A 57671-nucleotide genomic window follows, 5' to 3' on the forward strand; every position below is an offset into this window, starting at 1 on the left:
TTTAACAACCATTTGGAGATTTTATCCATGATTTAGCCATTGTTTTGCTTATTTCATTGCCATTCTTTGTTTTTTTTCGGTTTGGTGGTATGCCTCGAGCAAAGGGGCTGTTTCGTGCAAAGGTCTCCAGAATAGTTTTACCGGGTTTTTAGACTCCAGTTACCTTGAGAATTACGCTGTCCTAGAATCTTTAATACCAGCACCAGACTGAGCAATAAAAGTAAATACCAGGAACCGAGCTTGCCCCAACCGACCATGTGCCATTTTTCTACCTGGCTTGGATATAGCCAGATCTGATAAAAGGTACTGATGTTCTCAGCCACCCAGATAATGAAAGCCAAAATCAACAGGACAGGTAACATCGGCAGCTGAAAAGCATGCTGATTCAACTGAAATCGAATTCTGGTTTTCCAGAACATCACTACACTCCAGACAAATAACAGCAAGCGATAGTCCGGAATAAAGAATTTGCTCATGAAGTTGATGTAGGACAAGACTGCCAAGGCCAGCATGTGGCTAAAGCGCGGCAATTTTTCAAATGAAACTTGGTATAAGCGTAAGGAACGTGCAAAAAAACTGCCGACAGCCGAATACATAAAGCCGGCAAATAAAGGCACCGTCAGTATTTTAAAAATTGCAGGTTGCGGATATTGCCAGGATGCAATTGCCGGATGGGTCAGGAAAATTTCCATGACCATCGCCATGATATGGAACAAGGCAATTACTTTGGCTTCGGCCCAGGATTCCAGTTTGGTATAGAGCAATACCACCTGAATCAGTAAAGCGAAAAATAATAGATAGTCATAGCGATAGAAACCGTAAAATAGTTCACTACCCATTGATGCGGTTTGTGCAAAAGCAAACAGGAGCAGAATCCCAAATAAGGCAGCCGAAGCTGCCTTATAGGTAAATTCAAACCCTGATTTAAAAAAGTCGATCAAGGTTTACATCCTAAAGATATTTAACGCTGTACTCATGTACGGTATCAATAAATACTTTAGGATTGGCTGGATCCACCCACTGGGTAATGCCATGACCTAAGTTGGCTACATAACCGGTTGTTTCACCGTTGGCATAGGCATCATCCAGCATCAACTTGGTTGCTTTAGCAATCGCGTCTGGAGTGCCATATAAAGTTGCCGGATCCAGGTTGCCTTGTAGTGCGGCACGGCCTGCAACAGTCTGACGCGCAACATTAAGCGGTGTAGTCCAGTCCAGACCAAAAGCATCTGCACCGGTCGCAACCATTGGCTCCAGCCATTGACCTCCACCTTTGGTAAACAGAATTACTGGAATCTTGCGACCGTCTTTTTCACGTTGCAAACCTGCCACAATTTTCTGCATATAATTGAGTGAAAATTCAATATATTCACGATGAGCAAGTGCCCCGCCCCAGCTATCAAAGATCTGTACTGCCTGAGCACCTGCATCAATCTGGGCATTCAGATATTCAGTCACAGCATCTGCTAAACGTTCTAATAAAGCATGCAGAACCTCTGGCTGTGCGTACATCATGTTTTTAGTGAAGCGGAAGTCTTTGCTCGAACCCCCTTCAACCATATATGTCGCCAAGGTCCACGGACTGCCAGAGAAGCCGATCAATGGTACTTGCCCACCCAAAGCGGAACGAATGGTCGACACTGCATTCATTACATAATCAAGGTCAGACTTGGCATTGAATTTGGGTAAATTAGCCACATCCTGTTCAGTCCGCACAGTTTTGTGGAATTTCGGACCTTCACCTGCTTCAAAATACAGACCCAGACCTAAAGCATCTGGTACAGTCAGAATGTCCGAAAATAAAATGGCCGCATCCAGCTCATAACGGCGTAAAGGCTGTAAAGTCACTTCACAGGCAAATTCAGTATTTTTGCAAAGAGAAAGGAAATCCCCTGCTTTGGCACGTGTTTCTCGATATTCTGGTAAATAACGGCCTGCCTGACGCATCATCCATACAGGGGTAGTATCTACAGGTTCACGTAACAATGCGCGTAGAAAACGATCATTTTTTAAGGTCGTCATTCACTTTCCTATCTATCTTTGATATTGCCCACATCATAACAAAATGACTGCATTTTGAATAACTTCTCATGACTTTAAAAACCGATCATGTTAAGTGATCAAATGTGAGGAATTACACAAAAGAACTACTGCATCTCCACATTTTTTCTGTAATACTTATAGTGTTTTTTCACATAGTTAACGAAATATTTTTAAGGTTGAGTTACATGTTAGTTCGCACAATGCTCGCTGTGAGTCTAGGTTGCATTTTCGCAGGTACTGTTTTCGCTGCGTCTACTGCTGAACAACCATTAAACCCCCAAGTTGTCACTAATGTTGCGGTTCAGGATCCGATTGATCCTTTAGCAACTGAAGCTTCGGCAGCACAAGCAGAAACTCGAATTAGTGCTCAAGAACAACAAGATCTGAAGAAAGCTTCTGAAGCATTAGATGTATTACAAGATACTGAAGACCAGACTGCCGATATCGGTGCTGCTCCAACCACGACTAAAGCACCGACGAATTCTGCTGCTGCGAAAGCATCTTGGACTTTAGACGGCCTTAATAATGCAAGCTGGTATGAAGATATTGGTAAAGGCCAATTTCCGGTATATGCACGTGCGCATGTCATGTTAAATAATGCCCATGCTTCTCCAGGTGCGATTGACGGTACTAGCGGTAAAAATACCTTGAAAGCGATCGCATCTTTCCAGCAAATGAATGGTATTAAACCAACCGGTACATTGACTCAGGAAACTTGGGATGCCCTATTGGCTAAACAGGGTTCTAAGCCTGCTTTTGTGGAATACACCATCACTGAAGAAGACCTGAAAGGTCCTTATGCCGAGTCTATTCCTTCTGACTATGCCTTACAGGCAAAAATGAAAGGTCTATATTACACTCGCGTGACTGAAATGCTGGGTGAAAAATTCCATATGGATGAAGACTTTTTGAAAAAGTTAAATCCAAAAGCTACCTTTAAGAAAGCTGGGGAAAAGCTGATTGTTGCCAATATCCGCAATGAAGTGCCTGAAGATATTCATTTAATTGTGGCGCATAAAGGTGCTAAGCAGCTTTATCTGTTCAATAGCCGTAACCAGATGATCGCTTCTTTCCCTGCAACGATTGGCAGTTCGAGTACTCCATCGCCAACAGGAACTTATAAAGTGACTGGCGTAGCGAAAAACCCATGGTATAGCTACTCACCATCTAACTTTGTTCAAGGCAACAACAAGAAACCACTTTCTTTACCACCTGGTCCAAACGGTCCTGTAGGTAATATCTGGATCGGTTTAAGCAAAAAATCATTTGGTATTCATGGTACGCCAAATCCATCTGCAATCTCTAAAACTGCGTCACATGGTTGTATCCGTCTGACTAACTGGGATGCGAATGATTTAGGCCGTAAAGTGAAATCAGGCGTAACTGTCCGTTTCCTTGAATAATCTTTATTTAAATACCTAAGCCCGCTTACGAGTGGGCTTTTTTATACCTGCTTTCTCTTATATCGTTGCAAAAATGCAATGATCTGTCGCCTGTTTATAATTTTTTAAGAATTAAAACAACGTTATGATGATCTCAAGTTAAAAATTAAAGTGAGATAAATTCATGAAAGCTTTTCTACATCCAAGTGAAAATCGTGGTCATGTAAAAATGGGCTGGCTGGAGTCTAAACACAGCTTCTCATTTGGCAACTGGTACAATCCGAACTATATGGGCGTGAGTGCCTTACGCGTTATTAATGATGATCTGATTGATGCACATCAGGGCTTTGGTACCCATCCGCATGACAATATGGAAATCCTGACCTGTGTATTGAAAGGCACGATTACTCATCAGGACAGTATGGGCAATCATGGCGGTATTGCAGCAGGTGAATGGCAACTGATGAGTGCTGGAACCGGTGTACGTCATAGTGAAATGAACCAGGGTGATGAACAGGTGCATCTCCTGCAAATCTGGATCATTCCGAATGAACATGATGCTCAGCCAAATTATCAGCAAATTCGTCTGGATGCAAAAGAACAACCGAATCAATGGCATTTAATTTGTGGACCAAATGACAATGCCCCCATGCACATTCGTCAAAATGCTGAAGTCAAAACAGCCGTGATCCAGCAAGGTCAAAGTCTAGATATTAAGGCAACCCGGCATATCAATTATGTACATGTGATTTCTGGCTCAGTACAAATTGCAGAATATACAGTTGAAGCTGGTGGTGCGATTGCCTTTATGGATGACGCAGAGATTAAAGCAATTGAAGATGCACAAGTGATCTGGTTTGATTTACCAGAAGCTGCTCATTAAAATTTCTATTTATATTCAGTCTATGCCGACTCATCATTTTGATCAGTCGGCATTTTTATAGAAAACATATAAAAATAAAAGTGATTCACTCCTTACGAGGATGTGAGCTTCAATATCCCACTATACAAATTAAACCAATTCACATCAGTTTTTTACCGAACAACAGTAAATTTTGGGCGAAGATTAATATGATCCATTTTGATTGAATCAATATAGCGAATGGCTGTTCTGGTCATTATCTTGTATAGATTAAACAGGTGTATGCACCTTTTCATTTATTCTAAATAAACCGAAGAGCACATCTAATGAACCAGATTTTAGAAATCCAAAGCAGCCAGCAACAAGCTCTGCACTTTTTATTAGACTTTTTAAAACAGCAGCAATATCAGTTTACGGCCATTACCCCACTTTCCCATCAACGGATTCTGGATCGTAAAAGAAGCGAAAAAAATAAATATAAAACCCTACAGGATATCTTTGGCTGGAATCTGGAATTTACAATTACCGATCTTGATCCTGTTCTTTTTTCATTATTATTAGAGCATCAGCTTTTGGAAGTTCAGGATAACGCATATAAAAGTCTGATCAGAGTCGCTTCACTCGAAGACGAATTATTTATTCACTCAGCCTTTCCTACGACCCAACAGGACGCTGTTTTTTTTGGTCCTGATACTTACCGTTTTGCCTATCATTTAAAGCAGTATTTATCTTTCCAGGCCAATTCTTTTAAACGGGCGGCTGAAATATGCTGTGGCACTTCTGCTGCTGCAATTCATATAGCTAAACATTTTCCAGATCATGAGGAAATCTTTGTCGCAGATCTGAATCCTAAAGCTCTTCTCTATAGCCAGATTAATATCGATTTTTCAGGTTTTGATACGATTCATCCTGTGCAAAGTAATTTATTTTCTGGTCTTGAAGGTCAGTTTGACCTGATTTTTGCCAATCCTCCTTATTTAATTGATCCAGATCAACGGCAATACCGTCATGGAGGCAATGAACTGGATGGCAATGAATTGTCTTTTAAGATTATCAAACAGGGTTTACAGCGACTCAGTCCAGATGGACGTCTATTTTTATATACTGGCGTCACTATTTGTCAGGACGGCAATCGCTTCTTACAGCATCTGGAGGATTTAATGAAACAGCATCAAAATATTGACTGGTCTTATGAGGAAATTGACCCGGATATTTTTGGTGAAGAGTTAGAGCAACCTGCTTATCAACATGTAGAAAGAATTGCGCTGGCCCTACTCAAGTTCGAAGTCAAAACTGATAGACCATAAAATTTCAGCTCGGGTTGTGGCTATTTTTAAACTGCGGCCTAATTAAAACAAATAAAAATTAAATCAACCCACATCACATTTAAAATTATTTTTAATAATTATTTATCATTAAAAAACATATACTTAAATTAAATATTAGTTCTATTTTATCGACACTTACTTCTATAATTCTCATCTGATATTTACGACAACTTTAAAAATAATGTCGTCTTTTTGGTTATACCTTGGGGAAAATTGTGGAAAGAAATTATTTGAGGTTGAGAACAACCTTACTAGCCTTATCGCTATCGATGAGTCTGATTGCCTGTGGTGGAGGTGGCAGTAGCGGAACATCTTCTCCTGCAGAAACACCAGATTCTGCTGTTAATCCACCATCAACAACTAATCCATCTGATAACGAGGAATCATCCCCTTCACCTGTAGAAACACCTGATGGCAGTACACCACTTTAAAATCCACAAACGCCAACAACCACCCGGATTAATAAGGCATTGAGTACAGGTGATGCCCGGCCTCTGATTCAGCAAGATTCTGCTACATTGTTAGACTGGGCCTTGCAGCTCGCCAAGCAACAACAAACATGACAAAAGGGTTTAATTACCTCACTCTATACCAGTTCGAATGGCAAAGTTTTGCAACCTCAACTGCAATTTACGCCAACTGCTTCGATTAATTTTTATCCTTATGATTTAAGCGCAGCTTTACCAATCGCAGTTTCAGATCAAGCCTGCGGCTGGAATTTAAGTCAGCAGGCGAATAAAGGCTGTGGTCTGGGAGTCGCATCACAAATCGGTAAAGGCCGGGCGCTGGCTTTTGGCCAGAATATGCTGGGGGGGGATCTCAGCGAATAGTCCTGACATGGTAGATTTTGCACCCGTGCTCAACAATGGTTTTCGCTGGCTATTGACGGGGAAAACACAAGCACAGCCTAAACAAGAACTAAAACTTACCGTGAATGGTCTGGCACAAACCAACCTGAGCATGATAGAAAATTATTTTGCCCAGCATTTAGGGGTTAAAGTTACCTTTCTACAATGTAATGTACTGGATCAAACCAATACCTGCTGGAAAGATGCTGACCTGATGATTTTAGGCAGTAATATTGGCGCCAATAATTTTGAATCCAGCTTGATTCAGGAATATCTGGAGGCAGGTAAGCCAATATATTTCCAGGCAATGGGTTATAACGTCACTACACCGATGGAAAAAATCTTTTCGGCATTGAAGATTGAAACCAATAATAATTACTGGCGTGGCCAAGATACTTTACTCATGTCTTCAGGACGTTCCATCACCGATCAATGGAATAAAGTGAATGACATTGATAGTACGATCCAAATGCTGGAATATTTCAAGTCACCAGGTGCGGTACGTTTAGGGGATTTAAATGCCAATAATCCGTTGATTCAAACCATCAATAAAGCTTCTACCAATCTACAAAATTTAAATGCACAAGGCATTACTGCATTTAGCGCAAAAAATAATAATCAGATTCTAAAAGCTTTGGTGTTATTGGCAGATCTCTGGCGTCCAGGCGTGAATTACAGCGGACTGTCGAAAAATGGCGATGCTCTGACTTTTATGCGTACCTATGCCAGCGACTCCTGGACGGACTATAAACGCAAAACCACATTGGTGAATCCAAATGGTGCCGGCGATTATATGCCAGCCTCTGCACAAAACATGGCTGTCAGTGCTCAAGCCGAAACCATTACCGTGACCATTCCACAAGGCAGTGGAATTACCGCAATTGGTCGTGCCAGCATTCCGGGCAAGCCTGTCAGTATTGAGATTGTTGATGCTCAAGGTGCGCAGCTTTCAGTCCAGACCAGCTATTTACGTGCCTGGGGCAATCCCTTTGATGATGGCGGCTATAAACGTCCTCGCCGTCCCAATAGTTTCGCCGTGAAATTAGATGCCAGCCAAAGCAATGACTTTATCAGCCCGTTCGGTGGACCATTGATGTTGAATTACAGCAATGCCAAAGCAGGCTCGGTGGTGACCTTAAAAATCAAAGGCGCAGCAAAATATGCGCATTATGATTTTACTCAAACGATCACTGAAGCGGATATTAGCGAGGCCACCAGCATTCTGCAAAGTAGAAACTTCGGCTGGAACACTTTTAAATTTGTTGGTGGTGAAATTCAGCAGACCAATGATTATGCTTTAAAAGCCATTGGTGATCGATCAGCACGTACCTATGTGGATCAGATTAAGGGCGTAATCTTTGACAGTAACCACATTGCCAACGGTTATAACAACATGCCGCTGGATAGCAGTACGGCACAGCGTTGTAATGAATTAGGCTGGGATTGTACCGGCACAGTTCATCGTGCCCCGAATGTTCAACATTTTGTGGGCTGGATTGCGACCTGTGGCTTCCTGTGCTCAGGAAATCCATCAGATGGGTCAACTGGCATTGATACCGGTTGGGGCTGGGTGCATGAACTGGGACATAATACTGTTCAGGATGTCTTAACCATGGTATTCCCTTCCACTGAAACCGGGAAAACTATTGGTTGCGTAGTGGAATGTAATAACAACATTCTGGCAGGCCTAAGCATGATGCGTAAATATCATCTATATGCTCAGGACAGTAATGCCAGCAATTTCCGTCACCCAACTTTATATGCCAATATCAAGGATACACGAAGTCTTGGTCTGTCAGGTGAAGCACAGCGTGCCGCAATGGAAAAACACTTATGGCAAGATGGTTATCATGTATCGATGCAGGCCTTCCATATCCAGATGGCCATGAACTATACCCGTTTACATCAAGGTAAATCGCGACCTGATCTTCAGGGTGTATTTGAGTTCATACGCCTACTGAATACGGCACAACGTTTATATAACCAGATCGATTTAAGTAAAGCTTCTCAAGCAGATAAGAATAAACTGGGACTAGGTGCATTTAATGCGAAAAACATGAGCCGCCCTGACCTGATTTATGTACTCAGTTCAAAAATCATGGGCTATGATCTTAAAGATTTCTATGCACTTTATGGCTTGCCTTTAACTGCAACCGCACATGCTTCAGTCGCCATGCTTAATCTGCCTACCGCACCTTTGTATTTCTATGCGCAACCAGATGGCGGTTCAAATCGCCTGGCAACAGGACAATGGCTCACCATTCCAGCAAACGGCCCTCTCCCTAACTATCCTTACTAATTGACCAATTTAATATAAAAAAATCCCGGCTTCGGCTGGGATTTTTTATAGCAGAACATTTTCATGATCCGTGTATTAGCGATCAGTGAGAACTAAATAAATAGCTATTTATTTTTCTTGTCTCGACTGCCTTCAAGGATTTCAATTAAGCTCAGATTAATATTTCTCGCCAGTTTTTTTAATTTCTCTCTCGGTTTTCCTCTGCAAAGAAAGCGGAAACTATAGAGCTCATCTTTATAAGAAATCACATAGAAAAAAGTTCCTACTGGCTTTTCTTTAGTTTCTGTCCCGCCTCTTTTTAATAGTCCTGTACAGGCAATATAAATATCAGAATAAAACATTTTCTTGGCTTTTCTGACCATTTCCTGCGTGACTTCCATAGATTCTGGCGTATATTTTTTAATAAATTCAGGTTTGATTTTTAAAATATTCTCTTTGACACCCATGTCATAACAGACCAGTCCGCCATATAAAATATCACCCGAATATTTATTTTGGGAAAATCGGTAAGCCAGGTAACCTGCTGATGCACTCTCTAGAAAAGTAATACTTAATTTTTTTTTGGCGAGTAATTTTATACATTTATTCATAGAGTAAACTCCTGACTTTATGATCATCTATTGAGTATTAAATATTCAAAAATAAAAGATTAAATACTTAGCTTCTGAATGTCCTAGCAAAACTAAAACTGAACTGCCCTTGCTCACCACCTTAAACCAGCTGTATATCCTCAGTCATTTATATGACTTAAGTTCATACCAACGAAACTCATAATAACCTTGACGGGTTTTAACTCTGATTGGCTTTCTGATTTGATGTGTATTAGATTTTTTATAGATTCATGATAGTTTTATGCCTAAAAGCATAAGTAGTAGAAGATATAAAATATAGATCACTGAAATGATGGCTAAGTCGATTTAAGTGTGAACTAAAATGTGCTTATTAATTCAGGGTTTATTTATAAGACGATGAATAGGTTTAATTAAGAAGTGAATAATTTCAAAGACAAAATCCTGGCAAGATACCAGGATTTTTTATATTCACTTTTGGTCATGTCATATGACCACTAAATAATTTTGAAAATTTTGCCGCTGATGGTGCTTTGAAAAAACATTTCAAAACTTGGGCGAATATTTTCACCTTCAACCGTAATATGTTTAACGTTAGAATCCGATTGGGTATGAACAAAATCAGGGTCAACAGTAGCCTGAATCACGTATTGAACACCGAATTGATCTTTCACATTAATATTTTGCTTAAGCATAAATAAACCTTTAGTAATGATTATAAGAGAGATCGGCTAGAAATTGGTTAGCCAATATATAATTTAAATATTAAATAACTTTATGATTTAATTTAAATAATTGATTTAAAGATGTATAAAATGTACGACCATCTAGATTCAGGTCAACTTCGATTCCTGATTGAAGCAGCACTCTTTTACCTACTTCAATTTCCTTAAAACCTTGACGTGTATTTTGCATTTTATTCAAGGGAATCAAAGAAACAATAATTTCTGTACCATTTTTAGATTTTGCAATTAATTCATTAATTTTTAACAACTTGTATCCTATTTTTATCCTTCTTCCAATCTAGAAAAAGCTTTTTAACTTTTATTTAAAACAATAAAAAAGCACTGATGCGTGCTTTTTTATTCTACAGACTTATAGCGCAGTAATATTTACAGCATTTGGGCCTTTTTGACCTTGAACTACGCTGAATTCAACTTGCTGACCTTCCATTAAGGTTTTAAAACCTGAACTAGCAATTTCACTGAAATGAGCAAAAACATCTGGACCAGATTCTTGTTGAATAAAACCGAAACCTTTAGTTTCGTTGAACCACTTTACAGTACCTTTAACAATATTTGAGTTTGACATAATAAAACCTACTAATTTTTAATAATTTTTAGTCATCTGAATGACCAGTTGTAACTTTGAAAATAATAAAGAATGGAACTTAAAATCTGGATAAAACGAAGGATTATGAATAAAACGACGATACTTAAGGAAGATTTTTTGCAACAAGACTTTTTTCTAGTTAAAGCCAGTATACAGGAAGATTTAAAATAATCAAGTTTTCTTATATATATATTTAATTACTTTATAAATATTATTTTATTATTTACAGAATTTTCATTATATTTTATTTAATTTCAACGACTTGATAAAATAAATCCATATTGCTTGAGTGAGTTAAACTTTTACATTTTAGTGTACTTTCGTTTCCCGCAAACAAAGAAGCAGAGAAATAACAATGTCATCGCTCTGCTTTACTTAATTTTAAACTGCCCTTTCCCTAATAATATTAAAAGGTCACACGCTTATATTCCCGGTATTCCGGTATCCAGAAATTCGCATCTATGGCTTTCTGCAGCACCTCAGAACCAACTTTTGGAGCGACGCCATCCTCAACCGCAGCTTGTGCAACCCTTAGAGCAATAATCTTGGAAATATGCTGAATCTGATCCAGATCTGGCAACAAATTGGCGGTTGGGTCTTGAAGTTTTGGAGAGCATTCTGCTAAGGCATTACTTGATGCCATCAGCATATTATCCGTGACTCGTGTAGCGCCTGAAGCAATCACGCCTAGTCCAATTCCCGGGAAAATATAAGAGTTATTACATTGAGAAATAGTATAAATGTGTTCCTGATAATTAACGGGTGCAAATGGGCTACCTGTAGCAATCAGAGCTTTCCCATTGGTCCATTGAATAATATCGGCTGGAACAGCTTCTACGCGAGAAGTAGGATTCGATAAAGGGAAGATAATCGGATGTTCACAATTTTCAGCCATTGTCGTGATCACATCTTTGCTAAATAATCCCGGCTGTCCAGATACCCCAATCAGTACTGTGGGTTTTGCATATTTGATGACATCCAATAGAGAAATAATCTCTTCGGCATTTCCCCATTCAGCAATATTTTCTGGTTCTTGAGCCAGTTTTCTCTGGAAATTTAATAGGTTTGGCTGGTTTTGAGTAATAAGGCCGAAGCGATCCACCATAAAAACCCGCTTACGCGCTTCAGCATCAGTCAGGCCTTCTGCCACCATTTTTGTCACAATCTGTTCAGCGATCCCACAACCGGCTGAACCTGCTCCCAAGAAAGCAATGGTCTGATCTTTTAATTGTTTGTTTGACGCATAGGAAGCCGCAATCAAACTGCCTACTGCCACAGCTGCCGTACCCTGAATATCGTCATTGAAGCAACATATTCGATCTCGATATTTTTCCAGTAAAGGCATGGCATTGTGCTGGGCAAAATCTTCAAATTGAATCAGCGCATCGGGCCATCTTTGCTGAATTGCCTGTATCACCATTTCGACATATTCATAATATTCATCACCGGTGATACGAGGCTGACGCCATCCCATATAAATCGGATCATTCAACAAATGCTCGTTGTTCGTGCCTACATCTAAGGTAATTGGCAAGGTATAGGCCGGACTAATGCCTCCGCAGGCCGTATATAAAGCCAGCTTTCCAATCGGAATACCCATTCCGCCAATGCCTTGATCACCTAAACCAAGAATGCGCTCTCCATCCGTAATCACAATCACTTTGACATTTCTTCGATTCACGTTATGCAGGATGTGCTCAATATGATCCCGATCTGGATAAGAAATAAAAACCCCGCGATGACGGCGATAAATCTCGGAAAAATGCTGACATGCTTCTCCTACCGTTGGCGTATAGATGATCGGCATCATTTCGCTTAAGTGATTTTCAATCAAATGATAGAAAAGCGTCTCGTTGGTGTCCTGGATGTTACGTAGGTAAATATGCTTATTGATTGCATCATTGAATGAGCAGTATTGCTGATATGAACGCTGACTTTGTTCCTCAATCGATTCGATCGCTTGGGGTAAAAGCCCATGTAAATTAAAATGAATACGTTCTTCTACAGAGAAAGCTGAGCCTTTATTCAGCAATGGGAGTTCAAGTAATGCAGTGCCTGCGTAGGGAATATAAAGTGGACGTTTAGGATTCAGAGGTTCAGTTGCCATTTTTAACTCGCACTTTAAGATTCGACATAAATAAAAGCCGAAAAGAACAAAAAATTATCCTACTATCCTAGTCGACTTTGCCTTGTTTCAGTCATTCAGCGAATTAATAATGAAAAATGTTCTATTTAATAAACTGATAACAGCAATAAAATAAGCTTTAGATTTTTATATCCTCTTATCAGATAAAAATTTGGATCATACTTTTTTATTTAGGCTTAAGCTAATTGCCTGAGATTAAATTTTAGAAATTAAAGCTATATGCATTCGTTTTTATTCATTCATTTTTTAATAAGAAAATATCTTAGAAATTAGATCAATTAGCTTGTTATCTATCTGCTTTATCTAAAAAATCAGACAATTTCCCACTCAATAAAACTTAGGCAATAAAAAACCCCGATCAATGATCGGGGTTTTCCGTATCTGGCGGAAGCGGTGAGATTCGAACTCACGGAGGGGTATAAGCCCTCGTCGGTTTTCAAGACCGGTGCATTAAACCGCTCTGCCACGCTTCCATGTGCGCAATAATACGGAGCTTTTAGGTGACTGACAAGTGAAAATTACAGTGAATCTCATCAACTGCATATAGTTTCATCAAATCCTTACAATTTTGCTGCCAATTCTGCCCCTTCACGAATTGCACGCTTGGCATCCAGCTCAGCAGCCAGCTTTGCTCCACCAATAATATGGTAATTCGCTAGAGTCTTTTGATCCTCTGAAGGCATAACATCTTTGACTGACTCCTGACCAGCACAAACGACGACCGTATCTACACGCAGCAATTGATCATGCCCATCCACTTCAATCCACAAACCTTCATCCGTAATCGATTTGTAGTGCACACCGCGTAACATGCGCACGCCATGTTTTTTTAATTGGGCACGATGAACCCAGCCCGTGGTTTTACCTAAGCCTGCTCCTAAAGCAGTAGTTTTACGCTGTAATAGATAAATTTCACGTACAGGTGGCTCTACTTCTGCTGGCTGCAGTCCGCCTTCACTTACATAATTTGCATGCAGATCTACACCCCATTCCCGTTTCCATTCATCTACAGGTTGCGGTTGTGGCTGATGCGGTGGCTTTAATAAAAATTCTGATACATCAAAACCAATTCCACCGGCACCAATGACAGCGACACGATCTCCTACTGGTGCGCCGCGCAATACTTCAGCATAAGACAGGACTTGAGGTGCATCACTACCGGTAATTTTCAATTCACGCGGAACAACGCCCGTAGCCACAATGACTTCATCAAAACCTTCGCGTTCCAGTTGCTCCCGATTCACTCGAGTATTTAAACGGACATCTACCCCGGTTTTTTCCAGTTGTACTTTGAAATAGCGAATGGTTTCATGGAATTCTTCTTTGCCTGGAATTACTTTGGCCAGATTAAATTGCCCCCCCACTTCATTAGTGGCTTCAAATAAAGTCACATCATGACCGCGGCTAGCTGCGACTGTAGCTGCGGATAAACCTGCCACTCCACCACCTACCACGGCGATGCCTTTAGGTTTTTTGGTTTTGACATAAACCAGTTCGGTTTCATAGCCGGCACGTGGATTCACCAGACAGGTAGCGCGCTTATTTTTAAAGGTATGATCCAGACAGGCCTGGTTACAGGCGATACAGGCATTAATTTCATCAACACGATTGGTTGCTGTCTTATTTACCCAGAATGCATCTGCCAACAACGGGCGTGCCATTTGCACCATATCTGCCTGACCCGATGCCAAAATCGCTTCAGCAGTTTCTGGCATATTGATCCGGTTCGATGCAATGACTGGAACAGCAACATGCTTTTTGACTTCTGCGGTGTAATCTACGAATGCAGCACGAGGAACAGAAGTGACAATCGTCGGAATACGCGCTTCATGCCAGCCAATACCAGTATTGAGTAAAGTTATTCCAGCCTTCTCTAATGCTTTAGCGACGGTAATCACTTCCTGCATAGTATTGCCGTCATGCACCAGATCTAGCAAGGACAAACGGAAACAGATAATAAATCTTTCACCAATTTCAGCACGAATCGCTTTAACAATTTCCACTGCAAAACGCATGCGGTTTTCAATTTCTCCGCCCCAGCGATCAGTACGCTGATTGACATGACGGCTTAAAAACTGGTTAATCAAATACCCTTCAGAGCCCATGATTTCCACGCCGTCATAACCCGCTTTTTTAGCCAGTTTTGCAGTTTTAACATAGTCCTGAATCGTATCCAGAATCTGGTTTTCAGACATCTGACGTGGTTTAAAAGGTGAAATTGGCGATTTGATCGGACTGGCAGATACCACAAAAGGCTGATAGCCATAACGTCCGGCATGCAAAATCTGCAACAGAATCTTGGCCCCATGCTTATGCACGGCATGCGTAACCAGTCGATGCGGTGCAACATCGCCCAAGGTATTCATGGTTCCGCCAGCAGGCAATAACCAGCCCTGACGATTCGGTGAAATCCCGCCAGTAATCAGGAGACCCACACCACCTTTGGCACGTTCACCAAAATAAGCGGCCAGTTTAGGATAATTATAAAAACGATCTTCCAAGCCCGTATGCATTGATCCCATCACCACACGGTTTTTAATCGTGGTGAAACCCAGATGTAATGGTTTTAAAATATTTGCATAGCGCGTCGTTGTCATAAAATATCCCTGATTCTTATTTGGCTAAAAGCTTAAATCTTATCCATGTACTTTAACTGATTTTCAGAGGCTTTTTATGACTATCAGGTCCGCTTTCTCAGGCACAAATACCAATTGTGATATTCATGCCGTACCTGAGTGGTGAACTTATTGCTGCCATTGATTTTTGCTGGATTTCCATAACGCAATTACCCCGAGTACTGTACCAATGGGAAAACTGAGCAGCATCAGGATCGCCATAATTCTGGACAAGGTGCGTCCTGAACCATTGCCCTGTTTGACCTTGAGACAGGCCTGAATATTCAAAACGATCAGCACAGCCAAAAGCAGCAACACAATACCCAGACTCAGCATGGAAATCGTCGACTGCTGATATTCCAGATATAAAAATGCAACCGTACTAAAAACCAGCAAACCGGCATAGATTCCATGCACAATTGACAGGGTCTCATTTTTGGCAGCCGGTTGCAGATTAGGTAAAGGAGGAATATTCGGGCTCATGAGGGCTATCCTAAAGATGTTTTTTCTTAATGATGTTATTGAATCTTCCCAGATTTTCCTATTTTTTAAGCGTTTGTCAAAAATACGGTAATTTTATGATTATTTAAGCCTATTGAATCAAGATTTTGAAACGAGTTTTTCTTTTCTAAAGCAAACCTAAATAAAATAATGATACAATTGACGCAATATGTGTTTTTTCAGGCCACCACTTCTGGCGTGCCTATTTCATATCATTAGGATGAACAATGTCTGATAATGCAACTATCTTGCAGAATGTCCCAGTAGGCAAAAAAGTTGGTATTGCCTTTTCTGGCGGTCTAGATACTTCTGCAGCTCTTTTGTGGATGAAACAAAAAGGCGCTGAACCTTATGCTTATACAGCAAACTTGGGTCAGCCAGACGAAGCCGATTACGATGCGATTCCAAAAAAAGCTGAAGCTTATGGCGCAGTAAAAGCACGTTTGATCGACTGCCGTTTACAGCTTGCATTAGAAGGTATTGCTGCAATTCAATGTGGCGCGTTCCACATTTCTACCGGTGGCGTTCCATACTTCAACACGACTCCTCTTGGCCGTGCAGTAACAGGTACCATGCTGGTAACTGCAATGAAAGAAGATGACGTGAACATCTGGGGTGACGGTTCTACTTATAAAGGTAACGACATCGAGCGTTTTTACCGCTACGGTCTGTTGACTAACCCTAACCTGAAAATCTACAAACCTTGGTTAGACCAGACCTTCATTGACGAGCTAGGCGGCCGTGCAGAAATGTCACAGTTCCTGATCGACAATGGCTTTGACTACAAAATGTCAAAAGAGAAAGCATACTCAACTGACTCAAACATGTTGGGTGCAACTCATGAAGCCAAAGATCTTGAATACCTGAATGCCGGTATCAAAATCGTTGATCCAATCATGGGCGTTGCATTCTGGAAAGAAGACGTTGAAATCAAACCTGAAGAAGTATCGATTACTTTTGAAGAAGGTTTCCCTGTTGCAATCAATGGTCAACGTATCGAAGATCCAGTTGAGTTCATTCTTGAAGCGAACCGTATTGGTGGCCGTCATGGTCTAGGTATGTCGGATCAGATCGAAAACCGTATCATCGAAGCGAAATCTCGTGGTATCTACGAAGCTCCGGGTATGGCCCTTCTTCACATCGCTTATGAACGTCTGGTCACTGGTATTCATAACGAAGACACCATCGAACAATACCGTATCAACGGTCTTCGTTTGGGTCGTCTTCTGTACCAAGGTCGCTGGTTCGATTCTCAAGCATTGATGCTTCGTGAAACTGCACAGCGTTGGGTAGCTAAAGCTATCACTGGTACTGTGACTTTAGAACTGCGTCGTGGTAATGACTACACCATCATGAACACTGAATCTCCTAACCTCACTTATGAAGCTGAGCGTTTAACTATGGAGAAAGGTGATTCTATGTTCTCTCCAGCGGATCGTATCGGTCAGTTAACTATGCGTAACCTGGACATCACAGATACACGTGCAAAACTGGGTATTTATACAGATTCTGGCCTGCTTGCAGTAGGTACAGGTTCTGCAGTACCTCAATTAAAAGACAAAAACAAATAAGTTTGTTTTAACGTCAAAAAAACCGCTCAATTGAGCGGTTTTTTTATAGATTCGATTTAGGTATTTACACTATTTGGATTTGCAGTGCGGATCGACTGATAATAAATCTGATTCCGTCCTAGCTGTTTGGCTCGATACAACGCCTGATCGGCAATTCCCAATAAGACATCCTTATCAATAAAGTCTTCACCACGATACACAGTGATGCCCAAACTGATGGTGATGTGATCAGCCACACCAGATTTCTCATGCGGAATTTCCAGACGCTCAATCGCATTAAAAATATTAGAAGCCACTGCATAAGCACCATGAGCATCAGTTTCTGGAAGCAGTACCACAAACTCTTCACCACCATAACGGGCCACGAAATCCATATGCCGGATCGCATTTTTAATAGTAAAGGCAATACTGGAAATGACATCGTCCCCTTTTTGATGTCCATAAAAATCGTTATAGTTTTTAAAATGATCCACATCGATAAATAAAATCGCCAAAGCATGCTGATTACGGCGAGAACGTTCAAAGAAGATATCCAGTGTTTCATCGAAAGTTCGTCGATTAGAGATTTTGGTCAGCTCATCATGCTGGCTTAAATGCAATAATTCTGTGGTATGAATCCGCTGAATTTTCTCACTGATTCTGGCCCGCATGGTGTATAGAAAAATCATTCGCTCACGGGCAAAAAGCATATAACTAATCACACATCCCAATAGGCTACTGCCAATTAGAATCCGCCCCAAGACCAGCGCATTAAATTCGATCGATAACACGGATAACAGCCAGACCGTACAAAGTGCAGCAAACAACCCCGTGATTAACATCTGTAAAGGTTTTACTCCGGTCAGAATATAACCCAGAATGTAGATAATAGTGATGATCGCCATCGACTGATGTTGCAAGCTTACTGTTTGAATAGACATGGTCAGATAGGAAGTCGAGACTATCATCCAGAACATTAGCAGCATGGAAGCCTGCGGAAAAAAGCGTTTGATTTTAGGCAGACAGGAGAAGAAATAAAAAGCAAGTAAAGCGAGACTACCATTGATCAGCCCCAGCATACAGCGCACAAAATCTTGTACAAAATATTGTGAATCGATAATCCAGTAGTCGGTCGGAATCATGACCAGCAGAAAAATAAAATAGGTCAGTACACCTGCCCAGACATATTTTTCGACATGTTTACGTGCTCGCTCCAGGTTTTTGCTCCAGAACTCCTGTTCCAGATTCGGAGGGAAAACCGAGCCTACACGCTGACTTTGCCGTGTGATTAATTCTTCTATTTTTTCTTTTTCATCTTGCAATTTTGCTAGATTGTACTTGTATTCCATTGCCAAGTATTTATGTAATTTTTTTATTAATTTTAAAATATCATACTTTTATAAATTAATTTATAGATATCCCTTATTTTGTATATATTTCTCGTTACCATTTTAGGCATAGATGCATTATCATTTGTTTTATTTCTCCGATTGAATTCGCCTTGAATACGATTACCCTTCTCCAGCCAGACGACTGGCATGCCCACCTGCGTGATGGTCACGCTCTGCAACGCACCGTTCCTGATCTAGCTAAACAGTTTTCCCGCGCCATCTGTATGCCGAACCTTGTTCCACCGGTTAAAACTGTGGAAGAAGCATTAAGCTACCGTGAACGTATTATGGCGCATGTTCCTGAAGGTAGCGATTTTGATCCACGCATGGTGCTGTATTTCACAGATAATACCTCTCCAAGTGAAGTCAAAAAGATTAAAGATTCTGAGCATGTCAATGCTATTAAACTTTACCCTGCTGGCGCAACCACCAACTCGGATAGCGGTGTAAGCGACATTCGTAAAGTATATTCAGTCATTGAACAGCTTGAAGAGCATCAGGTGCCTTTATTGCTGCACGGTGAAGTGACGCATAATCATGTCGATATTTTTGACCGTGAAAAACGTTTCCTTGATGAAGTCTTAGCACCATTACTAAAACAGTTCCCGAAACTGAAACTGGTTCTGGAACACATTACTACCAGCGAGGCAGCTAATTTCGTACTGGAACAGGATCGTAATGTGGCTGCGACTATTACCCCACAGCATTTACTGTTTAACCGTAATGATATGCTGGTTGGTGGGATCAAGCCGCACTTCTATTGTCTGCCAATTTTAAAACGTCAGACGCATCAGCAAACGTTGCTTGAAGTGGCAACGAGCGGTAATCCTAAATTTTTCTTAGGCACCGACAGTGCACCGCACTCAAAAAATGCCAAAGAAAATGCGTGTGGCTGCGCAGGATGCTATAGTGCTCCGACTGCAATTGAGTTATATGCTCAGGCCTTTGATCAAGTAGGTAAAATCGACCGCCTAGAAGGTTTTGCCAGCCACTTTGGTGCAGATTTCTACGGCCTCCCACGTAATACCAAAACCATTACGCTGGTCAAAGAAGATCAAGTTATTCCTGAAAGTCTAGACTACTTGGATGGTGAACAAATCGTTCCGCTATATGCAGGAAAAACCATTCAATGGAGAAAAATGTGACAAATGAAACTCTTCCAGTCATTGGTCAGCGTTTCCGTGGATTTTTGCCTGTTGTTGTCGATGTTGAAACAGCAGGCTTTAATGCACAGACTGATGCCTTGTTAGAAATTGCGGCCATTCCTATTGTTTATAATGAAGATGGCCAGTTTGTGCCCGGTGAAGCTTACCACGCACATATCAATCCTTTCGAAGGTGCCAACCTGGATCGCCGCTCTTTGGAATTTATCGGGATTGACCCGTCAAATCCGATGCGGATCGCAATGGCTGAAGATGAAAAAACCGCGTTAAAACGTATTTTTAAATCGGTCAATGAAGTGCGTCGTCAGCAAAATTGTACGCATGCCGTTTTGGTCGGTCACAATGCGCATTTTGATTTGGGCTTTGTACAGGCAGCAATTGCCCGTACCGGAACCAAAAACCAGAATCCGTTTCACAGTTTTTCTGTGTTTGATACCGTGACTTTAAGTGCGGTGATGTTTGGTCAAACGGTTCTGGCTAAATCTTGTATTCAGGCCGGTATTGAGTTTGATGGCAAAGAAGCACACTCTGCGTTATACGATACGCAAAAGACTGCGGAACTGTTTTGCTATATTTTAAACAAACTCGCACCTCACCTGCTTGACACTTTGGTGGCGGATCAATAAGATACCGCCATCTTCTAAACGTCCCTATCGTCTAGAGGCCTAGGACATCGCCCTTTCACGGCGGTAACCGGGGTTCGAATCCCCGTAGGGACGCCATCTTATTTATCCCCTTCTTCTTTCATTTTTTCCAAGAAAACTCTTTTTCTTATTATTGCTTTCAATACTATTGTTATAAATTTCGCATGACTGAGTTTGGTGCCCTTTCTCGTTTGCTTAGGCTATAATCAAGTTGATGTTAGGTTTTGATCAATTTTCCCATGCTAAAGAAAATCCTGCTTGTTTTACTTATTCTGGCACCTTCAGCGCTTTATATTTATGTGATCAGTCGCGATGATAAAACTGCTGAGAACCGAGCAGAAACTACGCCTGCTGAAAAAACACCGACTGAGCAATACCAAACTCCCGATCACTAGTTTTTAAGAGGCTTTGCAAATATTTATTTTTTAAATTAAAAGAAGAACTTTATGAGGAAATTCCAATTTATGTGATATTTCACATAATTAAAACTAAAATACTTTTTTTAAATCTCTCCTTTTAATTGAGCTATGCAATCTCCCTCTCCACCTTCACAGCATTCGTCTGTTGAGGGTCAAACTCCGTCGTTAAAACGTGCCATGGGCACACGTCATCTGATCATGCTTTCCCTTGGTGGCGCTATTGGTACCGGCCTGTTTATGGGTTCCGGTGAAGTGATTTCACAAGCTGGACCTTTGGGCGCAGTACTGGCCTATATTATTGGTGGCTTGATCGCCTATATGGTAATGCTCTGCCTCGGTGAACTGGCCGTACATTTACCCGTGTCTGGTTCTTTTGGTGCCTTTGCAACCCATTATATTGGGCCGGGTACAGGCTATATGGTGTCCTGGATGTACTGGCTCGGCTGGTCAGCCACTTTGGGTACCGAATTCACTGCAGCTGCGATTCTAATGCAGGAATGGTTCCCGCAAACTTCGATCTGGTTATGGACATTGATCTTTGCTGCAGGTGTACTGCTCTCCAATTTAAGCTCAACCCGTACCTTTGCCGAATCAGAATTCTGGCTGTCACTGGTTAAAGTTGCGACTGTACTGATTTTTATTATTCTGGGCTTTGGCTGTATCTTTGGCTTTATTCCATTTCAAGGTTATGAATCTGCGCCACTGTTCAATAATTTGACTGAACATGGCTGGCTGCCAAACGGTTTAATTCCGTTATTCACCACATTACTAATCGTGAACTTTGCCTTTAATGGTACCGAGATGATCGGGATCGCTGCCGGTGAAACCGAAAATCCTGAGAAAAATGTACCGAAAGCGATTCATGCTGCGGTATGGCGTCTGATGATTTTCTTTGTCGGGACCATTATCGTGATTAGCTCGCTGCTGACTTATACCGATGCGGGTTTACAGGTCGGTGGTCATGGGGGCTTAAGCAGCAGTCCGTTTGTATCCGTGTTTACCCAAATGGGTATTCCATATGCGGAAGACTTTATCCGTTTCGTAATTATCACTGCACTGCTGTCGACTGCAAACTCTGGCCTTTATGCAGCTTCACGTATGATGTGGGCATTGTCTTCACAAAACCAGTTACCGCGACTGTTTGCTAAAGTCAGTAAATCCGGCGTGCCTTATGTAGCAGTCTGGGTCACCATGATTGGCGGTTTGCCTGGTCTGCTCTCTGAGCAATTTGGTGCAGATGTCATCTTTAAAAACCTAATGGGCGTGGCCGCTTTTACCATGGTGATTGTCTGGATGAGTATCTGCTGGAGCCAGTTTAATTTCCGTCGCCAATGGCTGAAGTCTGGTCATAGTGTCTCTGAACTAAAATTCCGTACACCTTGGTTCCCTTTAGTTCCCATTCTAGGTTTTGTAACTTGTACTGCAACCGGTCTGAGTATGGCAGCTGACCCTGAAATGCTCTCTGGTTTTATTGGCTGTTTATTGTTTATGGCAGCATGCTATGCAAGTTACTACTGGCTTTATCATCAAAAAGCTTAAATTCTAAACTTTTGAACTGAAATAATTTCTTTAATAAACCCAATTCCGATTGGGTTTATTTTTTCATATCAGGTAAATCCGTTCAGAAAATAATATCTTAATAAAATAAAGTTTTTGTTTTGCCTAATGTTTAAACTGTTAAATACATTTTAGTAAAAACTCTTTTGACAAAGTCCGGCTTAGTCCTTAATATAGCCATCACCTCGCAACGTCCCTATCGTCTAGAGGCCTAGGACATCGCCCTTTCACGGCGGTAACCGGGGTTCGAATCCCCGTAGGGACGCCATTATCTGATCGCTCACGATCAAGTCTTATACATAATCCATATTAATACGTTGCAGATTTGTAGTTTTTCACTACAATAACCCGCTTCATTCTTTTATTTTTTGACTCCTATGCACTCATCTCCGAATGATGCTACGCATCAGGGCAATTCTGCGCCTTTAAAACGCGCTATGAGTACTCGACATCTGGTCATGATTTCGCTTGGTGGCGCAATCGGAACAGGCCTATTTCTAGGTTCGGGTGAAGTCATTGCACAAACGGGGCCTGTAGGTGCCATTCTTGCTTATCTCCTTGGCGGGATCATCGCTTACATGGTTATGCTATGTCTGGGTGAACTTGCCGTTCATATGCCCGAATCGGGCTCATTTGGCGCCTATGCCAAACGCTATATTGGACCAGGGACTGGCTACACCATTACTTGGCTATACTGGCTGACCTGGTCAGTGACCCTGGGAACTGAATTTACCGCTGCAGCTTTATTAATGCAGGAATGGTTCCCGGATAGCTCCATGTGGATGTGGACACTGATTTTTGGTGCTTTCGTATTCGCACTGAATATGATTTCCACTCGCTGGTTTGCAGAGTCCGAGTTCTGGCTGGCACTGGTGAAAGTCGTTACTGTCGTAACCTTTATCCTGCTTGGCCTACTCGCTATCTTTGGTGTAGTAAGCTATCAAGGACAGGAAGCTGCCCCGCTATTCAGTAACCTGACAGCTCAAGGCTGGTTCCCCGAAGGTCTGTTCCCAATCTTCACCACCATGCTGATTGTAAACTTTGCTTTCTCTGGAACTGAATTGATTGGTGTGGCTGCGGGTGAAACAAAAGATCCGGCCAAAAATGTACCCAAAGCGATTAATACTGCAATTTTCCGCTTACTGATTTTCTTTGTAGGTACGATTATTGTGGTAACCTCCCTTCTTCCGCATCAGGAAGCAGGTCTGGCAGCTGAAGGTGTCAGTAGCAGTCCATTCGTGACAGTATTCCAGCATATCGGTATTCCTTATGCTGAAGATATTATCCGCTTTGTGATTATCACAGCATTGCTATCTGCTGCTAACTCAGGTCTATTTGCTGCATCCCGTATGATGTGGTCATTGTCTTACAGTAAACAGTTACCAGCGGTATTTTCACGCCTAAATGCGCGTGGTGTACCTTATATTGCAGTCATTGTCACCATGATTGGCGGTATGCCTGGTTTGCTGTCTGAACAGTTCGCACCGGAAACTATCTTCACTAACTTGCTAGGTATTGCAGCATTTACCATGGTAGTGGTCTGGATGAGCATCTGTCTCAGCATGTTCAACTTCCGCCGCGAATGGTACAAACAGGGTAAAACAGCAAAGGATCTTGATTTTGCTGCGCCATTATTCCCGATCGTACCGATTCTGGGTTTTCTGTTCTGTCTGATTACCTGTATCAGTATGGTGTTTGATCCGAGCATGCGTATCAGTTTCTTTGGCTGTCTGGTATTTATTGCACTGTGCTATGCCAGCTACTACAAGTTCTATCACAAAAATGCTTAAACATTAAAATGACTAAAAGAGCAGCTTCGGCTGCTCTTTTTTATTTATACTGAAAATGTTCTAGGCAGCCAGCGTGGTGTGTCGATGAAAATTATTTATATTCATGGCATGAATAAGCAGAAATTTAGCTCTGCGTCCCTGCGTCAACGTTGGCTGAGTTTGCTAAAACATGGTCTGGAACAGTCGCATCAACAAACACGTTTTGCCTACCTCAAACGGCATATCCGTATCCCTTTTTATGGCGACTTACTGTCACGTCATCATTTACATAATGTGCTAAATGCCAGTACATTGATGCCGCAAGACTGGCCTCGCTTTCCTTTCCAGTCTCCAGTTAAATCCCAGCCACCACCACCCCATCTCAATCAATATTCACCTGAAATTTGTGAAATTCCCGAGCTAAAGGTTGAGGATGCCATGACCTTTAACCAGAAGCTGCAGTTTATTAGTACATTAAGCCGGAATACTCTATTACGGGATTTTGTGATCTTACTGAATCATTTCCCTCGCCTGCATGATACGCTGATCAAAAAATTTCTGATTGAAACCTATTCTTATCTGGCAAATTCCACATTCATGCAGCAGGTGCATCAGCGAATTGGCCAGCAACTGCATGGCGATAAACCCTGTATCCTAATGGCTCATTCTTTAGGAAGTGTGATTGCCTATCATTATCTGCTTTTGCACCCGGAACTGAATGTACAGCGTTTTATCAGCATGGGATCACCAATGGCTTTCCGGGTCATTCAGGAACATTTGCCCCAGCCTGTTCATCGGCCAGAAGCTATTAAAGGTGACTGGATTAATTTTTATTGCAGTGATGACTTTTTAACTGCCTTTCCATTATCGGAACCGCCTTTTCAGTTTCAGCCGGCAATTATCAATCGGGAGATTCGTACTTCAATTTATCATCCGCATGATATTGATGGCTATGTCCAGCATCCGGAAGTCATCGAAGCCCTGCTAGAATTACTCTAAAAAGCATCTTAATTTACAGATTTAATTTTACTATTTCCTTTGCATTATTTTTCTGCTGAGTAAAATTCTTTATTCATACCTACTCATTTTGTGGTTTATTTATGACTCTTTTATAAATATACATATGTCTGTTAATTATTGTTTTATCAAAGATAATTTACACATTAACACCACAAAAAGCGCTGCTTTTGCTACGTTAATATTTTCTATACTGTAAATATAATTCTATCGAACTCAGTGGGGTGTCGATGAAAGTTATTTTTATTCATGGAATGAATCAGCAACATCATAGCGCTGCCTCCATCCGCCAGCGCTGGCTCCATATACTTCAAAAAGGGATGCGCAAACATCAACAAGATGCCAGATTTAGTTATTTAAAACGCCACATTCGTATTCCATTTTATGGCGATCTGCTTTCACGTTATAACGTCCGTAATATTCTAGAAGCTGGCACCCTGATGCCCCAGGAATGGCCTAGCTTTCCTTTTCGTAAGCCTGCTCAACCTCAGCTTCCCGCCCCTGTTCCACGTCCTGGTTGGCGTAGGCCCACCATTACCGATTTCGCCCAACCCAGCCCAAGTGATACCATGGATTTCAGACAGAAATTCAATTATTTTACCGCCCTCGGCAAGAATGTGGCGCTTCGAGATTTTGCCTTATTACTCAATTATTTTCCCACTCTGCATCGCACTCTATTGCAGAGATTTCTGATTGAAACTTATCTTTATCTCGATAACCCTGATTTCATGAGAGAAGTACATGAACGGATTGCCCGACAACTGAGTGGTCGCAAACCCTGCATTGTCATTGCTCATTCTTTAGGAAGTGTGATTGCCTATAATCATCTTATCCAGCACCCTGAACTGAATGTACAGCGTTTTATTACTTTAGGTTCGCCATTAGCCTTTCAGGTGATTCAATCCAGCTTGGCACAGCCGGTGGCACGACCTAAGGCAATTAAAGGCGACTGGATCAATTTCTATTCAACGGATGATTATCTCACCGCCATTCCGCTTACCGAACCGCCATTCAAGTTTGAACCTGAAATCATCAATCATGGCATTCGTACACATATTCACCGTCCACATGACATTACTGGCTATTTACTGCATCCTCAGGTTGTTGAAGCCATTCTGGAATTGCTTAAAAATCCGGCCTAAATCCTGCATTTTTCAAGTATTCTGCTAATATTGTTTTAAATTTATGCACTCAAAAGAAAAATTCCAAAAAACTCTGGAAAAGCGTTTGACACCCCCCTGTTTTCACCCTAATATACGCCCACCTCTGAAACGTCCCTATCGTCTAGAGGCCTAGGACATCGCCCTTTCACGGCGGTAACCGGGGTTCGAATCCCCGTAGGGACGCCAATTTCAGAAGTAATATTTTATTAAGTCCCTATCGTCTAGAGGCCTAGGACATCGCCCTTTCACGGCGGTAACCGGGGTTCGAATCCCCGTAGGGACGCCATTACTTCAAACCAAAAGTTCTGGTTTAAAATATCACTTCTACACTGTCCCTATCGTCTAGAGGCCTAGGACATCGCCCTTTCACGGCGGTAACCGGGGTTCGAATCCCCGTAGGGACGCCATATTCGAGATAGTTAATTTAATTAACTTCTCATAAAAAAGCCCAAGCATGATGACTTGGGCTTTTTTATTATTTGTTTTTTTGCTTGTTCCTTCATTCCTGTTTTTAACGTTTGATCAAATTGTCTCGATTGCAATTTTATTTGTTTATAAATAATTCATTCAAAAATCTTATTCTTTTACATTTCTCTTCAACTCGTTATCCATTCATTTTCATTTACAGCAATCGCACTATAAATCCGAACAAAAAATCAACACCCGTGGTATAAGCATGCCGTTAAGTTAGAAAGCATAATATATCTGCAAGGATCAGATTATGTTCGTCAGTACAAAGTTAAGTTCGCCTGAATCATCTATTAAAAATCATAATCATCAATTTAATAACTTTAAAGATTGGGTCAACTTCTTTCAAGATCAACAGATTTCGACGGCAGTAAAGACCGAACAGGCTGAGAACTATTTAAGAGATTTAATCCAGCAAGTTGATGTGGCTGGATTGGAATGGCTGAATCAACCCAGACATGTAGAGCAACATTTTCTTGAACAGCACCACCAAACCTGCGCAATCTTCCAGTCTTATGTAGAGCGGCGTAGACAGCAGCAAGGACGTGAATACTTCCCGACTGTGTCACATGCATTTGAGTTCCTGGCCAAAGTCGCACCTGTAAAACTGGTAGACGGCTCATGGCTGTATTCAACTGTGCAAAACTGGAATAGTCCGGAAACCAAAGACCTGATTTATATCTATCTGGAAGAACTAGGCATGGGTCATACCCGTGCCAATCATGTCACCATGTATCAGGACTTGCTGAATCATTATGAGCTGAACAGCTATGCTGAGCAACTGGATGCCAGCTATTATGAACAAGCAGCCGTGCAGCTGGCTTTGGCCTATGCGCCGCCAGAATATCTGCCGTTAGTCATTGGTTTCAATCTGGGTTATGAACAGCTGCCCTTACACCTGTTAATTACCAATTATGAATTATCTGAACTCGGTCTTGATCCACATTATTTCAATGTACATATTACTATTGATAATGCTCACAACGGTCATGCACAAAAATCGCTGCAAGCGTATTTAGATCAGTATGCACTCGCTGAAGATCCTGTTCAGTATTTAGACCTGATTAAAAAAGGTTATGTGCTGAATGACATTGGTAAAAGTTCTACCCAGATCATCAAGCAACTGGATACCGAAAAACTGGCTTTGAAAGTGTTTCAGAACAAAGCGCTGATTGGACAATATATCCATAACCAGAAATGCCAGTTTAGTGGCAAGACCATTAATGAATGGTTATCCGATCCGGCACAGATTGCAGACTTCTTGAAAGTCATGATTGAAAAAGGCTGGATTGTAAAAGATGCACCTGTAGAACAAAGCCGGTTCTGGAAAATGATTGATGATCCAGATGGCAAAATGTTTGGTGTATTTAATGCGACTGAAAAACAGATTATTAAAGACTGGATTCAAGGTGAGACTTTTGCCGCTCGTCTGTCATCACGTAGCAGATCTCAAGTTCATAACCAGATGGAACCGGTATTGAACCGTATTGACCAGCAACAGATCCATCAGCTGAAAAGCCGTCTGAATCGCTGTGCTGCTGCCGAACAAAAGATTGATCTGCTGATTCCTTATGTAGCACCGCATATGCATCATCAGGAAGTGGGCTTGTGGGCAACACGTCAGCTTTCTCAGTTACTCTTCCCTTTTCAGACTCAAGCCATGACTTATTCTTAAAAAGGTCATTCATAAAAAAACAGGGCATTTTATATGCCCTGTTTTTGCTTCAATGCATTATACAAATTAAGCCGATTTACGTGAATTGATCTGACCTTTAATCACAGCTTTCACATTACCTTTTACGTAATTTAAAAATACCTTTAAAGGCGACAGTTTTGGATTTGGTCGATTACCTTTGGCAATTTCTTTAAATTGTGCGGCATACCAGATGATTTCCATAATCGCCATTTTATCGATCATTGGAATACCGGTTTTAATTTTCTCAACTGCATAACGTACATCCTGTCCAGCCACCAGACGGTTACCCAGATCAGGCTCGACCGCAAATGGACGTGCAATACCGACAAAATCACATGCGCCGCTGTCAAGGGCTGCATTCATACCCACTGCGGTACGGAAGCCCCCCGTCACCATTAAATAACAATTAACTTCCTGACGGATCTTTTCGGCAAAATCGAGGAAATAGGCTTCGCGGGCAACCGTTGATGCTTTACGTTTCTCTGCTTTTACTCCGGCCATTGCAGGTGCTTCATAGGTTCCGCCAGAAACTTCAATCATATCGATCCCGACTGCATCCATCGCCTTAAAGACATAAATAACGTCTTCTTCACTAATGCCACCGCGCTGAAAGTCTGCCGAGTTTAATTTCACTGAAATGATAAAATTCTCTGAAGTTGCTGCACGCACTGCCTTATAAGCCTCTAGCAAGAATCGGCTGCGGTTTTCAATACTGCCACCCCACTGGTCTTGACGTTTATTGGTCAGGGGCGATAAAAACTGGCTAATTAGATAACCATGCGCCCCATGTAACTGCACGCCTTCAAATCCCGCCTTTTCGCAAATGGCAGCTGAAGTCGCAAAGCGCTGGATAATATCTAAAATTTCATCTTCACGCAGTTCACGTGGCGTACCGAAACTCATCGCCAGTGCCGGACTAAAAGGCACAGCTGAAGGCGCTACGGTTTCTTTATTCAAGCCTTTCGGGCACTGACGTCCAGGATGAGACAACTGTACCAGTTGCACCATGCCATGACGTTTGCCGACATTCGCCCAAGCTTTTAACTTTTCCAGGTCACGTTCAGTTTCTACTACCACTACACCGGGTTCATTCTTGGCACGAAAATCCACCATGACATTACCCGTAATCGCACAGCCTAAACCACCTTTGGCCCAAGCTTCATATAACTTTAAATGGGCCTGATTGGGTTGGCCTGCATCATTGGCCAACGCCTCACTCATGGCACCTTTAATGATACGGTTTTTAAACTGGGTATTACGGATCTGGATGGAATCGGCTAATTGTGTCATGTACTTTCCTGAAATGTTTATCTTATTTTGTATGTGTTATAACCTAACTTGCCATAATTGACAATTCATATTGTCAAATGGATACAAATTTTATTTGTAGATATTAAATCAGTCTTAAAAAATCATTTTAAATTTTGGGATCGAAAGCATCCCGGATGGCTTCACCGATATAGATGAGTAAAGACAAGACAATGGCTAAAGTCAGAAACCCGGATAAAGCCAACCACGGCGCATTGAGATTATTTTTACCCTGCAGTAATAATTCACCTAGAGAAGCGGTTTCGGGTGGCAAACCATAACCTAAAAAGTCCAGTGCAGTTAGTGCGCTAATATTGGCAGTCAGCATAAAAGGTAGTTGTGACAGGCTGGAACCCATCACATTGGGTAAAATATGCCTGAACATGATCCGGCCATGCCCTGCACCAATACTTTTCGCTGCCCAGACATATTCCAGATTTCTGGCCCGTAAAAATTCAGCGCGCACCATCGACACCAGTGTTGTCCAGCCAAAAAATAGCATGATCACAAATAGCCAGTAAATATTCGGACTAAACACACTGACCAGAATCATGACCATAAACAGCATCGGCAGGCTGCTCCAGACCTCAAGTGCACGTTGCCCGATCAGGTCAATCCAGCCACCATAATAGCCTTGAACTGCACCGACCAGCACACCTAATCCTGCCGACAGCAAAGTCAGTGCAAAGCCAAACAGCAAGGAAATACGCAAGCCATATAGAATCCGTGCCAGCACATCCCGTCCCTGATCATCGGTCCCCAGCCAATTTTGTTGGCTTGGTGCTGAAGGCACTGGAATATCGAGTGTCAAATTGGGTGTGTCATATGCAAAACGGATCACTGGCCAGATTGCCCAGCCTTTGGCATTAATCAGCTGCTGTACCGCAGGATCCTGATACTCGGCTTCAGTTTCAAAGACACCACCAAAAGTCGTTTCAGGATATGACTTTATTACTGGCAAATAATAGGAATCCTCATACTTGATCAGTAAAGGCTTATCGTTAGCGATCAGCTCAGCACCAAGTGACAAGATAAAAATAATGATAAAGGCAATGAAGCAGGCAAATCCGGTTTTATTATTTTTAAAACGTTGCAGACTGGCGCGTAGCATTGGTGACATTATTTTGACCCTCGTGAATCAAAATGGATCCGGGGATCAATCACCCGATACAGCACATCACTGATCAAACGCAGCACCAAGCCCAATAAGGTAAAAATAAACAAGGTTCCAAAAATGACCGGATAATCCCGCTGCAGAATCGCTTCAAATCCCAGCATGCCCAAACCATCCAGATTAAAGATGATTTCAATAAACAGGTTCCCGACAAATAAAATACCGAGCAAAGCTTCTGGCAATCCAGCGATCAACACCAGCACTGCATTGCGCAGTACATGCCGATAGAGTACTGCCCTTTCCTGTAGTCCCTTCGCTTTTGCTGCCAGTACATAGTGTTTACTGAGTTCTTCCATAAAGGAAAATTTCACCAGATAAGTCAGCCGTGCAAAACCACCGAGTACCATAGCCAGTAGCGGCAAAGCCATATGCCAGAAATAATCCTGAATTTTTCCAAAGAAAGATAATTCATCAAAATTTTCCGAGCTTAATCCTTGTAAAGGAAACCATTGCAGATAGGAACCACCTGCAAAAAATACAATCAGCAAAATGGCAAAGATAAAGGCTGGAATGGCATAGCCCACAGCCAGCAGCAAAGACGTCGTTTGATCAAACAGACTGCCATGCTTTTTGGCTTTCTGGATGCCAAGAGGAATAGAAACCAGATAAATGAGCAAGGTACTCCAGAAACCTAGAGACAGTGAAACTGGCAATTTTTCCCAGATCAGTTCAGTCACAGCTTGGCCTTTAAAAAAGCTCTGGCCCAAATCAAACTGAGCATAGCTTTTTAACATTTCCCAGAACCGTAAATGAACCGGCTGATCAAATCCATATTGAATCTTGATCTGTTCCAGCATTTCAGGGGTCAGGCCTTGCTGTCCCTGATATTGTAAGCCACCGATCGCCAAATTATTTGCATGCTGTGCCTGATAGATAGCCTGTTCCACTGGACCACCCGGTGCAAGCTGAATCACCACAAAATTGATCAGTAAAACCATCAATAATGTCGGAATCATAAGAAGCAAACGTTTGACGATATAAGTGCTCATGGCACTCCCCAAAGCTGAAAACCTAGCGATATTTTAAGTACGGTGCCACTTGTCTGGCTTTAGCTGTATCCACCCACCAGTAATCAATACCCGCAGAAAGCTTGGGCTTGATCTTGGGCTGCCGATACATATTCCAGTAAGCATACCAGTATTCACCCGTACCATAGGTCGGAATATGATAATAACCGGCTCGCAATAAACGATCTAAAGCTCGGGTACTATAAATCAGCTGCTCCCGGCTTTGTGCCTGAACCACCTGATCAATTACCCGATCAATCACCGGATTTTGAATACCGGCATAATTATAATTGCCAGGCTGACGTGCCGCCTCACTGCCCCAAAACTGTTTCTGTTCCTGCCCCGGTGTCAGCGATTGCGGCATGGTATCCATAATCATATCAAACTGATAATTTCTTAGTCGCTCATAATACTGAGCCGTTTCCACCATCCGAATGTGAGCCTGAATTCCTAAACGTTTCAAATGCCGTAGATAAGGCATCAGATGACGCTGCTGTTCAGCCTGATGCAACAGAAATTCAATCTGTACAGGTTGACCTTGAGCAGTCACCAGTTTCCCCTGCTGATAACGGTAACCGGCATTCAATAAAATTTGTCGCGCCTGTAATAAATTTTTGCGGTTAAACCCGGAGGCATCTGATTGCGGATAATGCCAATCCTGTAATACCGCCTGACGTTGCACCGGATGCAATTTTGATAAATTTGGCTGTAATATTTCCAGCTCCTGAGCACTCGGCTTGCTTGTAGATGCCAGTTCACTATTACTAAAAAAGCTGTTCAGACGCTGATATTCCCCATGAAACAAGGCTTTATTTAGCCATTCAAAATCATAGGCCAGAGTTAAAGCTTGCCGGAAGCGGATATCAGCAAAGGGCTGACGTCGCGTATTAAAAATCAGGCTTTGTGTAGGAATCGGATTGTGATGCTGAAAACGATAGGTTTTGATTTGGCCTTGCTGTACCGCAGGAAACCGATAATCACTTACCCAGCGGTTGACCTGTTTTTCTTCATGCAGCGTAAACTGGCCAGATTTAAATGCCTCAAACTTGATTTCCGGACTACGGTAATAGCGATACTGTATGCGATCAAAATTATAACGGCCGCGATTGACCAGCAGATCTTTACCCCAATAATGCGGATTACGTTTATAGGAAATACTGCGTCCTGCATCAATACGTTCAATCACATAGGGCCCAGAACCCAAGATCGGTTTCAGGTTAATGTCCTTGAAGTTGCGCTTTTGCCACTCCTGCTGAGAATAGATCGGCATTTGCGTCACAATCATCGCCATTTCCGGATTATGGCGAGATTTAAAACTAATCTTAACTTTTGAAGGTGACAGGACTTCGGTTTTTTTAATATCTGCCAGATACATCTGCAAGCCAAAATTGGACTGGGTCTGGTACAGATCAAAACTGTATTTCACATCATTGGCCGTCACTGGCTGACCATTACCGAATCTGGCCTTAGGATTTAAATGGAAAATAATATAAGAAGTTTGCTTTGGGTCGAAACTGACTTTCTCCGCCAGCAAGGGATAATAAACGCCGGGTTCATCCAGGGATTTCGACATAAGGCTGTCAAAAATATAATTAATCCCTTCAGTGACATTCCCCTTACCATTCATACTGTTCAGATTATCAAAACTGCCATCGGCTGCCTGAATCAGGACACCACCTTTGGGCGCTTGCGGATTGGCATAAGGCAGAGATTTAGCCTGTGCATATTTGGGTACACTATGCAGTGCAATATAAGGCGTCGTAATGACTGCTGCCCCGCTGGAACTGATGATCCAGGGGGCAGCAAGAATCCATAAAACATGGACGGGATTAAACAATTTCACGATCCAGAAATTAGTTTGGAACCTTAATCACATCACCAATACGCAATTGAGTATTGGGTTTCAGTTCATTCATTTCTGCCAGTTCATTGGTTGCCATACCATAACGGGATGCCAGGCCGATCAAGGTATCGCCACGCTTCACCTTGTATTCAGTGACAAGTTTTGGAAGCTGAAGCGTTTGGCCCACACGTAAACCGGCACGTGGACTAAGATTGTTCAGGCTCGCCAGATCAGTAACGGGTACTCCTACACGATTGGCAATCGCAATCAGAGATTCCCCGGATTTTACCGTATAGGATTCTGTCGCCTTAGAAGATGCCGATTTTGTTGCGACTTTCACTACCGGCTCTTTTTTGGCGATCTGAATATCTTCATTAATTTTTAAACGCTGTCCAATCCGCACATTGCTATTGGTATTCAAACCATTCAAGTCTGCCAGATAACGTAATTGCAGATGATATTGGCGGGCAATCGAGCTTAAGGTTTCACCAGATTTCACGATGTGAGTATCTGATTTGACATTTTTTTCCTGAGTCTCGGTGACCACTTCCTGCACAGGTTCAGGACTGCCAGATAATTTTAGATGCTGACCCACACGCAGATTGGCACTACGAGAAATATTGTTCAGGTTAGCAATTTGATCCATCGACAGATTATATTTTGCTGCAATCCCGGTCAGTGTATCACCCGATTGAACCGTATAACTGTCAGGAACCTGACTACCAGCTGGAATCTTGATGATTTGACCAATGCGTAAGCCGCTGTTTGCAGACAGGCCATTTAACGCAGCCAGTTCAGATACCGTCAATTTACTTTGATTGGCAATGCTGTACAGGGTTTCACCACGTTTGACCTGATAGTTTTCTGTTGGCGTATGATCAACCTTAACGTTCTCAAACTTCTGTTCGACTTTTTCGGTTTTCTTACTGCTCGCAGTCAGTTCTTCAACTTCATTAAGAGGAACATTAATCTTCTGTCCGACCATCAAACTTCTACCCGCAGTTAAACCCGGAGTTAGTGCAGCAAGTTCTGCATTCGACAATGCGTAGCGATCTGCAATCAATTTCAGATACTCACCACGTTTAACGGTATAGGACTTGGTCTGAACTTTGGCAGTTTCGGCTTTTTTACTGTCTTCAGCTTTCGCTTTGCTGGCACTTTCTTTCAGGGAAAGCTTTTGCCCAACAAATAAACCGCTGGTCGTACTCAGATCATTATAATCAGCCAACTGTTTAACGCTCAGGCCGAACTGGCTGGCAACGCTGGTCAAAGAATCATTGGCCTGAACCACATAGCTTTCTGGTTTCTCTTTGGCTTTCGGTGCTTCCTGTACCGGCTTGGCATCATAGAGATAAATTGTGGTGCCTACATATAAGGTAGAGTTTGGATCAATCTGGTTCCATTTCGCGACATCACGCCAGTTCACGCCATTTTTGGCAGCAATCAATGCCAGGTTATCACCCGGTAAGACCTTATAGGTACTGCGCTTACCTTTCGGTGCCACAACCACGACTTCTGAATCAGTTTTTACATAGTTTTTGCCCTGATTAAGTCGGGCTTCAACTGAATCTGCACTGGTGTTTACAGCGACTTCTTTCGGATATGAGAATCCTTTGGTCAGTTCCTTGCCCTGCTGCTCGGCAATAGACTGACTGGTCTGAATTGCAGTCAGTTTAATCTTGCCATCATAAGGGTCAACAATTTCTGTACCTGCAGGTGCCAGTGCTTTCAGCTCTTCAATGACCTGTGCCTGTTCAGCCGCAGTCGCTACAGGTTGTAAAAGCTCATCCACGGTTTTATTAATTTCTTCTGCTGACACCACTTTCTGGATTTGCTGACGTTCAGCTGCGGTAATTGGTGGCTCGACCTGGATAGGCTTCACTGAAGCAACTGGCGTCACAGCAACCGGAATACGTGGCGCGCTTGGAATAGGCAATTCACTTTTTGCCGCAAATTCAGCAAGTGCTTCGGAACCACGTGGTGTGCTGACCCGTTTGGTGGTTTGTGCAGTTAGATTAGGTGTCGTCGTGGTTGACACTGCTGCTGGTGCAGTCGTAGCTGGCTTTGGTGATGTGGTCGCAGTTGGAGCTTTAGTTGCTGTTGCAGTCTTAGCAGTCGTAGTGGCAAGCACCGGCGGAGTCTGCTTGGCAGGTACGATGGTGGTACTGGTTGATGCTGGTGCTACAGTTGGCTTTGGAGTTACTGTAGTGGTCGTTTTAGGCGAGTTACTGACAGTACCTGCCCATAAGCCGCTTGAACTAGACTGCAGTTTTTTCAGTTTTTCATCAATCGATGGACTTAAGTCAGCCGGAATCAAAATACGGCGCGGACTTTCCGGATCAATACGATCACCACGATGTCCCGGGTTAAGCTGATACAGTTCAGCACGACTTAAACCCGTAATCGCTGCAATCTCATTTAAGTTGGCAGCACCGACAGGCACTTCACGAAAGTGAGGACGGTTGGCAATTGGCGGCAAACTCACGCCATAAGTACCCGGATTTTTCACGATCTGCGCAACTGCCAGGAAGCGCGGCACATAGTTCATGGTTTCCTGAGGCAGTTTCAAGGACCAGTAATCGGTAGGCAAACCTGCGGCCTTATTACGGTTAATCGCCTGCTGGATACGTCCCGGACCGGCATTATAAGAGGCCAAAGCCAATTCCCATGAACCAAACTGGTTATATAAGCTGCCCAAGAATTCATAAGCCGCACGGGTCGATTCCACCACATCACGACGGCCATCGTAAAGTGAGGTCTGTTTCAGACCATAAATACGGCCGGTACTCGGAATGAACTGCCATAAACCTGCCGCTGCTGCACTACTGGTCGCCGCCGGGTCATAAGAACTTTCAATAATCGGTAATAAAGCCAGTTCCGTAGGCATGCCACGGCGCTCAGCTTCTTTCACCGTGTAATATAAATAGCGCGATGCACGGGCACTCAGGCGGTCCAGATAAGGCTGACGGGAAATAAACCAGCCACGCTGCGCATCAATACGCGGATTCCAGGTATTCAGATCCATCTTGAAACCCACGGTCATCCGTTTCCAGATATCACCATGCTTCAAAATCAGTAAGCGGTCACCTTCAACCGCACGCATATCCGTTGCAGAAAGTAAATCTTCCAGCCCATCCAAACTGCTTGCATCTAGATATTGTGAGCCAACCTGCTTGCTTGACGCTTTCTGGGTCGCACTTTGTGTAGAAGAACAGCCCGTCAGTCCCAAGGAAGCGAGAGCCGTTCCAAGTACAGAAAATTTTAAAAATGCTGGTAATGCGGGCTGCCACAAAATTGCGGTTGGTTTATACATAAAGAAATCCAAACAATTCGTATATAAATTTATTTTTTAGATATGCCATTGTAGTGAAGCATGTCGTGGACACAAGGCATTAATTTACCCCGATTTCACGTTAAATGTTACAAGAAATTAAAAAAACTGGTGCATCTAGACGCATCAAGCGTATTTGCGTTATACAATATCCGCTTCAGCAAGTTCTTTTTTGATCGGATTTTAATTTATGTCTCACACTATCACGCTATATGTTGATGGCGCCTGTCGCGGCAACCCGGGTTTAGGCGGTTGGGGTGCGTACATAATTACCGAACAGCAGGAACACAAAATTTGCGGTGGCGAAGATCATACCACCAATAATCGCATGGAGCTGACCGCAGCGATCGAAGGCATTCAGTACTGTCCAAAAGATGCCAAGCTGGTCATTTATACCGATTCCAATTATGTCAAACAAGGCATTACCGAATGGATTCATGGCTGGAAAAAGAAAAACTGGAAAGACGTTAAAAATCCGGATCTATGGCAAAAACTGGATACCACCTGCCAAGGCCGCGATATTGAATGGCACTGGGTCAAAGGCCATGCCGGACATCCTGGCAATGAAATGGCCGATCAACTAGCCAACCAAGGCGCAGATGAAACCTTGAAAAAATCCAAATCAGTGACTGCAATCACTGAAAATAAAAAAAAATCTGAACCTGACTGGCTTCTAGACGACCCTTTCGGGCTGGATCTTGTCGATAGTGAAGAAGAACTCGAAGAGAGCATGGAAATGGCTGAAGAAGAAATGGAACAGACTGAAAATTTGGAAACAACAGAAAATACCGATGAATCCGCTTCAGTCGCTTCAGATCCAATCGAGTTACATCCGCAAATTGTGATTACACCGCCGACCTTAGAGCTGCATGGCCCTCGTCAATTGATTCTGGATACTGAAACCACCGGTTTCTATTATCAGGATGGTGACCGGATCATTGAGGTCGGTGCGATTGAGATGATTAACCGAAAACTTACCGGCAGCTCAATCCATATTTATATCAACCCGAAAAAACCGGTTGGTGATTCGGTGAATGTCCACGGTATCACCGACGAGTTCCTGCAAGACAAGCCGCTGTTTGAGGAAATCTCTCAGGTGCTTTTTGACTATCTGCAAGGTGCCGAAATTATTGCGCATAACGCAACCTTCGATATGAACTTCCTGGATATGGAGTTCAAGCGTGCAGGTTTTGTCGCGCTTTCTGAAGTTTGTGAAGTGACCGATACCCTGGCAATGGCCAAATCCAAGCATCCGGGACAAAAAAACTCCCTGGATGCCCTCGTGCGTCGTTATGAAATTCCACAGCGTGACCGTACCTTCCACGGTGCCTTGCTCGATGCGGAAATTCTGTCCGATGTTTATCTGGCCATGACCGGTGGACAGGTCTCTTTTGATATGGATGCCCTGTCACATACCGAAGAACAAGGCGGCAGTTCAGGCACTGTGAAAATCGAAATTGAATTGCCTGTGATTCTTCCATCAGATGAAGAACTTGCCGAACATGAGAAATGGGTCAAACAATTTGAAGAAAAGCATGGAACGCCTTGCCTTTTTGCCAAATAAAATCTAAATTTCAAGCAGTAATTTCGCTTTTAAAATACAGTTCTTCAGTTATAGTAATTCCAAAGAGGCCCCGTCCGATAAAGCGGGGCTCATATATAGATAATACTCAAGGAAAGGTGCAGATCCATGTCTTACCAAACCTCTATACATTTTGATCCAACAGCTTTACTGATAATAAAAAATGAGGTTGATAACTCGATCAAGTTAGTCGAATCAGCAGTAAGCACCTTGGTAGAAGATCAAACTTTACCTTTTGGCATTGACGATGCATTAAATCAGTTCGAACAATGTGCACAGGTACTGGCACTGATTGATATGCCGAATCTGGCACAAATTGCACAATATTCAGCAGAACTGATGCGCAAGATTATGGGGAATCCGGCGCAGGTCAACACTCAGGATGTGATCGCATTGAGTGAAGGCACCACCATGCTGAAACGCTATATCGAATTTATCTGCTTGCGTGAAGTGAAAATTCCACAGTTCCTGCTCGATACCCTGAACCGTCTGGAACTAGCGCTTGGTAAACCATTAACCACTGAAGGTCAGCATATTGAACCTTTGCTTGACCTGATTACCCCTGACTTCCAGTTACCCCAAGTACCAGGTCTGGAAAAATCCAAATATGTGCAACGCCTGTACAAGCTGTCTCTTAACAAACTGCTGAAACAGGAAGAAAGCGAGATGGACCTGCAAGCGATCAAACTGGTCGGTACTTATCTGGCAGGTCTTTCAGCAAATCATCCAAGCAAGCAATACTGGCATCTGGTGCATGTTGCTTTTGATAATATTGATCACCTGCTCATCAATGAACCACGTTTACGTACTTTAATCAGTATTGAACGCAACATGGCGCAGTACTTTAGTTCAGCCGACAGCTTCAAAGCCTCTCTGTCCGATCTGGCAAATGTATTAAGCTTATGTATTAGTCAGGAAGATGCAACTGCACAGCAAATCCGTAGCCAGCTGAATATTGGTGATGATCTACTGACAGATATGCAGCTTCAGGTGTTCAGCCGTCATCTGTATGGTCCGGACTTCGAAACCATGCACACCATTAGCGAACTGGTGACTGTGGAAATGACCCAGATCCGCAATGATATCGAATATAACTATCAGCACATGACACCTGAAAAAACTCAGGAACTTCAGACTCAGCTGAATAGCTTGGCCAATATCTTCAAGGTTCTGAACCTGAACGAAGCCTATCATGATTTAAACCGTCAGGCAGCTTCACTCAGCCAGGCAGATATTCTGAAAGATGAGTCTTTTGCCCAGCAGTTGATGAATGTGATTTTATCCGCAATGAACTCGATTGGTGTATTGGAACGTCACCATACTTCGAGCCGCTTGCAGCTACGTGTGAATAACATGAATATCTCGCTGGATCGTCTGGATGAAGCACACAACGCTTTGTTAAATGAAACTAAAGCATTGATTGAATTGTCTAGCCAGATTCTGACTGATTATCTACAAGATCAAGATCTAACCAAACTCGAACCTGTACCAATCCAGTTCTGTGAAATTGGCGGTGCCATGCTGTTCCTGAATGCTGAACATGTGAAAGCTGCATTCAATACAACTGCCCTGTTCATTAAAAACCGTATTGAACAGTCGGTTGCATTAACACCAGCAGAAATTCATCATGCGCTGGATGCATTGGCTAGTGCCGATATGATGATCGACAACTTAAAGAACAAACAGCCTGTATTACAGTCTATGTTTAAGGTAGCATTAGACAGTAGTGAGAAACTGAAAATCGTTGCCTAATGTCTAAAAAATTATCACTTGCTTATATTTTCCAGCAGCAACAGTTGCTGGTCGATCAACACTTTCAACTGCCTCAAGTTGAAGCTCTGGCAAGTGATTTGCTGCTGAATCCGGGTGATCAGGTGGTTGCCCGTGATCTTCTTCCAGATGAGCCGATTCCTGAAGGCTTGCAACTGGTTCCAATCCGTCAATTATTACAGTTTTGGAATGTTCAGCAATTTGAACAGGCCAGTCGTGCTGTGCAACTCTTGGAATGGCGCCGGAATCACAAGTTCTGTAGCCATTGTGGTACTCCGACTGAAGCCCATGCTGTTGAATATGCCATGGTTTGCCCAGCTTGCCATTATCGTCAGTATCCAAGGGTGCAACCTTGTGTGATTACTGTGATTACCCGCGGTGAAGATGAGATTCTGCTGGCCAAAAATGCACGTAATACCAAAAGCCAGATGTATGGTCTGATTGCCGGATTTGTCGAAGTTGGGGAAACGCTTGAAGAAGCGGTACGTCGCGAGACGCTGGAAGAAGTCGGCTTGAAAGTGAAAAATATCCAGTATTTGGCCAGTCAGCCATGGCCTTTCCCGAGTAATTTGATGATTGCCTTCAAAGCAGAATATGCTGGCGGTGAGCTGCAATTGCAGGAAGAAGAAATTAGCGATGCGAAATTCTTCAAGTTTGATCAGCTGCCTGAAATTCCATTTAAAGGCAGTATTGCCCATGCCATGATCATGCATGTGACTCAAGGCACACCAGTCGCAGATGATACCCGTGAATGGCTCTAAGGTTTTCAATTAAAAAAAGCCCGGTTTTCATACCGGGCTTTTTTTGTGGGAATTACCATGATCACTGATCTTCACTTAAAAGCATCCTCTAGCGCCCACATCACACGTGGCTTGGTTTCAAAGAACCGGCTAAACAAACTGGACAATGAACCAATCATTGTAATATGGCCCAGTTTCGGAATCGTAATCAGCTCGCTATGATTGCCATGGTCTTTTAATACCCGATCCAGATCCTGACTGTTGAAATGACCGACAATATTGTCCCGCTCTGCCATGAACAGATAATGTTTGGTGGAGGTATTTTCCACAAAATAATATGGCATGACCTGCTGATACGGAATCGACTGGTCAAAAGCATCGGCACAGATCGGATCATCTTTATAGTCAAAATGATAAGGACCTGCCAGTCCAATAATGGCGCGGATCTGTTCCCGCTCAATCATGGCTTTTTGCGGATGATACAGAGCAGACATGACATTAAATGCCCCGGCTGAATGCCCCATCAAGACCAGATTTTCCGTAGAAACATTTAACTGGTCTGCATGCTGCTGCAAATGATTTAGCAATAAATGCAGGTCATTAATATAAATCGGGAAAATATGTTCAGGCGCTAGGTGATAATTCATCACCACCACATCATAGCCTTCTTTGGCAAAGGCCTCGCCGATGAAGTGGTAGTCCTTTTTATCACCATGCAGCCAGGCACCACCATGGACAAAGATAATCAGGGGGCGATGTGCTAATGGCTGATGGCTTAAAAACAGATCAAAACGTTGACGGGCTTTTAAGCCATAGGCTAACTGGGTTTCAACACTATAACCCTGTTTGGGGGTTAACCGGTTCAGCGCATAACTGCCAAAATCATAGATCCGGAAATCTTTATAACGTTGTTGGACTTCAAGGATCTGATCTGACAGCTGCGTTTTAAATTGACTGACCTTATGGAACATCGGTCGGTTCAACTGTATCAGGATCAATGGCGACTGGAGTCTGTTCAACACCCGACTGTGCATAAGATGCAGGCGCTGCAAAATTCTGGTTAGTATTATAACCAGAACGCTGATCCACGTTGTCGATGAGCGTGACAATTTTCGTGATATTGCCCACTTGTTGCAGCACCTGATTTAGGTCATCAATTTCAGCACTGTTCAGACGTCCCATTACATACAGTACGCCATCTTCAGTATGTACATGCACTTTACTGTCAGACACTACCGGTGCTTTCATAATCAGGCCACGGGTATTCGCCGTCACGGCGGTATCCTGCATGATAGTAGTGTAGCTGCTCTGGTTACCCACAGTAATAAAATTATGCACCGCTTTGACGTCACTCATGGATTTGACATTATCTTCTGCCAATTGCTTGAGATGCGCATCCGGCACCTGCCCGGTCAACAGGACATTGCCATGGAAGCTTTCAATATTGACCCTTGACTGTTTAAAACGTGAATCCAGTTTATAAAGATTAATTTTTGCAGTACGTACAATAGAAGAATCGATAAATACCTGTCCTAGCGTCCGAGCTCCATTTTCGGTACCTACAGGAGCCGTACCAGTACCGCTAGAAATAAAGCTGGCACAACCCGATAAACTTGCGACACACAGCATTGTTATTGCAATACGCTTAACCACTCAGCAAGACTCCTTAATTTTAATCAGTCTTATTTCAATATAATAATCTGTTTTTTCAAGGCCAGATGTTCTTCATCATACTTGAACTTTCCCATGATGCTGCAAATTTTATCTGCCGCATCAGATCTTATTTTATTCAAAGATTAATAAACTCTTGATCAAAAGTAAAAGCATTTTCAAACCAGTGCAGATCATAAGGGTATTGAGAAAAATCATGCTGTATGGTTTTTGCAAAATACCGATTAAAATCAAAACAAATCACATCAAAACGATAGTAATAATGTGCAAACTGTGGATTTTTTTGAATAAAACATACAGCCGTTTGTAGGACTTTTCGTTGCTTGGCAGAGGAAACAGATTCATAAGCCAATGCATAACCCGTTTTAGCTCGTGCTTTTACTTCGACAAAGACCAGTTCCTGCTCACGCTGCATGACCAGATCAAGTTCACCATAGCGGCTATGCCAGTTTCTGGCAATGAGCTGAAAGTCTTGTTGTTGCATCAGTTGCGCAGCTTGTTGTTCTGCCCATACACCTAATTGTTTCTGCATCGCTGACTCTTATAGTGCCTTGAGACCTTTGGCACTCTGCTGAAAACAGGATGGTGTACGTTGTATGCCCTGATCCGATACCCGAATCATTCCAGTACGACCCTGGAATTCAATATTGCGTATTTTTTTATTGTTTAAATAATACTGGGTGATTTGCCAGGCATCGCCACCAAAAGCAATCAAGCGCTGATAGGACATATTCACCGGTGCCTGTTGATGAGCCTGCATCACATCAGGCCAGTTAGCAAAATAAAGTACCGGCACATCGCAGAACTTGATGCCTCGTGGCGGAACATGCTGTTCATTAATTGCATTTGCGACTGTATAAATCCGTTTATGTCCCAAACCCTGTAAGGATGCCAGCCAGTCCGCATTGCCAAGCAATAATATCCCCTGCTTGCTCTTCAGAAAAAATGGTGGCTTCTGGATCATTTCCAGTTGCAGCTCACTCTGACTAAGTAGTGACATTAGCAGAAGTTCATGTTCTGACTCACTACCCGGTTGGCGCATCACAAACAGTTGCTGAATCCCATCTTGCGCAATCTGCTTCTGTAAGGCAGCCGCATCTTCTTTTTTCGACAGGCTAAATTGCCAGATATTTGGCGCTGTAAGACTACTTTCATTCAAACTCAGTGTACGAATCTTGGGTTTAGACTGCACCAGCTGCTCTACATCCTGACGTGCCAGAGGGCCGATCACCATTTGTGTCTTTTTACTGACATGCTGTTTGAGTAGCTGAGAGATTTTTTTCTGGTCTGAATTGACCCATTTCAATGGTACTTTCTGTCCGGACGCCGTATATGCACTGAGAAATCCTTGCTTGATACTCGAAGCGGCTCGCGCCAAGGGGCCAGTTTCAGGTAGAATAATCAGCACCTCCGCTTGTACGCTGCTGACGCAGGCCAGTAACCCCAAGCCCAAAATTTTATTTTGAATCTTCCATTTTTTATTATTCGATTTATTCCACATGGAGAAACCTATGAGTGCTCAGTTATTTGTTGTTGCGACTCCAATCGGGCACTTAGATGATATTAGTTATCGTGCAATTAATGTATTGAAATCGGTGAGTCTTATTGCAGCTGAGGATACACGAACTTCTGCACAATTACTTAAACACTTTAATATTCAAACACCTTTGACAGCCTGCCATGAACATAATGAAAGCAACAAGATTGATCAGTTGATTCAACGCCTGCTTAATGGTGAAGATATGGCATTAATCAGTGATGCAGGCACACCACTGATTAGCGATCCAGGATTCAAGTTTGTCCGTGCTGCCCAAGAACATAATATTCGTGTGGTTCCTGTGCCGGGCGCATGTGCTGCAATTGCCGCATTAAGCGCAGTAGGTTTACCAAGTGACCGTTTCAGCTTTGAAGGTTTTTTGCCGTCTAAACAAAGCCAGCGGCTCTTGACTCTGGAAAAACTGAAAGATGAAACCCAGACCTTAATTTTCTATGAAGCGCCACACCGCATTCTAGAATGTGTCAAAGATCTGGCAGCGGTATTCGGTGCAGAGCGTCCTGTCGGTTTTGCCCGTGAAATTACCAAGACCTTTGAAACCATCAAGAAAATGACACTGGGTGAATTAGTCGAATTTGTTGCCAATGACCATAACCAGCAAAAAGGTGAAATCGTACTGGTGATTGGTGGTTCAATCGAAGAGAAAGATCTGGATCAGGAAAAACTGGACAAGCTGTTACTGCGTTTATTACAAGATCTGTCTGTCAAGGCAGCTTCACAACTGGCTGCAGATTTGACCGGAATCAAGAAAAAAATTGCCTATCAACGTGCTCTGGAACTAACTTCAGCCAACGATTAATTTTTCTTCACCCATAAAAAACACCACAATCAATGTGGTGTTTTTTTATTCACTAATATCAAGTGCAATTATTCTCTTGCAACGGATTCATCAGCTGGAACTTCAGTAATACGGCCACCGCTTGCCAGGAAAGCCGCAATTTCATCTTCAAGTGCCTGACGTTTTTTCTGCTTAGCAGTTACAGTCAAAGTTTCAGCTTCTAATACGTCTGTATCATTCACAACTTCTTCGCTACTTGCAGCGCCTTTTTCTGCTGCTTTTGCTTCATCGTCGTCGATTACAGGATCTTCTACATCATCATAATCATTTACGTCTGTCATTTTGCTCTCCCCACAAACGGCTTCGTTTTATCTATTGAACCAAGCTTTAAATTAACTGAAATTTAGCAATCTCTTTGGTCTTCGCCTAGCCCTAATTTTCAAAAAATCGTATCTTTTTTAAACAAAATGGTTACTCTTTATAGATGTTTGTTTAAAAAATTTACATTCGGCCGCTAGGCTGAGTAACGTGTATCTTTGAGTAAACTTAAACCATTTGCCTGAGCCATGAATGCATCTTTCAGCACTGCCTGTTGCTCGACCTTTTTTAGCCCGAAATTACGTGCCCACACCACTGGGAAAAGCTGTGTAATTTCCATCCAGCCAATCGCCGACATGCTATGCATCATCGCATCATTCTGGCCTTTACGACGATGCTCATAACGTTTCAAGGTCTGTTCATGGGCCCACACTCCACGCGCTTTGTCATGCAGCAACACGTCACAGAGTACGGCAGCATCCAGACAGCCGATATTAACCCCTTGTCCAGCGAGCGGATGAATCACATGCGCAGCGTCACCAATTAGTGCCAAGCCATCTTGTACATACTGCTGTGCAGCACGAGCTTTGAGTGGGAATTTCGCTCGTGCTGTCGCTTCCAGCACTTCACCCAGCATATGATAGCTTTCACGGGTCAATAGTTGAGTGAATTCAGCATCTGATAATGCTACATATTCATCGGCATAATCATCAGGTAATGTCCAGACTATGGATTGCCAGTGGCCTTGCTCTTCTTCTTTAAGACTTGCCATTGGCAGATAAGCCAAAGGACCGGTTTCCAGAAAAATCTGACGGGCGACATGCTGATGTGGCTGGGCTGTTCTAATTGCGCAGCTGATTCCGGCCTGTTTATAGTCCAGTACATCGATATCGATAAAGGCTTGCTCGCGCACAAAGGAGTTCGCGCCATCTGCACCAATAACCAGCTTGGTTTTGAGCTGGGTACCATCTGCCAGATGAATGATCCAAATATCTACACCACGTTCAACACGGCTAACTTTGACCTGTGTACAGTAATCTTGTACATCTTCAAGCATCTTTTGCTGAATGGCCAGATTCAGGATACTCGGTTCTACCATCGAGCCTAGCGCCTGCTCTACAGAAGGTGTCCTTTCTGAAGAATGACCAAAATTAATTTCACCGTAACCATTTTTATTCCAGACCTGCATTCCAGTATATGGCTGCTGGCGTGCAATTTTGTCCCACACATCCACGGTTTTTAATAAATGAATGGTCGCCTGACTTAGAGCCAAAACCCGCGGATTGGCTACGCTTAAAGTTTTGTCTGCATCCAGAATAGGCGCAGCATCCAGAACAGTCGCTTGCACACCACCTTGAGCAAGTAATAAAGCGGTCAGGCCACCGACCAGTCCACCACCAACAATCACGACATCTAATACATCAGAACTTGGATTCAGACTCATGCTTTTAACCCCATGGCATAGTTAGCGACCAGTGGCTTTATACCAGGAATAGTATCAAAAGCAATCAGTCCGGTATTTCGGATCAGTTTCAAGAATGGATTCTGATTACTAAAACCACGTACGACTGAATCACAGAACTTGATCACTCTTTGCTGATCATTCAAGCGGGATTTCTCATAGTCCTGTAATACCGCTGCATCACCTAAGTCTGCGCCTTGTGACTGCTGCTCTTTCAGGTAGCGCACCAGTACATGCGCATCTCGCATACACAGGTTGAAACCCTGACCCGCTACTGGATGAATCGTATGTGCAGCATTACCCATCAAGACCACGCGGCCCACAGCCTGTTTTTCTGCTAATACCTGGGACAATGGAAAACTGAAGCGCTTACCTGTTTTCTGGAATTTACCGGCACGATCGCCATAGGTTTCTTGTAAAGCGTTCAAAAAATGCTGGTCATTTTCTTCACCCAGCCATTCTCCTTCTGTTCCTTTTTTCACAGGCCAGACCACAGAACGACGATATTCACCTGGAAGTGGTAATAAGGCTAAAGGTCCTAGGTGGCTAAAGCGTTCAAAGCCGACATGATTATGCGGTTTAGATGTTTGAACGGTAGTGACAATGGCGACCTGATCATAATCATGTTCTGAAGCCCCAATGCCGAGCGCTTTACGACAGAAAGAATCGCGCCCATCAGCAGCAATCACCAGTTTGGATTGGAGTTTCAATAAAGCATCACCACGTTGTGCTTCAAGATAAGCAAACTCAGCATCTTGAGTCAGAGAGCTGACCTGAACCCCATCAATCAGTTCAATTAAAGGTTCTTTTTTGACTTGAGTTAATAGCACACGGCCTAGCCAGGCATTTTCAATCACCTGACCAAAACTTTCGACTTTTTCCTGTTCTGCAATTAAGCGCGCCTTACCAAAACTGCCCTGCTCAGTAATATTCACTTCAAGAATCGGCGTTGCATGTTCCTGCAAGGCATCCCAAAGCCCAAGTTCCTGATAAATCTGTACACTACGGCGTGACAAGGCACTGTTACGTGCATCAAAACTGGAATGATAGGGTGCAAGATTTACATCATCATAATCTGGATATTTGATCGCTTCCAAAAGCTTGACTGCAATATTGGTTTTCGCCAACATTAGTGCGAGACTCAGGCCGACCATACCACCACCGACAATGATGACTTCTTGTTGCATGCTGTAATCCTTTCAATGGCGTACCTATATATAGATACTTATAATCATGATGAATTTTATATTAGCCTAAAAAATTTCTTTTTTATAATAAATTAGGTTGCGGTTTCGAAGCGAAGTCTGCTTATGGTTAATTTATAGCTCACCTCAACGTCCTACTTAAATTTTTCAAAATACAGAAGTATCATCTGCCTGATGAAAAGCAAAAGAATTTTGCATTGATTGTTAGGTTTAAAAGCTTGGTATGAAATGATAAAGATGATATCTGGATATATTTTTTGAATTAACAATATTTATGTTTTTGAATTTATAAAATATTTTTTATTTCAATTATTTAAAGTAAATACTCATTTTAAAAAATCATACGATACAGGGCTAAAGCTTATATCGCATGATGATGTAAGGATTAACTTGCTTTCAATGTATAGGCATGGTCATTCAAACTTGCCAATATCTGAATAAATTGAGGAATGGTCTCGGCATTCAAAGTGTAAGGGTTGAATTCATCCAGATTATGTTCGGCAAAGAATCCAAGAATATCCTGATGGATATTGGCATATTTCATATGCCAGTCTGAGAAGAGTCGATCATTTACATCTTCAAAATACAGAACTTCACAATTTTTATGTCGAGGATCTTTCAAGATTTTTTTATAGAACAGATCTTCAATCTTGTTCCTATCTCCTTCCAGACATTGAACAAAGTAACCATTCCCATAATACAGAGCCCCAAAAATCGCATTACGTGAATTGAAATTCAACGCTTCTGTCAGAATATTGAATAGATCATTCATTGGATCTTCGCAGTCATACAACTTACTGACATATAAAAGTCTTGCGTCGCTCATTGTCTAACTCAATATTTTAGATCATGTACATTACTCAATATTTTTCCGTTAAATATATAACTGATTTTATAAAAATTTTCTATGATTAGATACAAAATAATTTATCGAATAGTAAAATAACTTGAAAAATAAAATGAATTTTTATATAAATTCAGCCACTTGCTTTGAACATGTATTTTTTAAATATTTCTATATTAAAAAGCTTCAAAATTTTGCTATTTGAGATCTGCCATCAAGTATCAGTTTTTTACTTTCTAAATGCTCATGTAATTTGAGCACCAGTTATCTTTGCCAGAACATCAGCAAGCCAGCAAAAATGTAAATCAGCGATTTGTTCTCAATCAATAGTGCAACTGCTACAAATCCACTAGCAAAGATGAATGAAAGGATTAAATGAGTCGCTCTATTCAATTTTGAAACGACAGCCAAGTCGAGCTCAAGCAACTTATTAAGTATGTACATTCTTCCTCTTTTCTCAAAATATTTTTAAAGGGTAATTGTTTTTAATTTCTGAATGATACAAAAAACATGCCTATTTAATAATCAACCTTGTACTCTTTGACTTACAACTATTCAAGTTCTTTACCCCTATTTTAGTTAAATGAATTTTCATATGATGATTACATCAGGAACAGGGAGTTCCACATAAGAATAACAATAGATAAGCACAAGGACAGTAAGGTACGACAGGAGTTATACCAAGCTAACCCATACAAAGAACCCCGGCATCCTGCCGGGGTTTTTTTATTATCTAATGATTAAAAATTTGAATATATAGTACCAAGGTTTCTAAACAGAAATCTTAGCAATTACTGCTAAATATATTTTTCATTTATGTATAGAAAGTTCTCAAAGTTTGGTGTGAAGTGGATAATTGTATACATGATCTTTGAATTAATTCATCAATGGTTTGTGGCATTTCTTTTATTAAGCAGTGTACTTTTACTTTTTATTAAAATTTTGAAACATATTTAAAGCGGGTTAATAAATAATAATAATTAATAAAAAATTCAAATTTTACCAGTTTCTAAAACTCTAGTGAATATCTGAATTCCCGTAAAATAGGCTACTTTTATATAAAAATAACCGTAATAATTTTAGATTAAATAATCAGTAATATTCACGGTCTTTCACTAGGTATATTTGTTAGACAAACATTGAGTATGGTAGTTTAAATTAAATACTTTAATAAAATAATAACTATGCTTTATTCAGTGCAATTTCTTAGGGGGATTGCTGCCTTAATGGTAGTTATAAGCCATACCTCCTTTAAAGGACAACAATACAATGTTGATACGCTTCAGTGGTATCACATAGGCGGTTCTGGTGTTGATTTATTTTTCATAATCTCTGGCTTTATTATGTGTTATACAACATATAATAAAAAAGTTAATTTTCTAAATTTCATGAGAAACCGATTCATCCGAATCATTCCTCTTTATTGGGTTCTCAGTTTTTTTGCTTTAATTGTATTTCTGATTTCTCCAAATCTTATAAATTCATCCGGTGGTGAAACAGGAATTTTCGAATCTTTCTTTTTAATTCCGAATGGCAGTAAATTTTTAATTAATAATGGATGGACTTTAAGCTACGAATTTTATTATTATTTTATATTTTCTTTTTTCCTAATCTTTTTATTAAAAGACTTATATAAATATCTTTTTATCATTCTATATTTTTCAGTTGTTGTGGCTATAGGTTTAATACTCCAACCAAAATCTGAATTTCTGATGTTTTTAACCCATAATCTTTTGCTTGAATTCGCTTTAGGCGTTCTGGCATTTATCATTATAAAAAATACTAGTCTTTCCCGATTAATGTCTATATTTATGATTCTTGTCGGTGCTTCCCTATTAGCCTATCAAAACTTTTATAAATTACCTGATTTCATCACCTTGAGATCATTAAAAATCGGGCTCCCAATGTTTTTCATTTTTGTTGGATGCGTAGCTTTAGAAGACTTAATCACAGAAACTAAATCACTAATTTTAAGATTCTTTAATCATCTTGGAGATTCATCTTACTCTTTATATTTGATTCATCCTTTTACTTTAAGCCCAGTTGCTATGGTTTTAAATAAACTCAATATATTAAACCCTTACCTATTTAGCTCTATACTTATTACCTCTTCGATCTTGGCAGGCTCTATTACGTATCTAGTTTTAGAAAAAAGGTTAATTAAATTAGGCAAAGAACCATTTAATTTCTTTAGGTATTTTTATCCGGTCGATAGAAAAAACTTATAGATATTTTTTGATCACTTTATACGGTTTTTATCGATTTAAAATTTTATCTAAGTTAACTAATTTACCCGGATCCTGCTTAAGCCGATGATTCCTTAATTTGAATTGTTGGCTTATTTTGATGGGTTAATTGATATGCACATAGTGAGGCGTAAATTCCACTCAGAAATCCATGAAGACTACGTGCTTTACTCGTCACTAAATTGTATTGCCCCTTCAATAAACTGAATAATGTTTCTATCTTATTGCGTTGTCTTAGGTGATATTCATCTGATGCACAGAGTTGAATAGCCTGCATATTCTTTCGATGATAAGTAATTAAATCAATACCTTGATCTTTCAATCTGATTTTTAATTCTTGGCTGATGTAACCTCGATCTCCGTAAAGTTTTGCTTCTATACCAGCAACCAATTGCTTAACCATTTTTATATCAGCCAAATGTCCATTGGATAAAGCAGAACAAGCAATTTCACCAAATTGATTCATCACAATATGTAATTTACAGCCATAAAACCAGCCCATTGAGCTTCTACCACGTGATGCAATTTGGACTAATGATTTATGGCGTTGAATACGTTGATTTTTACAAACTGGCAGAGTTGTTGAATCAATCCATAAATATTGTGTACCTTGGTCTTTCATCAGCGCCACATGTAAAGCGTGTAGGGCCAATTGGTGCATATTGATCAGATGAATCATCCTTTGATAGCAAGGCAAGTACTTAAATAAATGGCTTTTATTTTCTTTTAACCAGGTGAAAAAGGCTTTAAAATTATTGAAATGAGAGCATTTGTACCAAATGGCAATAAAGCAGATTTCTGAAATTGTGAGTTGAGCAGTTCTGATTCTTAAGGAACCACAGTTTTGTTTGAGAAACTCCCAATAAGTTGATTCAAATTTAAGAAAAAAATCATCAATTACGCAGAATAATTCGGTACTATTGAACATCAGGACTAGAGTTGTGAGTTTGGTGTGGTAACTCAACTGATGGCTCTAGTCCTCTTATTTTTCAAGTCAATTTCTTATCCGCGATTCGGGTTAATTTAGAAATGGAAAACGGAGCTTAAGCTCCGTTTCTGTTAAATGTCCTTTATATCTTTTAGATTAACTAATCTGTTATAGAAATCAGTTAATTAAAAAAATATCAATGACTTCAATTAACTTTTAGTCAGTTAACGTACTATTCGAGCTTGAGACTCATGATGTACATCACGTCGACCCAATTTTGTACCAGTATAGATCAGATACAAGGCAGACAAACCAACCAATACATAGATAATTCGAGATAGTGCACTCATTTCACCAAAGATGGCAGCGACTAAATCAAAGTTAAACGCACCAACCAGACCCCAGTTGATGCCACCAATAATCGCTAAAGCATAAGCAATCCAGTCAAGCGTATTTAGTCTCATCATTTTTCTCCTGCTCTTCTTTGAGTTTATTTAAGGAACAGGTCAAGTATGAGAACGAAATCGGAATTAATATGTTGCTTTGATGCTAAAAACTCAATTGCTGTGTTGAATTCCTGTCATCTTATAATTCTCAATTTTAACAAAGTTAATTTTATTTGAATAAGTCGCGATTAACGTAAGTAAAAGTCTTGCATGTTTCTCGATAGTATCTTTGTTCTGTCTAGCTATTGGATAACTTCTTGCCTAAGAAATTAATCCATTTTTTCTTAAAATTTTATAAATATTCATTTTAATATCAATAAATTAAAAAATTACTATCATTCACGAATACATTTTTAACTTTCTACTATATAAAAAAGCCGGTGAGATCACCGGCTTTTTTATATCTTTCATTTAAGCAGCATGGGCTTTGGCCATTAAGGCTTCAATATCTTCCACGGTTTTCACAACTTTTGCAGTTAGCACTAGTGGGCCATTTTTGGTAGCAACCACATCATCTTCAATCCGGATTCCGATACCACGCCATTTAACATCTACAGTTTCATCATCTGGCGCAATATAAAGACCCGGCTCAACTGTCACGACCATACCTTCTTCATATGCACGCCATTCACCGTTGGCTTTATAAGTACCTACATCATGTACATCCATACCCAGCCAATGCCCTGTACCGTGCATATAGAACTGGCGGAAACTTTCAGTCTGGATAATTTCGTCAATCTCCCCCTGCATAATCCCCAGATCAAGTAAACCTTGAACCAGAATGCGAACCGCCACATTATGCGGCTCTTTATAAGAATTCCCGATTTGAACAGCATTGATCGCAGCAATCTGTGCATCCAGTACGACATTATATAAAGCTTTTTGTTCCGGACTGAATTTACCATTCACCGGGAAAGTACGGGTAATGTCCGAAGCATAAAACTGATATTCACAGGCAGCATCAATCAGAACCAGATCACCATCTTTCAGTTCTTTGTCATTCTCTACATAATGCAGAATACAGGCATTTTCACCGCCACCAACAATACTGTTGTACGATGGTACACAGCCATTTTTACCAAAGACATAATTTAATTCTGCTTCTAAAACATATTCCATCATGCCTGGACGAACTTTCTGCATAGCCAGTGTATGGGCTTCTGCAGAAATATCCGATGCAAGCTGCATCAGTTCAATTTCATTTTCATCTTTATGCAGACGCATTTCATCAACGATACGATCCAGCTGCATGATCTGTGCCGGTGCAGAAGTACCACGGCGGCTTTCACCACTGGCTGTTGCGATCCATTTGGCTACACGTGCATCAAATTCGGCATTGTGCCCAATCCGGTAGAAAAGCTTGTCTTTGTTCTGAAGCTTGGTGAGGATTTCCTCATCCAGTAGATCAATCGCATAAGCTTCGTCCGCTTCATAATCATCAACGGCGCCATCCACTCCGGCACGATAGCCATTCCAGATTTCCATTTCACGATCACGTTCACGGCAGAACAGACTATAGGTATAGCCTTCTTCTTCAGTATCAAAAGTTTCAATGACTGCAACTGCTTCAGGCTCAGCAAATCCGGTCAGGTAAAAGAAACTGCTGTCCGCGCGGTATTTATAATCTGCATCACGATTACGCAGGGCAACCGGGCTGGTGGCAATAATCGCGATACTACGTAATCCCATTTCCCCTGCGAGGATGTCACGACGTTCCTGAAAATCGGCTTGAGTCAGTTTCTTCATTACACCTTACTTCTTATCAATTGCTACTGTTATTTAAAATTTGGTCCTGAAAATAGGTTAGATTAATTTACTATCATCTTCATGAGAAGAGTCAGCAAAAAATATGCCGGTTTTCAGAACCGTTTTTTAATTTGTGTCTAAAACCGCTTGAACTTAACTCGGACGTTTCGGCGAGAAAATTTCAACTACAGATTGCGCTTCAGTTGCAGAAGCTGGAGCTGGTGCTTTTTGCGTGAATTTCTGCAATAAAGGTGTTTCTTCAACTTCTAATTTCTTACGGCCGACGGACAGGCTTACCGGAATCAGACGAACAAACTCATACAGCTCCTGATAGCTTTCTTCGCCTTCGGCATCGTCATCAGAATCTTCAAACTCGACTGCTGCAACATCTTGTAAATGTTCAATCAGTTCCATTTCATCATTGCGGATATGCCCTGAAGCCAGACCGAAACCAAGCACTACGCCTGCACACCAGTCAGCCAGTGCCTGAACGCGTTCAGCCAAGCTATGCTCATCATCTGGTAGTAATGGCAGATAATCCAGCTCATCTTCAGACAGCGCATGAAATATGTCTTCTGCCTCACCCGTTAACAATTCTAATGCTTCAGGGTTCAGTTCAGGAACATCTAGCGTTTCTAGAATCTGTACCCATTCATCACTTGAAGGTGCCTGAGTGACACAGACAATTCCGGTAAGCAAACCATGCAGTTCGCTTGGGCTAGAAATTTCTTCAATTGAGGAAAAATTGCGGTACCATTCTGACCAACCTGAAATATCGTCTTGCATTCGTTTATCCAATCTCTATACTGCTTTATATATTACCTTTGTTTGCAACACTGTGCGACCTCGATATGTTAGAAGAATTACAGCGTCTACAAGTGCATATTGGCGTTTTAAAAACGCGACTTGCACAACTTGAAAGTGAGAATACCAGTTTACGGGAGAAGCAAGAGGCTTCAAGCGTGCAACATGAAACTCAAATTGAACAAAAAAATAGCTTTATTGCGCAAAAACAACAAGAAATCCAGAATCTCAATCAGCAACTGACAGAATCACGTAACCAGTTTCAGCATTTAAACCAGGATGCTACAGCACTGGCAGATCGTTATAGCCGTCTGGAAAAAAGTTGTACTGATCTTAAGAACCGTTTTCAGGAAATTCTGGCTGAACGCAATGAATTGCGTGTGCTGAAAGAAAAGTTATTGCTGGAACAGCGTCATGCCCAGCAGGAAATTCAGCGGCTGAATCAGGAATCTGAACGTCTTACCCAGAAAAATGAAAATGCCAAAGCTAAAGTTGAAGCCATTATTCAACGTCTGGCGATTTTGGGAACAGCCCAAGATCAAAATGCACAGGAAATTCAGCAATTGGCCCATCCTACTGAAGTGACTGAGGAAGCTTCATCATGAGTGAACAAATCGCAATCGACTTAAAGGTATTGGGTCATAGTTTCCGTCTGGCCTCCACTGCGGATCAGCAGGATGAACTACAACGTGCAGCGCAATTACTCAATGAAAAATACGATGAATTTCGCCGTAAAGCCCCTCGTATGGAACCAAGTAAACTGATCATTATGGTGGCACTGGAACTGATGCAGGAAGTATTGACGATGAATAAATCCCTGCAACAATATGCTCACTGCGAACGTTTGTTACAAACTATTTTGGAAGAAGTTGAAGAACTAACTGAATAATCGAGTTTTTTGTATAAACTTCGGTCGTTCGACTAAACTGTTTACAGTTCACGAACAGCATAGAGTTGCCACATCAACATTATCGTTTATACTTAGTCTAACTCTGAGATGTTCGCCAGCGGGTCAGATTCCCCTGAGCCGATATTTAAATCTTAGGATTGAGTTCTGCATATTTAGAGTGTATGCCCATCCGGTATGGGAAACCCAGCAAGTATGCGTCTCGTCCACCTTGAACTTTAGGGTTCAAGGGTAATGACATGCAGCGGCATCCTCGGAGTGCTTCTATTTTTCTCAAAATATTTCATTATTTATCTTCTTTTCTAAATCTTAAATTCATTGCATTTTTCTTGGTTTAGCGTCCTATACTCGTACCTTTTTCGTCTTTTAAAAAATTGCCTAGATCTAAATATCGTTCGATTAATTCATCATAAATGTTTCATTATTTTTAAAATTTAATCAAAAATTCATACTGATGCCTATAATACTCGCTATGTTGCTACCCTCTATTTAAGCTATGGCATTTTATTAATCTAATGCCTTAAAATCCTGAAGACCATATTTATGACGACGATGAATCTTTCCGAACTTCGCAAACAGCTACGTAAACAGCGCCGTCAACTCTCTCGATTTACCCAGAAACAGACTCAACAACGTATCCTGAATATGATTCGGACTTTGCCAGAATTTCATGCAAGCAAATCTGTGGGGGTTTATCTGGATGCTTTCGGTGAGGTTCGGACTCAGGCACTGATTGAATACTGCTTTAAGCACCATAAACGGGTTTATCTCCCCAATATTTGCAATATGAACCAGCAACTCACTTGGGTAGAAATCAGCCAGAATCAATATCGTTCCCAGCGTTTTGCTCATCATCGGTTGGGAATGCGTGAACCCATGGCTACACGTGGTCTGCATGTCTCAAAACTAGATCTTTTAGTTATGCCACTATTAGCCTGTGATCAATATGGCACCCGAATTGGTATGGGTGGTGGCTATTATGATCGTACGCTGGCAACAGCACCGCACCGTCCTTTTCGTCTGGGGTTAGCACATGACTTTCAGCTGATCCCACAGCCTTTAACCCGAGAAGTTTGGGACCAGCCTCTAGATGCCCTGCTTACGCCTACACTTTTACAACGTTTTAAGCGTTAAACAATGTATTTCCAAATACATAAGTACTTTAAAATCACATAATTAGTCATTTTTTATACAATTTAGTCGCTATAGCCCTTGTAATTTTTAAATTACCCATCACTATTAAA

50 protein-coding genes, 6 tRNA genes and 1 other RNA gene are annotated in these 57671 nt (G+C 41.7%); 29 read left to right on the forward strand and 28 right to left on the reverse strand.

Annotation, left to right across the window (positions count from 1 at the left end; all coding sequences use genetic code 11):
- Nucleotides 1-137: 137 nt before the first annotated feature.
- Both FTV34_RS05885 and hemE read right to left on the reverse strand, forming a co-directional pair.
- Nucleotides 138-941, reverse strand: a complete 804-nt coding sequence (locus FTV34_RS05885; RefSeq protein ID WP_180013888.1) for a DUF817 family protein — start codon at nt 939-941, stop codon at nt 138-140.
- Between the two features lie 10 nt (nt 942-951).
- The gene (gene hemE, locus FTV34_RS05890; protein WP_180069290.1) at nt 952-2022 is read right to left on the reverse strand and encodes a uroporphyrinogen decarboxylase; all 1071 of its coding nucleotides are present in this window, start codon (nt 2020-2022) and stop codon (nt 952-954) included.
- A gap of 206 nt (nt 2023-2228) precedes the next feature.
- Here hemE and FTV34_RS05895 point away from each other — a divergent pair, with 206 nt between their 5' ends.
- The 6 genes from FTV34_RS05895 to FTV34_RS05920 all read left to right on the forward strand — a co-directional run bounded on the left by FTV34_RS05895 (nt 2229) and on the right by FTV34_RS05920 (nt 8762).
- Nucleotides 2229-3446 carry a L,D-transpeptidase family protein gene (locus tag FTV34_RS05895; protein WP_180069293.1) on the forward strand — a complete coding sequence of 406 codons (1218 nt, stop codon included), beginning with the start codon at nt 2229-2231 and terminating at the stop codon, nt 3444-3446.
- A 163-nt stretch (nt 3447-3609) separates the two neighbouring features.
- A complete protein-coding gene (locus tag FTV34_RS05900) occupies nt 3610-4308 on the forward strand; it encodes a pirin-like bicupin family protein (RefSeq protein ID WP_180069296.1) in 699 nt (232 codons plus the stop codon).
- Nucleotides 4309-4613: 305 nt separating this feature from the next.
- Entirely contained in the window at nt 4614-5594 is a 981-nt protein-coding gene (locus FTV34_RS05905; RefSeq protein WP_180069299.1) for a class I SAM-dependent methyltransferase, read from the forward strand.
- Between the two features lie 257 nt (nt 5595-5851).
- The gene (locus FTV34_RS05910) at nt 5852-6046 is read left to right on the forward strand and encodes a hypothetical protein (protein ID WP_180069302.1); all 195 of its coding nucleotides are present in this window, start codon (nt 5852-5854) and stop codon (nt 6044-6046) included.
- Nucleotides 6047-6226: 180 nt separating this feature from the next.
- Nucleotides 6227-6445, forward strand: coding sequence for a hypothetical protein (locus FTV34_RS05915; RefSeq protein ID WP_180069305.1), 219 nt, complete (start codon nt 6227-6229; stop codon nt 6443-6445).
- Between the two features lie 7 nt (nt 6446-6452).
- Nucleotides 6453-8762: an ImpA family metalloprotease gene (locus tag FTV34_RS05920; protein ID WP_180069308.1), complete on the forward strand. Its 2310-nt coding sequence runs from the start codon at nt 6453-6455 to the stop codon at nt 8760-8762.
- 104 nt (nt 8763-8866) lie between these two features.
- On the opposite strand, the gene FTV34_RS05925 is transcribed toward FTV34_RS05920, so the two are convergent.
- The 8 genes from FTV34_RS05925 to FTV34_RS05960 form a co-directional block, all read right to left on the reverse strand.
- A complete protein-coding gene (locus FTV34_RS05925; RefSeq protein WP_034706081.1) occupies nt 8867-9352 on the reverse strand; it encodes a CinA family protein in 486 nt (161 codons plus the stop codon).
- A 476-nt stretch (nt 9353-9828) separates the two neighbouring features.
- Nucleotides 9829-10026, reverse strand: coding sequence for a hypothetical protein (locus FTV34_RS05930; RefSeq protein WP_034706083.1), 198 nt, complete (start codon nt 10024-10026; stop codon nt 9829-9831).
- Between the two features lie 70 nt (nt 10027-10096).
- Nucleotides 10097-10324: a hypothetical protein gene (locus tag FTV34_RS05935; protein ID WP_004782813.1), complete on the reverse strand. Its 228-nt coding sequence runs from the start codon at nt 10322-10324 to the stop codon at nt 10097-10099.
- A gap of 102 nt (nt 10325-10426) precedes the next feature.
- Nucleotides 10427-10642 (reverse strand): cold-shock protein, encoded by a 216-nt coding sequence (locus FTV34_RS05940; protein ID WP_004782814.1) that lies wholly within the window; start codon nt 10640-10642, stop codon nt 10427-10429.
- 427 nt (nt 10643-11069) lie between these two features.
- Nucleotides 11070-12770 (reverse strand): NAD-dependent malic enzyme, encoded by a 1701-nt coding sequence (locus FTV34_RS05945; protein ID WP_180069310.1) that lies wholly within the window; start codon nt 12768-12770, stop codon nt 11070-11072.
- A 421-nt stretch (nt 12771-13191) separates the two neighbouring features.
- Nucleotides 13192-13282, reverse strand: a tRNA-Ser gene (locus FTV34_RS05950).
- 87 nt (nt 13283-13369) lie between these two features.
- A complete protein-coding gene (locus FTV34_RS05955) occupies nt 13370-15406 on the reverse strand; it encodes an NADPH-dependent 2,4-dienoyl-CoA reductase (protein WP_180069313.1) in 2037 nt (678 codons plus the stop codon).
- A gap of 147 nt (nt 15407-15553) precedes the next feature.
- Entirely contained in the window at nt 15554-15907 is a 354-nt protein-coding gene (locus FTV34_RS05960; RefSeq protein WP_004782834.1) for a hypothetical protein, read from the reverse strand.
- Between the two features lie 245 nt (nt 15908-16152).
- On the opposite strand from FTV34_RS05960, the gene argG reads away from it, so the two are divergent.
- A complete protein-coding gene (argG, locus tag FTV34_RS05965; protein WP_180069315.1) occupies nt 16153-17496 on the forward strand; it encodes an argininosuccinate synthase in 1344 nt (447 codons plus the stop codon).
- Nucleotides 17497-17552: 56 nt separating this feature from the next.
- Here the strand turns inward: argG and FTV34_RS05970 are convergent, their stop codons facing one another.
- A complete protein-coding gene (locus FTV34_RS05970; RefSeq protein ID WP_180069318.1) occupies nt 17553-18824 on the reverse strand; it encodes a GGDEF domain-containing protein in 1272 nt (423 codons plus the stop codon).
- A gap of 152 nt (nt 18825-18976) precedes the next feature.
- Here FTV34_RS05970 and pyrC point away from each other — a divergent pair, with 152 nt between their 5' ends.
- The 13 genes from pyrC (at nt 18977) to FTV34_RS06035 (ending at nt 28741) form a co-directional block, all read left to right on the forward strand.
- Nucleotides 18977-20011 carry a dihydroorotase gene (gene pyrC, locus FTV34_RS05975; protein ID WP_004782837.1) on the forward strand — a complete coding sequence of 345 codons (1035 nt, stop codon included), beginning with the start codon at nt 18977-18979 and terminating at the stop codon, nt 20009-20011.
- Nucleotides 19996-20655 carry a ribonuclease T gene (gene rnt / locus FTV34_RS05980; protein ID WP_034704922.1) on the forward strand — a complete coding sequence of 220 codons (660 nt, stop codon included), beginning with the start codon at nt 19996-19998 and terminating at the stop codon, nt 20653-20655. Before pyrC ends, rnt begins: the two co-directional genes overlap by 16 nt.
- Before the next feature lie 20 nt (nt 20656-20675).
- Nucleotides 20676-20751 (forward strand) — tRNA-Glu (locus FTV34_RS05985).
- 161 nt (nt 20752-20912) lie between these two features.
- Nucleotides 20913-21068 carry a hypothetical protein gene (locus FTV34_RS05990; protein WP_004782839.1) on the forward strand — a complete coding sequence of 52 codons (156 nt, stop codon included), beginning with the start codon at nt 20913-20915 and terminating at the stop codon, nt 21066-21068.
- 132 nt (nt 21069-21200) lie between these two features.
- Nucleotides 21201-22631: an amino acid permease gene (locus FTV34_RS05995; protein ID WP_163171689.1), complete on the forward strand. Its 1431-nt coding sequence runs from the start codon at nt 21201-21203 to the stop codon at nt 22629-22631.
- Nucleotides 22632-22841: 210 nt separating this feature from the next.
- Nucleotides 22842-22917 (forward strand) — tRNA-Glu (locus FTV34_RS06000).
- A gap of 109 nt (nt 22918-23026) precedes the next feature.
- Entirely contained in the window at nt 23027-24439 is a 1413-nt protein-coding gene (locus FTV34_RS06005) for an amino acid permease (protein WP_163171691.1), read from the forward strand.
- Nucleotides 24440-24523: 84 nt separating this feature from the next.
- A complete protein-coding gene (locus FTV34_RS06010; RefSeq protein ID WP_166138236.1) occupies nt 24524-25417 on the forward strand; it encodes an alpha/beta fold hydrolase in 894 nt (297 codons plus the stop codon).
- A 248-nt stretch (nt 25418-25665) separates the two neighbouring features.
- Nucleotides 25666-26577, forward strand: a complete 912-nt coding sequence (locus FTV34_RS06015) for an alpha/beta hydrolase (protein ID WP_180069321.1) — start codon at nt 25666-25668, stop codon at nt 26575-26577.
- 131 nt (nt 26578-26708) lie between these two features.
- Nucleotides 26709-26784, forward strand: a tRNA-Glu gene (locus FTV34_RS06020).
- 24 nt (nt 26785-26808) lie between these two features.
- A tRNA-Glu gene (locus FTV34_RS06025) sits at nt 26809-26884 on the forward strand.
- Between the two features lie 45 nt (nt 26885-26929).
- Nucleotides 26930-27005, forward strand: a tRNA-Glu gene (locus tag FTV34_RS06030).
- A gap of 314 nt (nt 27006-27319) precedes the next feature.
- Nucleotides 27320-28741: an iron-containing redox enzyme family protein gene (locus FTV34_RS06035; protein WP_180069324.1), complete on the forward strand. Its 1422-nt coding sequence runs from the start codon at nt 27320-27322 to the stop codon at nt 28739-28741.
- A 66-nt stretch (nt 28742-28807) separates the two neighbouring features.
- Here FTV34_RS06035 and FTV34_RS06040 read toward each other — a convergent pair whose 3' ends face one another.
- From FTV34_RS06040 to FTV34_RS06060, 5 genes are all read right to left on the reverse strand, one after another.
- A complete protein-coding gene (locus tag FTV34_RS06040) occupies nt 28808-30052 on the reverse strand; it encodes an NADH:flavin oxidoreductase/NADH oxidase family protein (protein WP_180053185.1) in 1245 nt (414 codons plus the stop codon).
- A gap of 127 nt (nt 30053-30179) precedes the next feature.
- Entirely contained in the window at nt 30180-31190 is a 1011-nt protein-coding gene (locus FTV34_RS06045) for an ABC transporter permease (protein WP_180053184.1), read from the reverse strand.
- Entirely contained in the window at nt 31190-32233 is a 1044-nt protein-coding gene (locus FTV34_RS06050; protein ID WP_180048103.1) for an ABC transporter permease subunit, read from the reverse strand. Before FTV34_RS06050 ends, FTV34_RS06045 begins: the two co-directional genes overlap by 1 nt.
- A 22-nt stretch (nt 32234-32255) precedes the next feature.
- Nucleotides 32256-34088 (reverse strand): extracellular solute-binding protein, encoded by a 1833-nt coding sequence (locus tag FTV34_RS06055; RefSeq protein WP_180069327.1) that lies wholly within the window; start codon nt 34086-34088, stop codon nt 32256-32258.
- A 16-nt stretch (nt 34089-34104) separates the two neighbouring features.
- Nucleotides 34105-37407, reverse strand: coding sequence for a LysM peptidoglycan-binding domain-containing protein (locus FTV34_RS06060; RefSeq protein WP_180069330.1), 3303 nt, complete (start codon nt 37405-37407; stop codon nt 34105-34107).
- Between the two features lie 208 nt (nt 37408-37615).
- On the opposite strand from FTV34_RS06060, the gene dnaQ reads away from it, so the two are divergent.
- The 3 genes from dnaQ to nudC all read left to right on the forward strand — a co-directional run bounded on the left by dnaQ (nt 37616) and on the right by nudC (nt 41538).
- Complete coding sequence (dnaQ, locus tag FTV34_RS06065) at nt 37616-38989, forward strand: DNA polymerase III subunit epsilon (RefSeq protein ID WP_180069333.1); 1374 nt, start codon at nt 37616-37618, stop codon at nt 38987-38989.
- A gap of 126 nt (nt 38990-39115) precedes the next feature.
- Nucleotides 39116-40759 (forward strand): chemotaxis protein, encoded by a 1644-nt coding sequence (locus tag FTV34_RS06070; RefSeq protein WP_180069336.1) that lies wholly within the window; start codon nt 39116-39118, stop codon nt 40757-40759.
- Nucleotides 40759-41538, forward strand: coding sequence for an NAD(+) diphosphatase (nudC, locus tag FTV34_RS06075; RefSeq protein ID WP_180069339.1), 780 nt, complete (start codon nt 40759-40761; stop codon nt 41536-41538). Before FTV34_RS06070 ends, nudC begins: the two co-directional genes overlap by 1 nt.
- A gap of 71 nt (nt 41539-41609) precedes the next feature.
- Here nudC and FTV34_RS06080 read toward each other — a convergent pair whose 3' ends face one another.
- From FTV34_RS06080 to FTV34_RS06095, 4 genes are all read right to left on the reverse strand, one after another.
- Complete coding sequence (locus FTV34_RS06080) at nt 41610-42488, reverse strand: alpha/beta hydrolase (protein WP_159123346.1); 879 nt, start codon at nt 42486-42488, stop codon at nt 41610-41612.
- Nucleotides 42478-43170 carry a BON domain-containing protein gene (locus FTV34_RS06085; RefSeq protein WP_004782863.1) on the reverse strand — a complete coding sequence of 231 codons (693 nt, stop codon included), beginning with the start codon at nt 43168-43170 and terminating at the stop codon, nt 42478-42480. Before FTV34_RS06085 ends, FTV34_RS06080 begins: the two co-directional genes overlap by 11 nt.
- A gap of 136 nt (nt 43171-43306) precedes the next feature.
- Nucleotides 43307-43720 carry a YraN family protein gene (locus tag FTV34_RS06090; protein ID WP_159123344.1) on the reverse strand — a complete coding sequence of 138 codons (414 nt, stop codon included), beginning with the start codon at nt 43718-43720 and terminating at the stop codon, nt 43307-43309.
- A 9-nt stretch (nt 43721-43729) separates the two neighbouring features.
- On the reverse strand, nt 43730-44689 hold the full coding sequence (locus FTV34_RS06095; RefSeq protein ID WP_180069342.1) for a penicillin-binding protein activator: 960 nt from the start codon (nt 44687-44689) through the stop codon (nt 43730-43732).
- 10 nt (nt 44690-44699) lie between these two features.
- Here FTV34_RS06095 and rsmI point away from each other — a divergent pair, with 10 nt between their 5' ends.
- A complete protein-coding gene (gene rsmI, locus FTV34_RS06100) occupies nt 44700-45542 on the forward strand; it encodes a 16S rRNA (cytidine(1402)-2'-O)-methyltransferase (RefSeq protein WP_125278947.1) in 843 nt (280 codons plus the stop codon).
- A 68-nt stretch (nt 45543-45610) separates the two neighbouring features.
- Here rsmI and FTV34_RS06105 read toward each other — a convergent pair whose 3' ends face one another.
- From FTV34_RS06105 to FTV34_RS06120, 4 genes are all read right to left on the reverse strand, one after another.
- On the reverse strand, nt 45611-45862 hold the full coding sequence (locus FTV34_RS06105) for a hypothetical protein (RefSeq protein ID WP_004782870.1): 252 nt from the start codon (nt 45860-45862) through the stop codon (nt 45611-45613).
- Nucleotides 45863-46035: 173 nt separating this feature from the next.
- Entirely contained in the window at nt 46036-47283 is a 1248-nt protein-coding gene (locus tag FTV34_RS06110; RefSeq protein ID WP_180069345.1) for an FAD-dependent monooxygenase, read from the reverse strand.
- The gene (gene ubiH, locus FTV34_RS06115; RefSeq protein ID WP_180069348.1) at nt 47280-48488 is read right to left on the reverse strand and encodes a 2-octaprenyl-6-methoxyphenyl hydroxylase; all 1209 of its coding nucleotides are present in this window, start codon (nt 48486-48488) and stop codon (nt 47280-47282) included. Before ubiH ends, FTV34_RS06110 begins: the two co-directional genes overlap by 4 nt.
- A gap of 403 nt (nt 48489-48891) precedes the next feature.
- Nucleotides 48892-49332: a BLUF domain-containing protein gene (locus FTV34_RS06120; RefSeq protein WP_004782875.1), complete on the reverse strand. Its 441-nt coding sequence runs from the start codon at nt 49330-49332 to the stop codon at nt 48892-48894.
- 1202 nt (nt 49333-50534) lie between these two features.
- Between FTV34_RS06120 and FTV34_RS06125 the strand changes: the two genes are divergently transcribed.
- The gene (locus FTV34_RS06125) at nt 50535-51578 is read left to right on the forward strand and encodes an acyltransferase (protein WP_257226117.1); all 1044 of its coding nucleotides are present in this window, start codon (nt 50535-50537) and stop codon (nt 51576-51578) included.
- A 76-nt stretch (nt 51579-51654) separates the two neighbouring features.
- Here the strand turns inward: FTV34_RS06125 and FTV34_RS06130 are convergent, their stop codons facing one another.
- The 4 genes from FTV34_RS06130 to FTV34_RS06145 form a co-directional block, all read right to left on the reverse strand.
- A complete protein-coding gene (locus FTV34_RS06130) occupies nt 51655-52524 on the reverse strand; it encodes an IS982 family transposase (protein ID WP_180069436.1) in 870 nt (289 codons plus the stop codon).
- Between the two features lie 224 nt (nt 52525-52748).
- Nucleotides 52749-52988 (reverse strand): DUF378 domain-containing protein, encoded by a 240-nt coding sequence (locus FTV34_RS06135; protein ID WP_180069353.1) that lies wholly within the window; start codon nt 52986-52988, stop codon nt 52749-52751.
- A gap of 393 nt (nt 52989-53381) precedes the next feature.
- Complete coding sequence (gene pepP, locus FTV34_RS06140) at nt 53382-54716, reverse strand: Xaa-Pro aminopeptidase (RefSeq protein WP_180069356.1); 1335 nt, start codon at nt 54714-54716, stop codon at nt 53382-53384.
- A gap of 153 nt (nt 54717-54869) precedes the next feature.
- Entirely contained in the window at nt 54870-55502 is a 633-nt protein-coding gene (locus FTV34_RS06145; protein ID WP_180069359.1) for a UPF0149 family protein, read from the reverse strand.
- 65 nt (nt 55503-55567) lie between these two features.
- On the opposite strand from FTV34_RS06145, the gene FTV34_RS06150 reads away from it, so the two are divergent.
- The 4 genes from FTV34_RS06150 to FTV34_RS06165 all read left to right on the forward strand — a co-directional run bounded on the left by FTV34_RS06150 (nt 55568) and on the right by FTV34_RS06165 (nt 57561).
- Complete coding sequence (locus FTV34_RS06150) at nt 55568-56125, forward strand: hypothetical protein (protein ID WP_004782884.1); 558 nt, start codon at nt 55568-55570, stop codon at nt 56123-56125.
- Nucleotides 56122-56409, forward strand: coding sequence for a cell division protein ZapA (locus FTV34_RS06155; RefSeq protein ID WP_005234746.1), 288 nt, complete (start codon nt 56122-56124; stop codon nt 56407-56409). Before FTV34_RS06150 ends, FTV34_RS06155 begins: the two co-directional genes overlap by 4 nt.
- A 97-nt stretch (nt 56410-56506) precedes the next feature.
- Nucleotides 56507-56691, forward strand: a non-coding RNA gene (gene ssrS, locus FTV34_RS06160) — 6S RNA.
- Between the two features lie 288 nt (nt 56692-56979).
- Nucleotides 56980-57561 carry a 5-formyltetrahydrofolate cyclo-ligase gene (locus FTV34_RS06165; RefSeq protein ID WP_159123362.1) on the forward strand — a complete coding sequence of 194 codons (582 nt, stop codon included), beginning with the start codon at nt 56980-56982 and terminating at the stop codon, nt 57559-57561.
- Nucleotides 57562-57671: the final 110 nt, after the last annotated feature.

The sequence above is a fragment of the Acinetobacter sp. YH16038 genome, assembly GCF_013417275.1.
Taxonomy (GTDB): Bacteria; Pseudomonadota; Gammaproteobacteria; order Pseudomonadales; family Moraxellaceae; genus Acinetobacter.

Coding starts and splice junctions, on each gene's coding strand:
- hemE (WP_180069290.1), bottom strand. CDS start 2,022: ATGACGACCTTAAAAAATGATCGTTTTCTACGCGCATTGTTACGTGAA.
- FTV34_RS05895 (WP_180069293.1), top strand. CDS start 2,229: ATGTTAGTTCGCACAATGCTCGCTGTGAGTCTAGGTTGCATTTTCGCA.
- FTV34_RS05900 (WP_180069296.1), top strand. CDS start 3,610: ATGAAAGCTTTTCTACATCCAAGTGAAAATCGTGGTCATGTAAAAATG.
- FTV34_RS05905 (WP_180069299.1), top strand. CDS start 4,614: ATGAACCAGATTTTAGAAATCCAAAGCAGCCAGCAACAAGCTCTGCAC.
- FTV34_RS05920 (WP_180069308.1), top strand. CDS start 6,453: ATGGTAGATTTTGCACCCGTGCTCAACAATGGTTTTCGCTGGCTATTG.
- FTV34_RS05925 (WP_034706081.1), bottom strand. CDS start 9,352: ATGAATAAATGTATAAAATTACTCGCCAAAAAAAAATTAAGTATTACT.
- FTV34_RS05930 (WP_034706083.1), bottom strand. CDS start 10,026: ATGCTTAAGCAAAATATTAATGTGAAAGATCAATTCGGTGTTCAATAC.
- FTV34_RS05940 (WP_004782814.1), bottom strand. CDS start 10,642: ATGTCAAACTCAAATATTGTTAAAGGTACTGTAAAGTGGTTCAACGAA.
- FTV34_RS05945 (WP_180069310.1), bottom strand. CDS start 12,770: ATGGCAACTGAACCTCTGAATCCTAAACGTCCACTTTATATTCCCTAC.
- FTV34_RS05955 (WP_180069313.1), bottom strand. CDS start 15,406: ATGACAACGACGCGCTATGCAAATATTTTAAAACCATTACATCTGGGT.
- FTV34_RS05960 (WP_004782834.1), bottom strand. CDS start 15,907: ATGAGCCCGAATATTCCTCCTTTACCTAATCTGCAACCGGCTGCCAAA.
- argG (WP_180069315.1), top strand. CDS start 16,153: ATGTCTGATAATGCAACTATCTTGCAGAATGTCCCAGTAGGCAAAAAA.
- FTV34_RS05970 (WP_180069318.1), bottom strand. CDS start 18,824: ATGGAATACAAGTACAATCTAGCAAAATTGCAAGATGAAAAAGAAAAA.
- rnt (WP_034704922.1), top strand. CDS start 19,996: ATGGAGAAAAATGTGACAAATGAAACTCTTCCAGTCATTGGTCAGCGT.
- FTV34_RS05990 (WP_004782839.1), top strand. CDS start 20,913: ATGCTAAAGAAAATCCTGCTTGTTTTACTTATTCTGGCACCTTCAGCG.
- FTV34_RS05995 (WP_163171689.1), top strand. CDS start 21,201: ATGCAATCTCCCTCTCCACCTTCACAGCATTCGTCTGTTGAGGGTCAA.
- FTV34_RS06005 (WP_163171691.1), top strand. CDS start 23,027: ATGCACTCATCTCCGAATGATGCTACGCATCAGGGCAATTCTGCGCCT.
- FTV34_RS06010 (WP_166138236.1), top strand. CDS start 24,524: ATGAAAATTATTTATATTCATGGCATGAATAAGCAGAAATTTAGCTCT.
- FTV34_RS06015 (WP_180069321.1), top strand. CDS start 25,666: ATGAAAGTTATTTTTATTCATGGAATGAATCAGCAACATCATAGCGCT.
- FTV34_RS06035 (WP_180069324.1), top strand. CDS start 27,320: ATGTTCGTCAGTACAAAGTTAAGTTCGCCTGAATCATCTATTAAAAAT.
- FTV34_RS06040 (WP_180053185.1), bottom strand. CDS start 30,052: ATGACACAATTAGCCGATTCCATCCAGATCCGTAATACCCAGTTTAAA.
- FTV34_RS06045 (WP_180053184.1), bottom strand. CDS start 31,190: ATGTCACCAATGCTACGCGCCAGTCTGCAACGTTTTAAAAATAATAAA.
- FTV34_RS06050 (WP_180048103.1), bottom strand. CDS start 32,233: ATGAGCACTTATATCGTCAAACGTTTGCTTCTTATGATTCCGACATTA.
- FTV34_RS06060 (WP_180069330.1), bottom strand. CDS start 37,407: ATGTATAAACCAACCGCAATTTTGTGGCAGCCCGCATTACCAGCATTT.
- dnaQ (WP_180069333.1), top strand. CDS start 37,616: ATGTCTCACACTATCACGCTATATGTTGATGGCGCCTGTCGCGGCAAC.
- FTV34_RS06070 (WP_180069336.1), top strand. CDS start 39,116: ATGTCTTACCAAACCTCTATACATTTTGATCCAACAGCTTTACTGATA.
- nudC (WP_180069339.1), top strand. CDS start 40,759: ATGTCTAAAAAATTATCACTTGCTTATATTTTCCAGCAGCAACAGTTG.
- FTV34_RS06080 (WP_159123346.1), bottom strand. CDS start 42,488: ATGTTCCATAAGGTCAGTCAATTTAAAACGCAGCTGTCAGATCAGATC.
- FTV34_RS06090 (WP_159123344.1), bottom strand. CDS start 43,720: ATGCAGAAACAATTAGGTGTATGGGCAGAACAACAAGCTGCGCAACTG.
- FTV34_RS06095 (WP_180069342.1), bottom strand. CDS start 44,689: ATGTGGAATAAATCGAATAATAAAAAATGGAAGATTCAAAATAAAATT.
- rsmI (WP_125278947.1), top strand. CDS start 44,700: ATGAGTGCTCAGTTATTTGTTGTTGCGACTCCAATCGGGCACTTAGAT.
- FTV34_RS06105 (WP_004782870.1), bottom strand. CDS start 45,862: ATGACAGACGTAAATGATTATGATGATGTAGAAGATCCTGTAATCGAC.
- FTV34_RS06110 (WP_180069345.1), bottom strand. CDS start 47,283: ATGAGTCTGAATCCAAGTTCTGATGTATTAGATGTCGTGATTGTTGGT.
- ubiH (WP_180069348.1), bottom strand. CDS start 48,488: ATGCAACAAGAAGTCATCATTGTCGGTGGTGGTATGGTCGGCCTGAGT.
- FTV34_RS06120 (WP_004782875.1), bottom strand. CDS start 49,332: ATGAGCGACGCAAGACTTTTATATGTCAGTAAGTTGTATGACTGCGAA.
- FTV34_RS06125 (WP_257226117.1), top strand. CDS start 50,535: ATGCTTTATTCAGTGCAATTTCTTAGGGGGATTGCTGCCTTAATGGTA.
- FTV34_RS06130 (WP_180069436.1), bottom strand. CDS start 52,524: ATGTTCAATAGTACCGAATTATTCTGCGTAATTGATGATTTTTTTCTT.
- FTV34_RS06135 (WP_180069353.1), bottom strand. CDS start 52,988: ATGAGACTAAATACGCTTGACTGGATTGCTTATGCTTTAGCGATTATT.
- pepP (WP_180069356.1), bottom strand. CDS start 54,716: ATGAAGAAACTGACTCAAGCCGATTTTCAGGAACGTCGTGACATCCTC.
- FTV34_RS06145 (WP_180069359.1), bottom strand. CDS start 55,502: ATGCAAGACGATATTTCAGGTTGGTCAGAATGGTACCGCAATTTTTCC.
- FTV34_RS06150 (WP_004782884.1), top strand. CDS start 55,568: ATGTTAGAAGAATTACAGCGTCTACAAGTGCATATTGGCGTTTTAAAA.
- FTV34_RS06155 (WP_005234746.1), top strand. CDS start 56,122: ATGAGTGAACAAATCGCAATCGACTTAAAGGTATTGGGTCATAGTTTC.
- FTV34_RS06165 (WP_159123362.1), top strand. CDS start 56,980: ATGAATCTTTCCGAACTTCGCAAACAGCTACGTAAACAGCGCCGTCAA.